The organism is Shewanella sp. HN-41, assembly GCF_000217915.1.
GTDB lineage: Bacteria > Pseudomonadota > Gammaproteobacteria > Enterobacterales > Shewanellaceae > Shewanella.
Genome location: NZ_AFOZ01000002.1, coordinates 57,672 through 102,145 on the forward strand (window position 1 = coordinate 57,672; position 44,474 = coordinate 102,145).

At 48.3% G+C, this 44,474-nt stretch carries 39 protein-coding genes and 3 pseudogenes (1 of these 42 only partly in view); 31 read left to right on the forward strand and 11 right to left on the reverse strand.

All coding sequences use genetic code 11. The features are described 5' to 3' along the window. From SOHN41_RS00380 to SOHN41_RS00405, 6 genes and pseudogenes are all read left to right on the forward strand, one after another. Positions 1–285, forward strand: the 3' portion of a protein-coding gene (locus SOHN41_RS00380; RefSeq protein WP_037457694.1) for an energy-coupling factor transporter transmembrane component T. It extends 402 nt beyond the left edge of the window; only the last 285 of its 687 coding nucleotides appear in the window; its start codon lies beyond the left edge, outside the window; the stop codon is at positions 283–285. Beyond that, the gene (locus tag SOHN41_RS00385; RefSeq protein ID WP_007644142.1) at positions 278–820 is read left to right on the forward strand and encodes a hypothetical protein; all 543 of its coding nucleotides are present in this window, start codon (positions 278–280) and stop codon (positions 818–820) included. Before SOHN41_RS00380 ends, SOHN41_RS00385 begins: the two co-directional genes overlap by 8 nt. Before the next feature lie 16 nt (positions 821–836). Continuing rightward, the gene (locus SOHN41_RS00390; protein WP_007644149.1) at positions 837–1,574 is read left to right on the forward strand and encodes a hypothetical protein; all 738 of its coding nucleotides are present in this window, start codon (positions 837–839) and stop codon (positions 1,572–1,574) included. A gap of 12 nt (positions 1,575–1,586) precedes the next feature. Beyond that, the gene (locus tag SOHN41_RS00395) at positions 1,587–1,823 is read left to right on the forward strand and encodes a hypothetical protein (RefSeq protein WP_007644156.1); all 237 of its coding nucleotides are present in this window, start codon (positions 1,587–1,589) and stop codon (positions 1,821–1,823) included. A gap of 217 nt (positions 1,824–2,040) precedes the next feature. After that, positions 2,041–3,230: pseudogene (locus SOHN41_RS00400) on the forward strand (HD-GYP domain-containing protein). A 124-nt stretch (positions 3,231–3,354) separates the two neighbouring features. Further along, positions 3,355–3,978 (forward strand): paraquat-inducible protein A, encoded by a 624-nt coding sequence (locus SOHN41_RS00405; protein ID WP_007644158.1) that lies wholly within the window; start codon positions 3,355–3,357, stop codon positions 3,976–3,978. 66 nt (positions 3,979–4,044) lie between these two features. On the opposite strand, the gene SOHN41_RS00410 is transcribed toward SOHN41_RS00405, so the two are convergent. Genes SOHN41_RS00410 through SOHN41_RS00425 form a run of 4 tightly spaced genes read right to left on the reverse strand, consistent with a single transcriptional unit; the run spans position 4,045 to position 9,650 of the window. Further along, complete coding sequence (locus SOHN41_RS00410) at positions 4,045–4,350, reverse strand: DUF3240 family protein (protein ID WP_006079422.1); 306 nt, start codon at positions 4,348–4,350, stop codon at positions 4,045–4,047. Continuing rightward, on the reverse strand, positions 4,347–7,400 hold the full coding sequence (locus SOHN41_RS00415; protein WP_007644179.1) for an efflux RND transporter permease subunit: 3,054 nt from the start codon (positions 7,398–7,400) through the stop codon (positions 4,347–4,349). The genes SOHN41_RS00410 and SOHN41_RS00415 overlap by 4 nt, the downstream gene beginning before the upstream one ends. A gap of 1 nt (position 7,401) precedes the next feature. Beyond that, the gene (locus tag SOHN41_RS00420; RefSeq protein ID WP_007644181.1) at positions 7,402–8,430 is read right to left on the reverse strand and encodes a hypothetical protein; all 1,029 of its coding nucleotides are present in this window, start codon (positions 8,428–8,430) and stop codon (positions 7,402–7,404) included. Then, positions 8,427–9,650 carry a hypothetical protein gene (locus SOHN41_RS00425; protein WP_037457701.1) on the reverse strand — a complete coding sequence of 408 codons (1,224 nt, stop codon included), beginning with the start codon at positions 9,648–9,650 and terminating at the stop codon, positions 8,427–8,429. Before SOHN41_RS00425 ends, SOHN41_RS00420 begins: the two co-directional genes overlap by 4 nt. 144 nt (positions 9,651–9,794) lie before the next feature. Between SOHN41_RS00425 and SOHN41_RS00430 the strand changes: the two genes are divergently transcribed. Next, positions 9,795–10,340, forward strand: coding sequence for a helix-turn-helix transcriptional regulator (locus SOHN41_RS00430; RefSeq protein WP_007644186.1), 546 nt, complete (start codon positions 9,795–9,797; stop codon positions 10,338–10,340). Between the two features lie 113 nt (positions 10,341–10,453). Further along, positions 10,454–10,600 carry a hypothetical protein gene (locus SOHN41_RS00435; RefSeq protein ID WP_192825497.1) on the forward strand — a complete coding sequence of 49 codons (147 nt, stop codon included), beginning with the start codon at positions 10,454–10,456 and terminating at the stop codon, positions 10,598–10,600. 13 nt (positions 10,601–10,613) lie between these two features. Here the strand turns inward: SOHN41_RS00435 and SOHN41_RS00440 are convergent, their stop codons facing one another. Both SOHN41_RS00440 and SOHN41_RS00445 read right to left on the reverse strand, forming a co-directional pair. After that, positions 10,614–11,564, reverse strand: coding sequence for a YeiH family protein (locus tag SOHN41_RS00440; protein ID WP_007644189.1), 951 nt, complete (start codon positions 11,562–11,564; stop codon positions 10,614–10,616). Positions 11,565–11,828: 264 nt separating this feature from the next. Continuing rightward, positions 11,829–12,386 (reverse strand): malate synthase, encoded by a 558-nt coding sequence (locus SOHN41_RS00445; RefSeq protein WP_007644191.1) that lies wholly within the window; start codon positions 12,384–12,386, stop codon positions 11,829–11,831. Positions 12,387–12,593: 207 nt separating this feature from the next. On the opposite strand from SOHN41_RS00445, the gene SOHN41_RS00450 reads away from it, so the two are divergent. Continuing rightward, entirely contained in the window at positions 12,594–14,123 is a 1,530-nt protein-coding gene (locus tag SOHN41_RS00450; RefSeq protein WP_007644193.1) for a DUF3612 domain-containing protein, read from the forward strand. Between the two features lie 61 nt (positions 14,124–14,184). Continuing rightward, positions 14,185–15,192 (forward strand): hypothetical protein, encoded by a 1,008-nt coding sequence (locus SOHN41_RS00455; RefSeq protein ID WP_007644195.1) that lies wholly within the window; start codon positions 14,185–14,187, stop codon positions 15,190–15,192. 119 nt (positions 15,193–15,311) lie between these two features. Here the strand turns inward: SOHN41_RS00455 and SOHN41_RS19675 are convergent. The 4 genes and pseudogenes from SOHN41_RS19675 to hslR all read right to left on the reverse strand — a co-directional run. Then, positions 15,312–15,739, reverse strand: a pseudogene (locus SOHN41_RS19675) (gamma-glutamyl-phosphate reductase); the annotation flags it as partial. A 52-nt stretch (positions 15,740–15,791) separates the two neighbouring features. Beyond that, a complete protein-coding gene (locus SOHN41_RS20470) occupies positions 15,792–15,923 on the reverse strand; it encodes a hypothetical protein (RefSeq protein WP_007644198.1) in 132 nt (43 codons plus the stop codon). 18 nt (positions 15,924–15,941) lie between these two features. After that, positions 15,942–16,802 (reverse strand): Hsp33 family molecular chaperone HslO, encoded by an 861-nt coding sequence (hslO, locus tag SOHN41_RS00465; protein WP_007644199.1) that lies wholly within the window; start codon positions 16,800–16,802, stop codon positions 15,942–15,944. A 32-nt stretch (positions 16,803–16,834) separates the two neighbouring features. Beyond that, positions 16,835–17,233, reverse strand: coding sequence for a ribosome-associated heat shock protein Hsp15 (gene hslR, locus SOHN41_RS00470; RefSeq protein ID WP_007644200.1), 399 nt, complete (start codon positions 17,231–17,233; stop codon positions 16,835–16,837). 250 nt (positions 17,234–17,483) lie between these two features. Between hslR and gspC the strand changes: the two genes are divergently transcribed. From gspC to SOHN41_RS00530, 12 genes and pseudogenes are all read left to right on the forward strand, one after another. Next, positions 17,484–18,407 (forward strand): type II secretion system protein GspC, encoded by a 924-nt coding sequence (gene gspC, locus SOHN41_RS00475; protein ID WP_007644203.1) that lies wholly within the window; start codon positions 17,484–17,486, stop codon positions 18,405–18,407. 24 nt (positions 18,408–18,431) lie between these two features. Next, the gene (gene gspD / locus SOHN41_RS00480) at positions 18,432–20,546 is read left to right on the forward strand and encodes a type II secretion system secretin GspD (protein ID WP_037457703.1); all 2,115 of its coding nucleotides are present in this window, start codon (positions 18,432–18,434) and stop codon (positions 20,544–20,546) included. Further along, positions 20,539–22,104 (forward strand): type II secretion system ATPase GspE, encoded by a 1,566-nt coding sequence (gene gspE / locus SOHN41_RS00485; RefSeq protein WP_007644207.1) that lies wholly within the window; start codon positions 20,539–20,541, stop codon positions 22,102–22,104. Before gspD ends, gspE begins: the two co-directional genes overlap by 8 nt. A 3-nt stretch (positions 22,105–22,107) precedes the next feature. Beyond that, positions 22,108–23,332 (forward strand): annotated as a pseudogene (gene gspF / locus SOHN41_RS00490) (type II secretion system inner membrane protein GspF). A gap of 63 nt (positions 23,333–23,395) precedes the next feature. Further along, the gene (gene gspG / locus SOHN41_RS00495; protein ID WP_007644213.1) at positions 23,396–23,830 is read left to right on the forward strand and encodes a type II secretion system major pseudopilin GspG; all 435 of its coding nucleotides are present in this window, start codon (positions 23,396–23,398) and stop codon (positions 23,828–23,830) included. 1 nt (position 23,831) lies between these two features. Next, the gene (gene gspH / locus SOHN41_RS00500; RefSeq protein WP_007644215.1) at positions 23,832–24,404 is read left to right on the forward strand and encodes a type II secretion system minor pseudopilin GspH; all 573 of its coding nucleotides are present in this window, start codon (positions 23,832–23,834) and stop codon (positions 24,402–24,404) included. Continuing rightward, positions 24,391–24,759: a type II secretion system minor pseudopilin GspI gene (gspI, locus tag SOHN41_RS00505; RefSeq protein WP_037457707.1), complete on the forward strand. Its 369-nt coding sequence runs from the start codon at positions 24,391–24,393 to the stop codon at positions 24,757–24,759. The genes gspH and gspI overlap by 14 nt, the downstream gene beginning before the upstream one ends. Further along, positions 24,740–25,519 carry a type II secretion system minor pseudopilin GspJ gene (gspJ, locus tag SOHN41_RS00510; RefSeq protein ID WP_007644219.1) on the forward strand — a complete coding sequence of 260 codons (780 nt, stop codon included), beginning with the start codon at positions 24,740–24,742 and terminating at the stop codon, positions 25,517–25,519. The genes gspI and gspJ overlap by 20 nt, the downstream gene beginning before the upstream one ends. Then, positions 25,516–26,514, forward strand: coding sequence for a type II secretion system minor pseudopilin GspK (gspK, locus tag SOHN41_RS00515; RefSeq protein WP_037457709.1), 999 nt, complete (start codon positions 25,516–25,518; stop codon positions 26,512–26,514). Before gspJ ends, gspK begins: the two co-directional genes overlap by 4 nt. 47 nt (positions 26,515–26,561) lie before the next feature. Then, the gene (gspL, locus tag SOHN41_RS00520; RefSeq protein ID WP_007644223.1) at positions 26,562–27,749 is read left to right on the forward strand and encodes a type II secretion system protein GspL; all 1,188 of its coding nucleotides are present in this window, start codon (positions 26,562–26,564) and stop codon (positions 27,747–27,749) included. Position 27,750: 1 nt separating this feature from the next. After that, complete coding sequence (locus SOHN41_RS00525) at positions 27,751–28,227, forward strand: type II secretion system protein M (protein WP_007644226.1); 477 nt, start codon at positions 27,751–27,753, stop codon at positions 28,225–28,227. Between the two features lie 13 nt (positions 28,228–28,240). Continuing rightward, positions 28,241–29,002 (forward strand): type II secretion system protein N, encoded by a 762-nt coding sequence (locus tag SOHN41_RS00530; protein WP_007644228.1) that lies wholly within the window; start codon positions 28,241–28,243, stop codon positions 29,000–29,002. A 57-nt stretch (positions 29,003–29,059) separates the two neighbouring features. Here the strand turns inward: SOHN41_RS00530 and yrfG are convergent, their stop codons facing one another. After that, complete coding sequence (yrfG, locus tag SOHN41_RS00535; RefSeq protein ID WP_007644230.1) at positions 29,060–29,722, reverse strand: GMP/IMP nucleotidase; 663 nt, start codon at positions 29,720–29,722, stop codon at positions 29,060–29,062. 133 nt (positions 29,723–29,855) lie between these two features. On the opposite strand from yrfG, the gene SOHN41_RS00540 reads away from it, so the two are divergent. The 9 genes from SOHN41_RS00540 to SOHN41_RS00580 all read left to right on the forward strand — a co-directional run. Beyond that, complete coding sequence (locus tag SOHN41_RS00540; protein WP_007644231.1) at positions 29,856–30,455, forward strand: aspartyl/asparaginyl beta-hydroxylase domain-containing protein; 600 nt, start codon at positions 29,856–29,858, stop codon at positions 30,453–30,455. Beyond that, positions 30,433–32,424 (forward strand): phytanoyl-CoA dioxygenase family protein, encoded by a 1,992-nt coding sequence (locus SOHN41_RS00545; protein ID WP_007644233.1) that lies wholly within the window; start codon positions 30,433–30,435, stop codon positions 32,422–32,424. Before SOHN41_RS00540 ends, SOHN41_RS00545 begins: the two co-directional genes overlap by 23 nt. Continuing rightward, entirely contained in the window at positions 32,421–33,545 is a 1,125-nt protein-coding gene (locus tag SOHN41_RS00550) for a sulfotransferase family protein (protein ID WP_007644241.1), read from the forward strand. Before SOHN41_RS00545 ends, SOHN41_RS00550 begins: the two co-directional genes overlap by 4 nt. Before the next feature lie 276 nt (positions 33,546–33,821). Then, entirely contained in the window at positions 33,822–34,313 is a 492-nt protein-coding gene (locus SOHN41_RS00555) for a GNAT family N-acetyltransferase (protein WP_007644243.1), read from the forward strand. Positions 34,314–34,396: 83 nt separating this feature from the next. Further along, positions 34,397–34,918: a phage tail protein gene (locus SOHN41_RS00560; protein ID WP_007644245.1), complete on the forward strand. Its 522-nt coding sequence runs from the start codon at positions 34,397–34,399 to the stop codon at positions 34,916–34,918. A 12-nt stretch (positions 34,919–34,930) separates the two neighbouring features. Continuing rightward, positions 34,931–35,461: a phage tail protein gene (locus tag SOHN41_RS00565; RefSeq protein ID WP_007644247.1), complete on the forward strand. Its 531-nt coding sequence runs from the start codon at positions 34,931–34,933 to the stop codon at positions 35,459–35,461. A gap of 11 nt (positions 35,462–35,472) precedes the next feature. After that, on the forward strand, positions 35,473–36,009 hold the full coding sequence (locus tag SOHN41_RS00570) for a phage tail protein (RefSeq protein ID WP_007644249.1): 537 nt from the start codon (positions 35,473–35,475) through the stop codon (positions 36,007–36,009). 72 nt (positions 36,010–36,081) lie between these two features. Beyond that, positions 36,082–36,927, forward strand: a complete 846-nt coding sequence (locus SOHN41_RS00575) for a sulfotransferase family protein (RefSeq protein ID WP_007644250.1) — start codon at positions 36,082–36,084, stop codon at positions 36,925–36,927. 27 nt (positions 36,928–36,954) lie between these two features. Then, positions 36,955–44,474 (forward strand): DUF4347 domain-containing protein (locus SOHN41_RS00580; protein WP_037457713.1); only part of this gene is annotated, 7,520 nt, incomplete at its 3' end.

Consider the following 44,474-nt stretch of genomic DNA (forward strand, 5'->3'; position numbering starts at 1 on the left):
ACCAAGTGGGCCTTTGTGGTCGCGGCTTCCTTAAGTTTATTGCCCTATATGGCCGATGAGATCCGCGAGATATATCACATCCAATGTCTGCGCGGGGCACATATTACCTCCAAGGCGTTGCGTAACCCTAAAAATTGGTCCGAATTGGTGTATTGCGTGTTGTTTCCCGTTTTGATCCAATTACTTAAATTATCTCGTCAAATGGCTATTGCGGCGCAGAGTCGTCATTTTGGCTTGAACCCACACCCAACCCATTGGCACTCACCGAGGGACAACAATGACTAAAAAGCTTCCCCTTAGCCTACAAGACTCGCTCTTTGTTGGTTTCTGCGCCACCTTGCTGGTGGCATTAACTGGCATGTTAAGGCTAAAACTCGGTATATCTGGGCACAGTATGTTTTTAATAAGCTTTTTTTATCTGATTTGCTACGGGGTGTTGGGGCGCTTCGGTGGCATGACGGCCTGTGGCGCCATTGCTGGCCTTGTGGCTATGGCTTTGGGAGTCGGAAAAGGCGGGCCTATGATTCTGTTAAAGTTTGTTTTACCCGCCATAGCGATGGATCTCGTTGCCTTACTCTTGCCTCTCACTATGAGCCTGCATTGGCGCTGCGTGATCTTAGGCATTGCGGGTTGCATCGCCTGGGCGGGTAAAGTGGCGCTGACTAATATGTTGGCGGGCATGGCGCTGGATATCGTGGTGATTCAATGGGGTATGAGCGTATTAAAAGGCGGATTCTTCGCCACCTTGGGTGCCTTGCTTGTGCCGCCCGTACTGACTCGACTAAAGGCCCACGACCTGTTGCACAGAGACAAATTTTAGAACCCTAGGAATTCAGATGAAAAATTGGCTGATTTGTATCGACGATACCGATGATATTGGCACTAAGGGCACGGGGGAAATTGCCGAGGAAATCGCGCTCCTCCTCGCGAATATTTCGGGCGGTAAGGCTTCCTTCGTGACGCGGCACCAATTATTTGTGCACCCCGATATTCCTTACACATCCCATAATAGTGCCATGTGTTTTGCACTGCGTTCGCCATTGACTCGGGCCGAGATCCACCAATATGCCGTTGCCCATTTAATTGCTGAGTCGGCGCCTAAGGCTGATCCTGGCCTCGCCATACTCGATTTAGGATCCCAATACGATGCAACGGCCCTAATGGATTTTGGTCGTAGAGCAAAAACCGAGGTGCTCACTAAGCTTGCAGCCTATGAATTAGCCGAACAACTTAATATCCAGTTAACTGAACATGGCGGCACAGGCCAAGGTGTTATTGGTGCGCTAGCGGGATTAGGGCTGCGTTTGATGGGTAGCGATGGCCGGGTAAAAGGACAAATTAAGCTTGGCCAGTTTGAAGATGTTGCACTCGAACTCAGTGTTGCCGATATCCTCGAGCAGACGGGGCTCGATGCTGTGATGAGCACAGAGCGGCATCTTCTCGCGGCGGATGATCGAGTCTTGCTTAAGGGTAAAGTGAAAGCCGTTTACCTTGGGCATCAGTTTGTACTGTTAGTCGATAGAGAAGCCCAAACATGGCGTAATGCGGGTAAGCGAGCATTACAGGCATATTAGATTGAGGTTTAAATGGATCCTATATTGGCCGAAAAAGCATTTAAATTCATCGATAGTCGCTGGATTTTCCGGACGGGATTGGGTCAGTATTCAGCGGCGAGGCGAGTAGCACAGCGGTGCACAGGTTTTGTCCCCGATGATGAAGATGAGCAAGTTGATGACGAGCTTCGCTCCTGTTACAACTGTCAGTATCGGCGCTGGCTGGTCGAGAGTTTTGAATGCCTACTACTAAAAAAGCAGCATTATTAGATGATTAGCAAAATTTTGTGCGATAGCTCCTCTTTTGACTTGGCAGCTAGATGTTCTTCTCGGCTTGTAACACCGTGTATGGTGATTTTGCCATCCTCAGCATAGAATGCCAATGGACTGTTCTATACTACCAAGAGTAAGACACGCTTAACTGCTCTGATGTTGTTTGGTTCAATTATGGTTTCCTATTAAGTTAGTTATCCTTGGGGTTGCAGATATGAGTGAGCCAACTGAATCAGTTGACCTTATCAAATTGCCAGTGTCGCAATTGACATTAGGCATGTTTGTCAGTGCTATAGATAAAAGTGATAAGGGTCAACTTGCTATTGCCAATGCTGGGCAAATAAAGCACAAGGATGCGATTTTAAAACTTGCTAGAAGTGGTATCAAATTCGTTTGGGTCGATACGGGGCGCTCGGCGGATCACTGTGTTTTTGGGAAGAAAACTAGTAATGATGCCTCTGCAGGCAACAAAAAAACCTAATGACCCGTGAGAAGCAACAAGAGCAAGCCCAAATTATTCTCACCGAAGCGAAGGATCTTATTCGTAAAGTGTTATCCGAAACCTTCGAAGGCAAAGCCATCGAAGTTACGCCCTTCGAAGCGTTAGCCGATAGCATGATAGAGTCTGTCATGTTAGATGCAGATGCGCTTAAGTGTATGTCTGCGCTCCGTTCAAAAGATGCCTATCTACTCGAACATTCAGTGAATGTCGCCTTTTTGCTAGTCACCTTCGGTAAATATCTAAATCTTGACCGTGCTATGCTGCAGGATATGGCTGTAGGTGGTATTTTGCATGATATTGGCAAGATTAAAGTCGACAATAAAGTGCTGCACAAACCGGGCAAACTGACACCGGAAGAATTTGAGCATATGAAGCTTCATCAAGTGTATGCGATTGAAATTATTAGAGAAACTAATGGGTTGTCACAGATCAGTAAAGATATCTGCTTAATGCACCACGAAAAGTTAGATGGTCGCGGTTACCCAAAGGGGCTGAAGGGTGATGAAATTCCCCTCCATGGTCGCATGAGCTGCATCGTCGATATCTTCGATGCCTTGACGGCGACACGTTGTTACAAAGAGGCCATGAGTCCAGCCGCCGCCTTTAGAATTTTACTCAGTTTGACGCCATTTCACTTAGATCAACAATTGGTCTACGAGTTTATTCGTTGTATCGGTATTTACCCTGTGGGCTCCTTAGTTGAATTATCGGACGGCCGAATTGGTATTGTCTGGGCTTCGAAGGACAGAGATGCACTGCATCCGATCGTGAAGTGTTTTTATTCTTTAAAAGTAAAACGTTACACCGATGTCGCTATGGTAGATTTATTAAAATCTGAGCTGTATATCGAGCGTGGCATATCACCAGGTTCATTGGATATCGATCCAACGCCTTTCTATTAATCCTCAAATTCTGTCCCTAACGCCAGTCATCTGAATGGATGGCTGGTGTGAACGATTGCAGAGCCTGCGCTAAAAACCGTAAACTGACTGTCTTCTCCGGTCTGGCAATGCGATGAACTGTGCAATGAAATCCCTATTTCCTATTTTTATCATTCTTTTATCTTTGGCTTTATTAATCCCTGGGGTGACTCAACCTATTTTGAGTATCAGCGGCAGTATCGATAAGGCCAAGCTGACCGAGCAGGGCATAGAGCAAGTTGCCCAACATTTCGATGAAGACTCGGGGCGCGACAGTGCTCGCGGTATGCTGAGTATGGTCAGTGGCTTACTTGGGCTCAATAGCCTTAAGGGCGAAGTCGAAGTGCTGCAGAAGACCCGCAGTATTTGGGGGACGGTAACCGAACTTTATCACTCAGGAAATGGACTCGTCGCGGGCTTAATCATGTTATTCAGTGTGGTGGTGCCTGCCTTGAAATTGAGTTTAATGCTGGCACAGCAATGTGTTAGCTCTATTGGCCTGAAACTGAGGATTAATGCCTTCGTCAACGTACTCGCTAAGTGGTCGATGGCCGACGTGTTCGTGGTGGCGCTGATCATCACCTTTATGGCAGGGAACGCCTCAGGTGGTATGGGGGAAATGTTGCAAACCCAAGCGCAATTTGAAAACGGTTTTTACTTCTTCACCGCTTACTGCATTTTATCGATTTTGAGTGGTTTTTTAGTGCGTCGTCCAACGCCAATTTTGTAGCGAGTTTATAAGGTATCCCGACCTTAGCGATAAGGTCGGGATGCCGAGATTTAACCGCGTAGCGAGTTAGGACAGAGTACCATTTTGGTAGATGGGCATAATCCAATAGCGACAGGGATTATGTTTGCAGACCAAAGCCAGTGCGGCGAGCAGCGCCGCTTGCTGCGCAGCGGGGTGCATGATCTCGAATTTGCAAAACTCCCGATAACCTTCCACTTGTTCCTTGATATTAAAATGGCTGTGTTCGCGGCTAAAACCACAAATATTCCCTAGGCTAAAACCCGACAGAAACTCCAGCTCTATCAAGGTATCGACTATGTCGTCCTTAATATCATTTTGGGCGATCAGGACTAACAGTTGTTCTGTGCTCATTTACGCTTCTCCAGCCAAAAATACAGAATTGGCAGTAAATACAGTGTGGTAATAGTTGAAGTGAGCAGACCGCCAATCACCACAATCGCTAAGGGTTTTTGAATTTCTGCCCCAGGACCCGAGGCAAATACCAGCGGGATCAGGCCAAACATGGCCGTCGTCGCCGTCATCAAAATAGGGCGTAAACGCCGCGCGGCACCCTGTTCCACCCGTTCGTGCAGGTTGCTGAACATGTGCTTGGTTTGTTCGTAATAGCTGACCATCACCACGCCATTGAGCACGGCAACCCCGAGCAGGGCGATAAAGCCAACCGAGGCGGGCACTGACAAATATTCCCCCGATAAATACAGACTAACGATCCCGCCCATCATCGCGAAGGGAACGTTGGCGAGGATTAAGCCCGCTTTGGCAAGCGAGCCAAATGTCGTGAATAAAATCAAAGTGATCAGTGCGATAGCTATTGGGATCACTAGTAGTAAATTGCTGGTGGCCCGCTGTTGGTTTTCAAACTCGCCACCAAAACTCACGCTATAGCCGCTCGGGAGTTTAATTTCCTGCACGATTTTTGCGTTGAGCTCTTCTACAAAACTCACGATATCGCGCCCCTGTACGTTAGTGGTGATCACTGAAAAGCGATTCCCTTGCTCACGTTCGATAAGAATGGGACCTTGCTTATAGCTTAAGGTGGCGACATCACTCAGGCGTTTTAAGGAGTGATCTGGCATCACCAATAGCTGATTTTTAAGTTCATTGATATTGCTTAAGTGGCTCTGATTGTTAGTTATCAGCACGGGCGTGCGTTTCTTACCCTGTAACACTTCGGTCACTATCACGCCTTCGAGCTGGCTCTTTAGGTAGCGAGCAAACTCTATGGTGCTCATGCCAAAGCCGCGGGCGAGCTCGTTATCTAAGGTGAGATTGATAAAAGGGCTGCCTTCGATCATCGCCATTTTCACATCGACGCTGCCGCTGGTGGCATTAACCAGCTGTTGGATCTGGCCAGTGAGCTGGCCTAAGGTGTCGATATCGTTACCAAAGACCTTGATCGCCACATCGCCAATGCTGCCGGTGAGCATTTCAGACACGCGCATTTGTATCGGTTGAGTAAAGTTAAAATTAACGCCGGGATAGTCCAATAACACTGTGCGGATCGCATCGATAAGCGCTTCTTTATTTGCAAAGCGCCATTCGCTGCGGGGCAAAAGTTCTAAGAACACATCGGTTTCATTGAGTCCCATGGGATCTAAGCCGATTTCATCCGCGCCAGTACGCGCCACCATCTGCCTTATTTCAGGTACTTTAGCGAGCAAGGTTTGCTGAATTTGCTTGTCGATGGCAATCGAAGCCTCGAGCGAAATCGACGGAGACTTCTCCAACTGCAGGATAATGTCGCCCTCATCTAAGGTCGGCATAAAGGTTTTTCCCACTAACCCGAACAAGCCTAAGCTGACGATAAGCAAACTAAAGGCGATCACCATAAAGCGTTTTTGATGACTAAAAGCCCCCTTAAGGCTGCCCAGATAAAGCTGTTTAAGCTTTTCAATCGCCTTAGGTTCCTTGGCGGCCTTCTCGTTGACGAGGTAAGAGGCAATAACCGGAATAACAGTTAACGACAACACCAGCGCCGACAGCATGGCAAACACGATAGTGACCGCAACTGGGGTAAAGAGTTTGCCTTCGAGCCCGCTTAAGGTCAGTAAGGGCGAGAACACTATCATGACGATCACTGTGCCCGACACCACGGGGATAGCAACGTCTTTAGTCGCACGAAAAATCAAATGCAGCCGCGGTAATCTCTGCTTAGTGGCGATAAGATTCACCATGTTTTCGACCACGACCACGGATGAATCCACTAACATGCCTATGGCGATAACTAGCCCGCCTAGGCTCATTAAGTTCGCAGAAAGATTGAAGTAATCCATCATCAAAAATGTCATCAACGCGGCGAGTGGCAGCGAGAGTGATACGACTAATGCGGCGCGCACATTACCTAAAAATAGCGCCAGCAAGATGATGACGAGCACTACGGCTTCGAATAAGGCATTGGAGATAGTCTCTATCGCGGTATTGATCAGATTCGCGCGGTCGTAAAAGGTGTTTATCTGGCTGCCTTCTGGCAAGGTTAGGCTGATTTGCTCGAGTTTTTCCTTAATGTTTTTGACCACTTGTGCGGTATTAGCGTCTTTTAGGGCGATGATCAAGGCTTCGGCGGTTTCGTTGCCATCTTTCGTGACAGCGCCATAACGGGCTAAGTGGCCAATTTGAATATCGGCTAAATCCTGCAGTCGATACACTCTGGCATCATCGGCCTTGATCACTAATTGTTTGAGTTCGTCGATATCATCGATGCGACCTTCAGAGCGCACTATGATGGTATCTGTGCCAATGGTGAGTTTACCCGCACCTTCGTTGTGATTATTCTCAACGATCGCCTGTTGCAGCGCCGCAAAGCTCACGCCTGCAGCCGCCATGGCCGCAGGTTTAGGAGTCACACTAAAGCTTTTAGCATAACCACCGAGGATATTCACATCGGCGACACCCGCAACGGTGCGTAACAGTGGGCGGATTTCCCATTCGAGTAATTGACGCCTTTCCATCAGCGATAGATTGGGATTTTCGAGTGAAAACATAAAAATTTCGCTGAGCGGCGTACTCATTGGTGCCACGCCGCCCGTCACACCTTCTGGGAAACTGTCCCACACGGCACTAAGGCGCTCGCTCACCTGTTGGCGCGCCCAATAGATATCCGTGCCTTCGTCAAAATCGAGGGTGATATCGCTGATGGCGTATTTAGTGGTCGAGCGCAGAATCGATTGATGGGGAATCCCTAACAGTTCGGTTTCAATCGGTACGGTAATTTGTGCTTCAATTTCCTCCGGCGTCATGCCGGGTGCCTTGAGGATAATCTTTACTTGGGTGGGTGAGATATTGGGAAAGGCATCCAAGGGAATGGAAAACCAGGCTCGCGCTCCCGCTAACATGACCATCAGCGCCACAATCAGCACAAATAGGCGTTGCGTGAGCGAAAAGCGGATGACAGAGGTCAACATCTTATTCGCCTCCTAGGCCAAGCATTATGCCTTTGACTGCGGCAACCGACTGGGATAACACTTGGATTTGGCTCAGATCTTGATCGCTTTCAACAATATATTGCTCGGGGGTTGAACCGAGAATATCGATCGTAATCGAGGTGAGTGTGTCGGCGGTTTTAGTGAAGACTTGGCTGGTTTGCTCCCAACTAAAAACACTATTTTTAGGCAATAAATACACCGCCTTTTGATACTCAGGTATCACAGTGATCTGTTGTCCTAACAGTAAGTTACAGTCCTGCGGCACGGGTGATGACCAAGCGGTCACAAAGGCACCTTCGGCGATGGCCGACATGGACTCAATGGCGATATGGCATTGATTGATGTTTACCGCCGAGAGCGAATGTGACTGGCTCATAGGCACGCTGACGTTGACGCGAATGCTGTCGCTGGGCACCAGTGAAAATAGCTGCGAGCCCGCCATATAGGGTCCATTCACTTGGTTGAGTTTGACGATCCCCGCCACTGGCGTGCCTACCACTAGGGAATCTGTGGCGGCATCTGTGCTTTTGACTAGCTCCATAAAATGCTGCATGTGCTCGTATTCGAGGTGAGTGCTGAAGTAGTCTTGGCTGATCTCGCGCCATTTTTCGGCGCTGATACTACCATTGTTTAATAAGGGTTTATTGCGCTCATAACGGCTCTTTGCCAGTTGATACAAGTTGCCTGCGGCTTCGACTTGGGCGAGGTAGTGGAACACTTCTGGCCCTGTCAGTTTGACTATCGCTTGGCCCTTAGTGACGAGCTGGCCTTGGCCGACGAGGAAGCTGATCTGTTGGATATTCTCCGGCGTGCTGATCCAATAATCGTTACCGGGAAGGATTGCAACCTGTGCGGGCAACGGGCTGCCCTCATAGCTGGCGACTTTCTGTGGCTGCACATAACTCAGGTCTAAATTGCCGAGGGAGCTAATCGTTAAGGATTCAGCCTGCACTAAGGTGGCAACACTGGCGGATAAACAGAACAGGCATGCGCCGTACTTGACCATCATAATAAAATTCCTAGGGCTTGCAGTTGTTGGGAGTGCAGTTGTTGCTGCGCGACTTGGTTCAGTGCCAAGCGGGATTCGGTATCGAGTGCATCCATATAGCGGCGCAGCCAGACTTCGTAGCTAACTTGATTTTGGTCTTTGACCTTAGCCAGCTCCTCTGTGATGGTGCGGCTAAGGTGTAAGGCTTGGGTTAGCAATGTCTGTTGGTCGAGCAGATTTTGTTGCTGTTGCTCTAGCTTTTTAAGCTGAGTTTTCAGCTCGATATAAGTACGGTCGAGGTTGAGTGTGTGCTCGGTACTGGCTTGTTGCCATTGGGATAATTCGGTTTGCGATAGGGCCGAACCTAAGGTCAGTGGCACAGAAACGGCGATGCCAAGTTGTTGATCATCGATTTGGTTATCGGCGGTATTTTTGGCCGTGAGTGAGACTGTCCAAGGGTCTTTATCCCCCGCCTGCTGGCTCTGGATGAGCAGCAGCTGTTGCTGCTTCTGCAGGCTTAATAATTGCCATAATGGATGCTGCGCTAGCACGTTATTGTGTTGAGTACTGGCAGAAAGCGGCCGCGCGGTTTCGGCGATATCCTGGGGTATTTGCTCTTGTCCGGTCAGCTGTTGATAGAGGGCAAGCGCCTCCGCCTGCTGCTGATTAAGGTCGACCCGCTCCAGTGCAATATCCACCCGTTCGCGTTCTAGCAAGAGTGTATGGGCAATCGGCAGCTCGCCCGCATCTGTGAGTTGCTTCTGCTGGCTATGGAGCTTGTCGAGTAATTGGCTCTTGCGATCTAATTGGGCCAGTTTTACTGCGGCCAGACGATGTTCCCACAGGCTTTGGCGCAATAATCCCGATAAATACAGGCCCTGCAGCGCGACTTGTTGCACCTGAATGCCTTGGGTGAGTTGTTTAATTTGCTTATCGCTGCTGTGCAAGGCAGGGGATTTTATTGGCAAATTGAGTGAGAGTTCCTGCTCGTAGCTGTTACCATTATCTAGGCTACCTAAGTGACTCAGGCTAATGCTCGGCAGGCCATTGAGCCAAGATGAGCTGCTTAAGCTCATTTGTGATTGCGGTAACTGGCCGCCCGATTGAGATAAAGAATGTAATCTAGCTTGGCTAGTGGAGAGTGCTTGGGATAGCTCGGAATTCGCGGCATGGCACAGGAAACTGCTGCTGACTAAGGTCGCCAACAGACATAACTTGATACAAGACGTACTGACAGACATAGGACGATTCTATGGTATTAAAGAGTGCTGTCAGTGTAGGGATTGGTGGGCGAAAGTCGTGGGGGACATGTATCATAAAACTGCCTATGGTACATATGTCCCATAAAATAATTGGTTGATTTCACTTTTATTTAGGAGTTTTAAATGAAGGATCTTGTCATTATTGGTCTGCTGGCCGTGATCATGTGCTTTAAGCTTTTTGACATCTTATCCGACATTCAGTTGGGTATTGCCCAATGGCATATTGCCCAGGAAGCCGTGCTGTTAGTGCTTACCGCTATTGGTGCCATGTACTTAAGTTATGATCTTATCCGCCGTTCCCGCGAGGTCAAAGCACTAGCTAAACGCCTAGAACATGCGGATAGGAAAATCGACAATATGTCGACGCAAATGCGCTCCGCTAGACAAGAATACAGCCAAGCTGTGTCGCACCAATTCGAGACTTGGGGCTTTACTAGGAGTGAGCAGCAAGTGGCATTTTTACTGCTTAAGGGCTTAAGTTTTAAAGAAATTGCCGAAGTTCGCCAGACCAAAGAAAAAACCGTCAGACAACAGGCATCGACTATTTATGGCAAAGCGGCAGTCGATGGACGCCACACTTTTTGTGCTTGGTTTATGGAAGACTTTATTCAAGAGCATAATCAAGATCTTGCTGCGAACGAAGCGGGATCAAGCCATCAGGCGGCTTAATGACTAAGGCATAGGCTTAGCTGTTATAGCTATTTGTTATTGAAAATCGATATTTGCTGTATTTTTAGTTCTAAACAATAATGAGCATCCCCTAAGTTTGCAGGAAGATGCAATTGAAGAATTGGCTGATTATCGTGTTTTCCCTGATTGCCTTGATCGCTTCGACGCAAACCAGCGGATTAGTGCGCTCGTTGATCGAATTCTCTGCCTTTGTAGGCGTCCTTTGCTGGGCCTGGCGGATCAAACCAAGCACCGAGTAAATCTAAACCTTAGTTATTGAAAATACAGAATATACACTAACGATATTGTTCCTATTGCTGCCCACAGCATCACCCCGAGCAACAGCGGTTTGGGGCCACTCGCCCGCATTTTCTGCACTGTAATTCCCGCACCAATCAAAAACAAACACAGCACTAGGGCGCGTTTTGACACCATAAATAGGATGTCATACATGGCATTGAATTGTGGCAACCAATGGGCTACAGCAATGGCTAAACAATAAAAACCGATAAAATACGGCAGGTTAAGTTTGCGCTTATCGCCACCAAACAGCATAGCGCTGATCAGCGCTATCGGGATGATCCACAGGGCGCGGGCGAGTTTAATGGTGGTTGCGGTTTTTAAGGCTTCATCACCATAGGCCGAAGCCGCGCCGACAACCGATGAAGTATCGTGGATGGCAATGGCACTCCACACACCAAAATCGTATTGGCTCATATTGAGCAAGTGGCCAAGAGCTGGGAATAAAAACAGTGCGACTGAGTTCAGCACAAACACACAGGCCAATGCCGTGGCGGTTTGATCGTTACGCGCATTGATGGCCGGAGCCACAGCGGCAATGGCGCTGCCACCACAAATAGCAGTGCCGGAGGCAATCAAGTGACCAGTAACATGATCAAATTTCAGGGCGCGGGTGAGCGCAAACCCTAAGCTCAGGGTGAAAAATATTGAGCCAACAATTAGGCCGAAGTTGTGGGTGCTCGCTTCAATCGCCGCGTTTAAGTTAATGCCAAACCCCAAGCCAATAATCGAATAAGACAGGAGTTTTTTGGTGAGGGCGGCAATATTCCATTCGGTTGGTACCCAGCCAAGGCTGGCTAAGGTGAAGCCGAGCACTAGCGCCATGGGGGACGAGATAAAGGGCGCGAGGCACAACAGGGCCGCGCAAATGAAGATAATACGCTGATGTTTATTCTGTTGCGTTAATGTCGACGACAAATTCATAACACCTTAGGCTCGAGCGATTAGGGTTTATCGTTCCAATTACAGATCTTCATATTAAGCGACAGATACAACATGGCTATTAATAGGGCTGGATCTTGGAGGCTGAGTGAGGGGCATTATAGCTGTGACTGTTTACTTCAATAAAATCAATTTAACTTAATTTGTTAGTCAATTTTATTTACTGTTATGGAGCGTTGGGAACTGGATAAATGGCAACAGAGAAGGGAAGGAGATTAACTTAAACCTGTTAATCTCCTCGATAGATTATAAATTCACTATAGTTTTCAAACTGTAATCCCCACCATCCTTTGCGGTAAATTGTTTATCTTGGGTATCGTTAGCACTTGGCATGCCTGCATGCAGCAAGCTGAGCCAATGGCGAGAAGTGCTAGAACGTGCTTCCGTTGTTTCTATCGATGTTGGCGCTTCGATTTGGACATCTTCCAGATTGGCCAGATCCCTCGTACCTATCATGCCGCTGCGGTCGAAACTGAGTTCTACATGGCAACCTTGATCCTGCAACACTATGGCGTTGGGGGAGTCTTTGGTGCCGTTAAAGGCCACAAACTGTTTTGGTTGGCGTAAACCACTGTGGCTACCATCGGCAAAGAAGGCCAATAGGTGTTGATAGTAAACCACATAGCTGCTGACATCTTGGTGTGAACCCGAGTTGAGTGGAAAGGCTCTGTCGAGGAACTGTTTCGCCTTGGCGATTTTCTCGTGCTCGGCGACATTCACTTGGGCCACGGCTAGCACTTCTTCTGCGATGAGACTATTTAGATTCGGTTGGATCTGGTTGCTCTTGATCATTGGCATATTCATCGCTCGTTCCTCTACACTTTCCGATTTAAAAAATTAGGGCCCTGATTTCACGTTTGATTGTTTAACCTCAGTCTTCAACTTAGCGGGTCCGACAGAGTTAATGGTTAAGCGTCAGGTGGATTACCCTTCCTTGATTGCTTGATTTGTAGTCTAGTCTTTTTTGACTACAATTTCACAATAAAAATTTTACAATGTGAATTTTACAAAATGCGCAATGACCAGAGCTTGATGAGAAAATCACACTTCCTCGGAACAAAAATACGTAACCTACGGAAACGTAATAATTTAACCATGGAAGATTTATCGGCGCGCTGCATCCGAGTCGATGCGGGCAGTGCGCCCTCTGTGTCATATTTGTCGATGATCGAGCGCGGAAAACGGGTGCCCAGTGCCGAGATGTTGGCGGTGATCGCCGCCGTGTTCCAAAAAGAGGTCGACTGGTTTTTAGATGATGTGCCCGAGGAGAGTGCTATCACGCCGGACAAGGGGCGCCGTGGTGGGATCAGCGGTATGGCGCTAGAGCCCAGTTTTTTGTTTTCCAATGATATTTTACAAATTGCGATTCCTGAAATGTTATCGCAGACCGGGATCTCGGGTCGGCAGTTTGCCCATTTGTTGATCCGCGCCCATCAGGAACACCATCAAAACCATTTTCCCGATCTTGAACGTGCCGCCGAGGAAGTCGGGCTTAAACGTATGCCTTTGTCCCTCGAGGATATGCTGGATATCGCCAAGGGCATAGGCTTAAAAATCAAATGGATTGATAGTACGCCACAGGAAGTTATCGACGAACGTGGCGTCAGTTCGCATCAGCTAGTTACCTCTTTCTTCGAGCCACCCAGCACGATTTATGTCAATAAAATGCTTAAAAATCGCCCCAGCCGGCTTAAGTACGATCTCGCCGCCCATATCGGCCATTGTGTATTGCACAACAAAGATGGGCTTAAGAGTGTGATGATCTCTGGCCGTAAATTGGAGATGGATGAAGAAGTGACCATGCAGTCCAATACCCTAAACGCACAGGATATTTTGCATGCATGGCGCGATTTTGAATCGAGCTTTTTTGCGGGGGCCTTGTTATGCCCTAAAGTGCCCTATCGACAATTACTCGATCGCCATGGCTATGAAATTGAGGTGCATAAACAACTACAAGTGTCGGCCTCGGTCGCCATGCGGCGCATGACGGTCGTATCGCCTTATCCCCATTGGCATTATTTCGATGCCTATGCGCCGGGCAAACTCAAGGCGGTTTACCGTGGCAATGGTATTCCCCTGCCTTGGGGCAATATGCGGTTAGTGGAAGACCCCTGTCAGCACTGGGCGGTCTTTAGGATGATCAGCGAGCCAACGGTCGGCACCTCGGCGCAGATTTCAATTTTAAATGTGGGCAATGAGCCACGGATTTACTGCTGCGAGTCGATTAAGGTCGAAGACTCGGCGGGCAATCCCCATGTGCTCTGCGCCGGTATCGACCTTAATCCGGCCATTGAAGCCCAAGGTAAAGATGCACTCTCAATCGCCCATGATTTAAAAGCCGCCTGCGTCTCAGGCGGTGGCTCAGTCGCGATTCCTAAGCATATTAAGAGTGACTTAGTAAGTGTAGCTAAGATATTGAATATCAATTGGATTGAACGCGGGATTAAAAACGATGCCAGACTCATCTGCTCCCGCGGCGCCGTCTGCCCACGGCAACCCAGCTGTTATCAAGCGGGTAAATCACAGTGTGATGGGGCTTAGTTAAAAATTGACTTTAGTTATGTAATTAAAAAATAAAACAGTATTGTAAGGAGGAGATTACATGGGTGAAATAGTTGAGATTTTGGACGATGGAGAAGATAAAAAAATAATTACAGCTGAGGATGCTCAGCTTGATTCTTATTTTAAACTACATCAAAGAGTCAATGCAAAAAGTGAGGAGATCTCTAAGTCCTATACGAATAATATTCTTGTTGAATTTTCTGATATAGAAGAGTTGCATGATAAAACTCTTCAATCAATAAAGTCACTCCGTCCTATTAGAAATAGCATTGTTATCAGGGTTGCAGTGTTTCATAATGAAGGTGAAGCCGCTAAATTTAACTCATTTGAAGATTTTAAAAGACACAATATTACAAGTCCTAACCCAACAGCACAAATATCTTTAGACTATAAATTTGTCATTCTAGATAATGAAACTGGCGAATTTGAAAATTATCGAGTCATAGCTCAGGTTCGCTCTAGGGTTTCAGAGTTAAAGCAAATTGAAAGTGAGGCTCCTCCATTTTTATCTAAGGCATTGATAACTAGTTTAGTTACGCAAACTGCTAAGATTACTATCTTATATGGTGATTATGTCAAAGCTAGGCACTTTACTGCTATGTTTGATGAATGGATAAAAGGTTGTGATGAATCGAAAAGTTTGAAGTATATTAGTACGGTAAAGAAATGGTCTCACCTTTTATCTATATTTGGAAAGTTAATAATTTACGTATTGTTGGCGTTTTTTATGACATCATCTTTTCGTGATGATTCAATAGAAGTGACAAACTCATTTTTAATACAATTTTTAATTGTTTACTCAGTTGTTTTTTTGATGGTAGGTATGTTGTCTGGTCTATTCTTGAGTAGGATTGAGATGTCAATAGATAGTTACTTGTCATTGTCATATTTGAAAATAAATAAAGGTGATAATAAAGCTATCAAAGAATATGCTGATAGAAATAAACATTCTGCAGCTTGGGCGATAGCTGGTATTGTAGGTACAGTATTAATTGGTTTATCAACAAATGCTGTGTATGACATAATAAAAAATTACTTATTTAGTTGAAGAGTGAATTTATATCAACAACTTGTAGAAAATATAAGTATTTTTATCTAACAGAAAGCCCCAAGGTAGAATACTTTGGGGCTTTATTATTTAGATAATCACATCCTCTAGCCTAATCGCTAAGCCCTAATCTGCCCTGTGCCTGAAACTAGGTATTTTTCAGTGGTTAAGGATTCGAGTCCCATTGGGCCGTAGGCATGTAGCTTAGAGGTGGCGATGCCGATTTCCGCACCGAGGCCGAGTTCGCTGCCGTCGGAGAAGCGCGAAGAAGCATTGACCATTACCACAGAAGCATCGACCGCACGTTGAAAGCATGCGGCGGTGAGTTCATTGTCGGTGCAAATCACCTCGGTGTGCTGACTACCAAATTTGGCGATATGTTAGGTGGCGACTTCAAACTGTCTACTTGGCGAATAGCTATCTCTAAGTCCAAGTATTCTTAGCCAAAATCCTCTTCAGCCATATAGGTGCAGGCATCCAAATAAGCGGCAGCCTGAGGGCATGCATTGATCTTAACTTGATGCTCGGCCAGTTTTTTGCGTATTTGGTGTATAGCGTTTTATCACTCCACATATTGATTGGATTGAGTCAATTGCTATCTAAGCCAGCAACAGGAATGGCAAGGTGTCTAAGTGGACAGTTTCAACCATGTTTAACTCATCGCATACTGTCACATCGACGATAGCACTAGATTGCTGTGGAATAAAAAATGGGCACAAAAATGTGCCCATTTTTTAGTAATCTATTGATTATTGCTGAGTATCTGCCGATTGACCGTTGGCGAATATCACCGCTATATCTATGCCGTCGAACACATAGTTTGCGTTGCAGTACTCACAACCCATAGCGACTTTGCCATCTTCGGCCAGAATGGCTTCAATTTCGGCGCGTTCGAGAGTCTTGATTGCCGCGGCGCTGCGCTCCCGTGAACAAGTACATTTAAAGCTCACTTCAATGGGATCGAAGAGGCGCACTTCTTCCTGATGATATAAACGGTGTAACACGTCCTGCGCATCTAGAGTAAATAACTCTTCGGCCTTGATGGTCGAGGTTAACTGGCTCAAATGCTCGAAGTCATGGTGATGATCCGCTTGGCTTGGCAGAATTTGCAGGAACATCCCTGCCGCTTGTTGGCCATTGGCAAATAACCAGAGTGAGGTAGGTAACTGCTCAGATTGATTGAAGTATTCCTCAACACAGGCGGCCAATGTGGGCTTGTCTAATGCTACAACCCCTTGATAGCGCTCGCCTTCATCTGGGGTTAGGGTGATCACCATATAACCGTCACCAAAGAGGTCGGCAAGGTTGGCATCATCGGCTAACTCGCCATCCCAGCGTGCCACACCACGGAGTTGTTGCAGGTTATTTCCGTTGATCACCGCCAGTGACACTGGGCCATTCCCCTGTAACTGAACACTGATATCCCCACTGAACTTTAAGGTGGCGGTTAACAATGAGGTCGCGGCCATCAACTCGCCGAGCAAAACCTGTAGCACCGGGGGATAAGCATGTGAGCCTATCACATGTTGATAGCTGTCTTGCAGTTGTACCAGCTCACCACGCACATCGGCATTGTCGAACAGGTAGCGGTGTAAAATATCTTGGTTCATCTTGTGTCTCACTATTGAGTAACTTTTCAAGCCTAGAAGTCTTTAAATCGAATGAGCTGGCGTCGTTGCTTCTTATCCGGTTTATGGTCTGGCGCAGGATTATTGAGTATGTTCAATCGTCGAGCTTCGGCGTTTACCGCGCGTTTTGCCACACTGCTTGCCGTTTCTTCGTACAATTCTTGCGCAATTGACGCACTTTGGCGCAATTCTGATAATTTTTTTATGACGATCTCTTTGTCGTCATATCCCTGACGTATCTTAAGGACGGCACCTATCTCGGCATTCTTACTAGATTTGGCGCGCGCGCCGTTGTAATGTACTTTGCCACCATTGATCATTTCCTTGGCAATGGCACGGGTTTTATAGAAACGCGCGGCCCACAGCCATTTGTCGAGTCGAACACTGGTGTTGTCGCTAGGACTTTGCGTCATAGTGTCTCCAAGATAAAAGATCGATGAGTTCACATGCCGGGCAATAAAATGCGTGAGCCGCATTTCTATTATGTTAAAGAGAGGCGTGCTTCACACCCTTTTAAGGCGGGCAAAGTTAGCATAATTGGGCAATTTTCGCCAATTGCAATACTGTTATGGGGTTGTTGCCACATGCAGCCTAGGTTAGCATGTGGCGGGCATTATTATTACCTAATCAGAATAGAGACCTGTATTGAGGGTCCACATAAATATGGATTTATTAGATAAAGTTATCGCGAAAGCCGTCGGTATTCCACATAAGCCATTGAGTCAGTTTGTTTTCTGGCTAGGTTTAGTGGTGAGTTTACTGTTAGCTGCGCAAATTACATGGAAACTCGTTCCGACAACCGCATCCCCAAGTGCTTGGTCCCCCACGGCCATTACGACTGGAAAAGGGGCTGGGCAAGTCGATCTCGTCGCTTTACAGCAATTGGGACTCTTCGGCACTGCCGCGCCTAAGTCCGACCAACCTAAGGCTGAGGTCGTTGAAACCGTGACCGATGCACCTAAGACAACCCTGTCTATCCAGTTGACGGGTGTGGTAGCTTCGACGGCGGATCAAAAGGGCCTCGCGATTATCGAATCTAGCGGTAGTCAAGAAACCTACAGCCTTGGCGATAAGATTAAAGGCACCTCCGCCTCACTCAAAGAAGTCTACGCCGACCGCATTATCATCACCAACGCAGGCCGCTATGAGACCTTGATGCTCGACGGTCTGGTTTATACCAGTCAAAGTCCCGCCAATCAGCAGTTACAAAAAGCCAAGGGTGATAAGGGTGAAGTCGCTAGCCGTGTCGATCAGCGTAAAAATGCCGAAATTTCCCAAGAACTGGCCGACTCCCGCAGCGAGCTATTGGCCGACCCCAGTAAAATTACCGATTACATCGCCATTTCTCCGGTAAAACAGGGCGAGAATGTGGTGGGTTATCGTTTGAACCCCGGTAAAGATGCCAATTTATTTAAGCAAGCGGGCTTTAAAGCCAATGACTTAGCCAAATCGATTAATGGATATGACCTGACTGTGATGAGTCAGGCATTAGAAATGATGAGCCAATTACCTGAGCTAACTGAAGTTTCCATTATGGTTGAGCGGGAAGGGCAATTGATTGAAATCATGTTTAGTTTGCCGCAATAACACGCGTTAGAGGAAAGAAAAAGAATGAATAACAAAAGGATTCGACGCAAGCTGATTGCCGGAGTTGTGGCAGGCGCCGCCATGTTCACCTCCCAATTTGTTTGGTCCGAACAATATGCGGCCAACTTTAAAGGCACCGATATCCAAGAATTTATCAACATCGTTGGTAAAAATCTGAATAAGACCATTATTGTTGACCCAACGATCCGCGGCAAAATTAACGTACGCAGTTACGACCTACTGAACGATGAGCAGTATTATCAATTTTTCCTCAACGTCCTACAGGTCTACGGCTATGCCATAGTCGAGATGGAAAATAACGTCATTAAGGTCATCAAGGACAAAGACGCCAAAACTGCCGCTATCCGTGTTGCCAACGACAACGACCCCGGCCTTGGGGATGAAATGGTGACCCGTATTGTGGCACTGTATAACACAGAGGCGAAGCAACTCGCGCCGTTGCTGCGCCAGTTAAACGATAACGCCGGTGGCGGCAACGTGGTTAACTACGACCCTTCAAACGTGTTGATGCTCTCTGGTCGTGCCGCTGTGGTCAACAAATTAGTGGAAATTATCCGCCGCGTAGATAAACAGGGTGATACCTCGGTACAAGTGGTGCCGTTAGAGTTCGCCTCCGCCGGTGAGATGGTGCGGATTATCGATACCCTTTACCGCGCAACGGCGAACCAAGCGCAATTACCCGGCCAAGCGCCCAAAGTGGTCGCGGATGAGCGCATTAACGCCGTGGTAGTGAGTGGCGATGAAAAGAGCCGTCAGCGTGTGGTTGAGCTTATCCACCGCCTCGATGCCGAGCAGGCTAGCACAGGCAATACCAAGGTGCGTTATTTACGCTATGCCAAGGCGGAAGATCTCGTCGAAGTGCTAACGGGTTTTGCCCAGAAGCTTGAGGGTGACAAAGATCCGAGCGCCCAGGCTGCTGGTGGAAAACGTCGTAATGAAATCAATATTATGGCGCATACCGATACCAATGCTCTGGTGATCAGCGCCGAGCCAGATCAAATGCGCACCATAGAGAGTGTGATCAATCAGCTCGATATTCGCCGTGCCCAAGTATTAGTCGAAGCCATTATCGTGGAAGTGGCAGAGGGGGATAACGTTGGCTTTGGCGTGCAATGGGCCGCTAAAGCTGGTGGTGGCACTCAGTTTAATAACTTAGGCCCAACCATAGGTGAAATTGGCGCTGGCGTATGGCAGGCACAGGATAAGGAAGGCACCTATATTACCAACCCAAGCACGGGTGAAGTCATAGGTAAAAACCCTTCTACTAAAGGCGATGTAACTCTGCTTGCCCAAGCCCTAGGTAAAGTAAATGGTATGGCTTGGGGTGTGGCCATGGGGGACTTTGGTGCACTTATTCAGGCCGTGTCGAGCGATACCAACTCAAACGTACTGGCAACGCCTTCGATCACTACCTTAGATAACCAAGAAGCCTCGTTTATCGTCGGTGACGAAGTGCCTATCCTGACGGGTTCAACCGCCAGCTCAACCAACAGTAACCCATTCCAAACCGTTGAGCGTAAAGAGGTTGGGGTGAAACTCAAAGTGGTGCCTCAAATTAACGAAGGCAACGCGGTTAAACTGGCCATCGAACAGGAAGTCTCTGGGGTTAATGGCAACACGGGCGTGGATATTTCCTTCGCTACCCGTCGTTTAACGACCACAGTGATGGCCGATTCGGGTCAAATTGTGGTGCTCGGTGGTCTGATCAACGAAGAAGTGCAAGAAAGTGTGCAGAAAGTGCCTTTCCTCGGCGATATTCCCGTGCTCGGTCATTTATTCAAATCTTCTTCCAGTAAGAAGACCAAGAAAAACCTGATGATCTTCATTAAGCCAACCATTATCCGTGATGGTATGACTATGGAAGGGATCGCTGGTCGCAAATATAACTATTTCAGAGCCTTGCAGCTTGAGCAGCAGGAGCGTGGCGTCAATCTAATGCCAGAGACTAAAGTGCCGGTATTAGATGAGTGGAACCAGTCTGAGTACGTGCCACCGGAAGTGAACGACATTTTAGAGCGTTACAAAGAAGGCAAAGGGTTAGAAACTCAAATGCGTAAAACGGACTCTACCCTCAAGACGCTGGATGAAAACAAAAATAAAGATGAAACCCATGAGTGAGATACAAGTATCCCAAGTCGAGGATTTAAGCCTAGTGTCTAATGAGCTAGGTCTTGAAGCCGAAGGTGATGAGGTATTTCGCTCCACCAGTAAAGAGCGCTTACCCTTCGCCTTCGCCCATCGCCATGAGGTGATTTTAGCCTACGGTGATAATGGCGAACTGAGCTTGTTTTATACGGCAAAAACCCCTCTGACAGCCATGCTCGAAGCACGGCGCTATTCGGGGGTGGATTTACCCTTAGTGCAACTTGAGGCGGGTAAATTTGAGGTTAAGTTAACTCAGGCCTATCAGGCCAATTCCTCAGAAGCTCAGCAACTGATGGAAGATATTGGCAACGAGATGGATCTATTCACCCTTGCCGAAGAGCTGCCACAAACCGAAGATCTGCTCGAGGGCGATGATGACGCCCCTATTATCAAGCTTATCAATGCCTTGCTATCTGAAGCCATTAAAGAAGAAGCCTCGGATATCCATATCGAAACCTACGAGAAGCAACTGGTGGTGCGTTTTCGTGTTGACGGTGTGCTCAAGGAAGTGCTCAAGCCAAACCGTAAGCTGTCATCACTGTTAGTGTCACGTATCAAAGTGATGGCGCGCCTCGATATTGCCGAGAAGCGCGTGCCCCAGGACGGCCGTATTTCCCTGCGAATCGCGGGTCGTGCGGTGGATGTGCGGGTATCGACTATGCCATCGAGCCACGGTGAGCGGGTAGTGCTGCGTCTACTCGATAAAAATGCGGGCAATCTCGATTTAAAACAATTAGGTATGACGGATAGTATCCGCGTGAAGTTCGATGAGCTTATTCGTCGCCCCCACGGCATTATCCTAGTCACTGGCCCAACGGGCTCGGGTAAGAGTACGACGCTATATGCGGGCCTTACCGAAATTAATTCGAAAGATACCAACATCTTAACCGTTGAAGATCCTATCGAATATGAATTAGAGGGCATAGGTCAAACCCAAGTCAATACTAAGGCGGACATGACCTTCGCCCGTGGTCTGCGGGCGATTCTGCGTCAAGACCCCGATGTGGTGATGATAGGTGAGATCCGTGACCTTGAAACCGCCCAAATTGCGGTGCAGGCATCACTGACGGGGCATATGGTTATCTCGACTCTGCACACTAACACCGCCTCTGGCGCTATCACCCGTCTGCAGGATATGGGTGTCGAGCCATTCCTCGTGTCTTCGAGCTTACTCGGCGTCTTGGCCCAGCGCTTGATCCGCACTCTCTGTCCAAAATGTAAGACAGAGCACATTCCCGACGAACGTGAGCGTGAATTACTCGGGATAAGTGCAACCGATGAACGCCATATTTACCGCGCTAACGGTTGTAAGTCCTGTGGTAGCAGCGGTTATCGCGGTCGTACAGGTATTCACGAGTTACTGCTGGTGGATGATAATGTGCGCGAGCTTATCCACGGTGGGCGCGGTGAGTTAGCGATCGAGAAATATATTCGTCAGTTTGTGCCGAGTATTCGCCACGATGGCATGAGTAAAGTGCTCTTAGGCATCACCACTCTCGAAGAAGTGCTCAGGGTGACCCGCGAGGAGTAAGCTATGCCAGCATTCGAATATAAGGCGCTAGACGTCAAGGGAAAGCAACTTAAGGGCGTGATAGAGGCGGATACTGCCAGACACGCCCGTAGTCAATTGCGCGATCAGCGCATGATGCCATTGGAAATCCTCCCCGTCACCGAGAAAGAAGCTAAAGCCAAGAGCAGTGGTTTTGCTCTCTTTAAGCGGGGGATCTCGGTCGCTGAACTTGCACTGATCACCCGTCAGATTGCCACTTTAGTTGCTGCCGGTTTGCCCATTGAGGAATCCCTCAAAGCGGTCGGACAACAGTGTGAAAAGGACCGTCTGGCGAGCATGATTATGGCGGTGCGCTCTAGGGTCGTTGAGGGTTATAGCCTGGCGGACTCCCTCGCAGAATTTCCGCATATTTTTGATGATTTATACCGCGCCATGGTGGCCTCGGGTGAAAAATCCGGCCACTTAGAAGTCGTGCTCAATCGACTCGCCGATTACACCGAACGCCGCCAACAACTCAAGTCTAAGCTGCAGCAGGCGATGATTTATCCCATAGTGTTAACGCTCGTGGCTATCGGGGTTATTTCGGTATTGCTTGCGGCCGTGGTGCCCAAGGTGGTGGGACAATTCGAGCATATGGGCGCCGAACTGCCCGCCACGACCCGCTTCTTGATTGCTGCCTCGGACTTTGTGCAAAATTATGGCCTGTTTTTGGTGCTGGCGGTTGTGATGCTGTTCGTTATGTTTCAGCGGATGTTGAAATCGGCGGCATTTAGGATGAAATACCACAGTTTTTTTGTTGAGCATGCCCGTCATTGGCCGAGTCAGTAAAGGCTTAAATACCGCGCGCTTTGCCCGCACCTTAAGTATCCTGTCTGCCAGCTCGGTACCTTTGCTCGATGGCATGCGTATCGCCAGCGAAGTATTACAGAATGTCAGGGTGCGTGCGGCCGTGGATGATGCAACGGCACGGGTTCGAGAGGGAACTAGCCTAGGGGCCGCGTTGACTAACACTAAGCTGTTTCCAGCAATGATGTTATATATGATTGCCTCGGGAGAGAAGAGTGGCCAGCTAGAACAGATGTTAGAGCGGGCCGCAGACAACCAAGATAGGGAATTTGAGGGAAATGTGGCTATTGCCCTTGGTGTATTCGAACCTATGTTGGTGGTGAGCATGGCGGGGGTTGTACTCTTTATCGTGATGGCAATTTTGCAACCTATATTGGCGCTGAACAATTTGATTAGCGGTTAATGTTTTAGATGGATGGGCCATGGACGCGCTGTAATGGCACCGATTTTTTAGGAGAAGTAATAGATGCAAATGAATAAGAAACACCAAGGTTTTACCTTACTCGAAGTGATGGTGGTGATCGTTATCCTGGGTATTTTAGCCTCTATGGTGGTACCAAACTTGATGGGTAACAAAGATAAAGCCGATCAACAGAAAGCCGTATCTGACATTGTCGCCCTTGAAAATGCCTTAGATATGTTCAAGTTAGATAATGGTGTTTATCCAACGACCGAACAGGGTTTAGAAGCCCTAGTGCAAAAGCCAACGATTTCACCAGAACCGCGTAATTACCGTGAAGAAGGTTATGTAAAACGTTTGCCACAGGATCCATGGCGCAATAACTATCTGCTGTTGAGCCCAGGTGAAAACAGCAAGCTCGATATTTTCAGTGCAGGGCCAGATGGCCAACCAGGTACCGAGGATGATATCGGTAACTGGAACCTACAGAACTTCCAATAGGATGTTAAAGCTGCGTCACGCCGGCTTCACCTTAATGGAGGTGATGCTGGTGATCCTGCTGATGGGACTCGCCGCTGCCGCGGTGACTATGTCTATTGGGAATTCTGGGCCACAACAGGCGCTAGACAGAACGGCGCAGCAGTTTATTGCCGCCACCGAATTAGTGCTCGATGAAACGGTATTGAGCGGCTATTTCGTCGGTATCGTGGTTGAAAAAAACAGCTACCAGTTTGTGTATTATAAAGACAGTAAATGGCACCCGCTGGAGAAAGACAGAATACTGTCTGAAAAACAGATGGATGCTGGCGTAACCCTCAATCTGGTGCTCGATGGCTTGCCCTTAGTGCAAGAGGATGAAAGTGACGAATCTTGGTTCGAAGAGCCGCTGATAGAGCCCTCGGCCGAGGATAAGAAGAAACACCCCGAGCCACAGATCCTGTTGTTGCCGAGTGGTGAAATGAGTGCCTTTGAACTCAGTTTTATTGCTAAGACAGACCATGGCGAGATCGATGTGTTGGTTGTTGGTGATGCGCTTGGCCGCTTAACCCTAGGACGGCCCGATGAAGTACGTTAAGGGAATGACCCTACTCGAGGTGATCGTTGCGCTGGCGGTGTTTTCTATCGCGGCGGTCTCCATCACGAAAAGTTTGGGTGAACAGATGGCAAACATGCCGATTCTGGAGTCGCGCACCTTGGCACAATGGGTGGCAGATAATCAGATGGTGGACGCCAGACTCGAGCCGCAGTTCCCCGATGTGGGCAGAAAAGAGGGCCGAGTCGAACTCGCAGGCAAGGAGTGGTATTGGCGTAAAGAAGTCGTGAAAACCACGGATGATAACTTTCGGATGATCCGCATTAGCGTCAGTGAAGATGAGCGTTATCAGCGTATTGCAGCACAAGTGAGCAGTTATGTCCTTAAAACAAACTAAGGCTCACGCGGGTTTTACCCTGCTTGAAATGCTGATCGCGATTGCGATTTTTGCCATGATAGGTTTAGCCGCCAATGCAGTATTAAGCACAGTATTGACTAACGATGAAGTGACCAAAAACTTCTCGGTTCGGTTAAAGGCTTTACAACAAGGCTTTGGCGCGATAGAGCGCGACCTCGGCCAGATGGTAGCGCGTACGCCCAGATTGCTTGAAGGTGGCCGCGGTAATACTGTCTTCCAGACTGGCAATGATATTTTAGAGTCAGAGTCCGAGGCCTTAGTGTTCTATCGTTTAGGCTGGCTCAATCCCGATGGCTTATTGCCCCGCGGTAGTGTGCAGTCGGTGGCCTATGTCGTGCGGGAAGGACGATTGGAGCGTTGGTATTTTCCCTATCCAGAACCCGAATTTGGCGCCGAGCCGCTTAAAACTGTGATTATCGACAAAGTGTTATCGGTGGAATACTCCTTTTTTATGGGAGATAAATGGGAGCGCAAAGTCGAGGCGACTAAGCTACCTAAAGCCATTGCGATGGAAATTGAAATCGAAGGTCTAGGCAAAATTCAGCGTAAGTTTATGCTGCCCCTTGGTGCCGCCGCGCCAGAGAAGTCCAATGAAGAGGACAAAAAGGACGATAACGCCGAAGACAATAAAGAGAATGGTGGCGATGGGAACAATAACGGTGATGGCACTGGCGACGGCTCAGGCAATGGTTCCGGCGATCCTGAAGATGGTGAGCCCGATGCAGAGGGCCGCGAATGAGAATCCAGTCTCGGTCTAAACAGCGCGGAGTCGCGCTGATTGTAGTGCTACTGATCGTCGCCTTGGTGGTGATTGTCGCCACTAATATTACCAGTCGCAATCAGTTGTCTATGCGCCGAACCTTAAATTTAGCCCAGTACGATCAGGCCTATTGGTATGCGATTTCCGCCGAAGAACTGGCGAAGAAGATCCTTAAGCAGGACTTAGATGACTCCGAGGGGCGGGTGCACAGGCAGCAATATTGGGCCATGGCCGATGTGGTTTTTCCGGCTGAATATGGTGAAATTGCCGGTAAGATCACCGATATGCGTGCCTGTTTTAACTTAAATGCCCTGTCGGCCACCACTAAAGAAGTGGAAAACGGCCAGCCGAAGCTGCCCCTAGCGGCTAAACAATATAAGGCATTATTAGTGAGTTTAGGGATGGATGATTTTACGGCGGATCATCTTACTCAAACCCTGAAAGATTATATCGATGAAGATACAGTGGCTAGCCCCTATGGCGCCGAAGATGCCGAGTACGAAGCGCGAAATGTGCCTTATCGCGCGGCGAATACCCTGATGAACCACCGCAGCGAGTTAAGGGCGGTGATAGGTTATACCCAAGATATTTATCTGAAATTATTGCCCTATATTTGTGTTATTCCGGGCAATGATAGACAACTGCTGAATGTGAACACCCTAGAGGTCGAGCAGGCTGCGCTACTGGCGGGCATGCTAGATAATCAGATTTCCGTCGGCGAGGCTGAAAGCATTATCAACCAGCGCCCCGGTGACGGTTTTGCCAAGATCGATGATTTTTACGAATCCTCCTCCATGGGCTCGATCAAGTGGGAAGATGCGATGAAGTCGAGTTTTGTCACTGAAAGCCAATATTTTCTGTTGGCCTCGGGGGCGAAAGTCGATAACGCCATTTTTAGGATGGAGAGCGTGCTCAAAAAGGGCGGCGGCAACAAAATGGATGTGCTCACCCGTCAGTTTGGTGGACAAAAATAATAGCAAACACGCTCAACCTTTAAGGTTGAAGCTGGTGGAGAAAAACTGTGAGTGAACGGCTATTTATTCGCTTAGGCAGAACCGCAGAGCAGGCTTGCTCTTGGTTAGTATGGTCCGAACAAGAACAAGAGATTATCGCCTCTGGCGAGCTTGCCAACGCCCAAGGTTTATCAACCTTAACCGAGCGGGCGGGAAATCGTCCCATCGATGTGCTTGTGCCTGCATCGGCAATGACATTAACCAGTGTGAATCTGCCCGAAAAAGGCCAACGCCAAGCCCTAAAGGCACTGCCTTTTATGTTGGAAGAATCCATAGCGGATGATGTGGACGCTATGCATTTTACCGTTGGGCCGCGCAGTGGCGATGCATTAAGTGTGATCGCGGTCGCCCACGAGCAGATGCAAACTTGGCTGAATTGTTTGACCGAAGCGGGGTTAAAGGTCAAACGTATCGTTCCCGATTGTTTAGCCTTGCCATTGCAGGAATGCCAATGGGCGGCAATGAATTATGGTAATGAACTGCTGCTGAGAACGGGCCTCGGCACGGGGCAAAGCTTGCCTCTGCCTTGGTTGCCAGTGGCGATGAAACAACTCGTCGATAAAGAGCAAGAAGTCTCAGTGGCGAGTTATACCGAGATGGCCCTCGAAGGTGTCGAACTTAAACCTCAACCCTTAGATCTGCCTATGTTAGTGCTCGCCCGTGGCATTTTACATGCGCCAGTGAACTTACTGAGCGGCGTTTACACGCCAAAGCGCGAGTACAGTAAGCAGCTGCTCCAGTGGAAAAACGCCGCGATAGTGCTTGCCGTTGCTTGTCTGTTGGCCTTAGTGAATAAAGGGCTGACCATCTATCAAGTGAACGGTCAGATTGCCGATCTTAAAGCTCAGAGTGAGTCGATTTATCAACAAGTCGTGCCTGGAAACTCTCGGATAGTGAACCTGCGTTCGCAGATGGAAAGCCAGTTGCGCTCGTTGCAGGGGCAAGGTAGCGGCGCCGAGTTTTTTGCTATGCTCGATGGTTTGCAGGATGCCTTTAAGCAAGTACCTGAACTTAAACCTAATAGCTTAAGATTTGAGAGCGCGCGCAACGAAATCCGTATGCAAGTTACCGCCAAGGACTACGCGCAAATTGAAAAGTTTAAAGAGATTGTCGGCCGTCGTTTCCAAATGGATGGCGGCACTATGAATAGCGGTGAAGATCAAGTCACCAGCACCTTAACTTTGAGGAGCAAATAAGATGGATAATTTGCGGACTTGGTGGCAAGGGCTTGCATCCCGTGAGCAACAGTTAGTGGGTTTTGGTGGCGTATTTTTACTGGTTGGCGTGCTCTACTGGGGCATTTGGGCACCCATAACTCAAGCTGAGGCCGATGCGCTGCGCAATCTTAGTGCACAGCAACAGACCTTAAACTATGTAAAACAAACGGCCAATAAAATCGCAGGGCTTAAACAAGGTGGAGCCAAGCCTACCACGACGGGCAGTTTAAGTTCAGTCGTTAACCAAACTGCGGGCAACTATGGGTTAGTGATCACTCGCATGCAACCCCAGGGTGATAAGATCCAAGTGTGGATGGATGATGTACCATTCGATGCCTTGCTCGGTTATCTCGGTGAGCTAGTGCAGAAAAAGGGCCTGTCCCTTGAGAGTGTCGATTTGGCGGAGGCCGACGCGCCAGGTTATGTCAAAGTGAGACGCATCCAATTAGCGCAATAGATAAGGTGTAGTTGTGAGTTTGATAAAGAAAATCATCATAGGCGTACTGATTTATTTAGTATTTTTAGTGGCATTATTCCCGGCCAACATAGCGCTGAGCCTAGCACCATTACCTGCAAACGTGAAAGTGTCAGGGGTGAGTGGCAGTATTTGGTCCGGCAATATTGAGAGTTTAAATTTACAGCAAAGGCAACTTGAGCAAGTGCGATGGGAACTCAGCCCATGGGCATTATTGTTAGGCAAAGTGAGTATCGATATCCAAGTCGGTAGCCGCGCTACCCCCGTGAGTGCTAAAGGCTTAATCACTTGGTCAATGGGCGGGGTTAACGCCCAAGGTTTACGCTTCGAAGCACCCGATAGTTTCTTGATTGGCAACGCCAAGCTGCCCTTTAAAACCGAAATTCAAGGTGAGGTCAGCCTGCTGGTTGAAACCCTAGAACAGGGTAAGCCTTGGTGTGAGCAGTTAACGGGTAAACTGTTTTTAAATCAAACTAATGTGAAGAACCAATTTGGCGATTACCCCCTGGGCAATATCGAACTTGGCCTAAGCTGCGTTGATGGTAAAGCGCAGCTCGCCACCGATGAGAGCAAAAACCAGCTAGGGATTGCCGGTACTCTGCAGTTAGATGAAGGCAATATGCTTAAGGTTGCCGCTAAGATTAAAGAAACGGCCGAGCAACCTGAAGATATGCGTAACTCCTTAAGTATGCTAGGTAAACGCGGTAGTGATGGCTATTTCCCTGTGGTATATCAAGGGCGAATTCCTGGGCTCTAAGCCTCTGTTTATCAGAAAGGCACCCTATGGTGCCTTTTTTATGGGCGAGCACCGGTACTAGCGGCGAAGATCATCCAAGAGCAAGTGGTAATCGTTAATCGCGGGAAAATCATTAAAGGCTTTGAGTGGCTTTTGGCTGTCTGGGTTAGTGATCCCCAACTGATGGGCCACCCCTGCGAGGCGCGCCGCATTCAGAATTGGCTCGCTATCATCGATAAAGAGGCAACGGTTTGGATCTAAGGCAAATTTTTCAAACAGGGTCTGCCAAAATTGCGGGTGCTCCTTGGGATAACCTGTCTCATGGCTGGAGATCATCGCATCTAAGCCTGTCGCTAGTTCAGTGTGTTCAAGTTTTAGTGCCAGACTTTTGGGGTGGGCGTTAGTCACTAAAATCCGTTTTTTACCCGCCGCAGCGAGGGCATCGAGAAAGGGCATACTATCTTGGCGTAACTGGATACGGTCAACCAAGGTACGGTGCAGGCCCATAATGTCGAGCTGAAGCTGCGTCTGCCAATAGTCGAGACAATACCAATCGAGCGTACCCGCCACTTTACCATAGGCATCGACCACCAATTGCTGTGCTTGGTCGTGACTTATTCCCCTCTGTCTGCCCAACTCCTGTGGCACTAGGCTCAGCCAAAAATGGTTGTCGAAGTGTAAATCGAGCAGGGTACCATCCATATCGAGCAGTACAGTATCAATCGTCTTCCAATCAAACATGGGTATTTCCTGTGTTGTTAAGCAGAGCAAACTGAGTGTCTACAGGGATTTAAATCAGTACATCTTGTATGCTGAACACTTTGTGCTAGGCTTGGTTAATTCGATTTTTTGCCTAAAAATAAGACACTTGGATATGGATATCTGTTCTTTTGCCCTATTAGATCAAGTTTCAGACCCCCTTAGTTTACAGCAAGAGCTAGCGGCCTTGCTGCGGCAAAATTGGTTACCCCATGTGAATCATAGTGATTATAGCGAAGGACACCAAGGGGGGTGGGATGTACTACCTTTGCGCTGCGCCGCCGAGTATCAAGCCGCACATCCTATCTTGCAAGCCTTTGCCATTACTGCTGGCGAACATTGGCAGAACTTACCTTGCCTAGATTCGAGCCCCATCTTACTCAGTTTACTTCAGTCATTAACTTGCCCGATTAAATCGGTACGTTTGATGCGATTGTATCCGGGCGCAGAGATCAAACCCCATAGAGATATAGGGCTCTGTTTAGCGCAGGGCGAAGCAAGATTGCACTTACCTCTGCAAACCAATGATGCCTTAAATTTTTATGTGGATGGTAAGCGTGTACCTATGCTGGCCGGAGAGCTTTGGTATATCAATGCCGACCAAGTCCATTGGGTCGAGAATAAAGGACAGGAAGCGCGCATCAATTTAGTGATTGATTGTGAAGTGAATACTTGGCTAAGGGAATGGCTCTATGCCGCAAAAATCAGAGCTTGAATCAGGACTGAGTGCAGAGATTGAAACGTTAATTCACTTCGCCAACGCGTTATTACAGGCCTCTACGGCTGGGGAGGCTAAACGGCTTATCGAGCCTATGCTGGCGCAATTATGTGCCATGGCAGAAATTGAATTACATCCCGAGTATTTTGTGGATACAGAGGCGAGTACTACAGCTTTTGGTAAGGCGGTATCGCTCACGACTGCGGCCCAGTGTGCCGAAGATCCCGAACGCGGGCGGGTGTTTATTCAGGGTATTTATCAAGCGATTCAGGATAAGTTAGCGCTAAATCCACGGTGTGCGGTACAGATTTTATATGCGGGTACCGGGCCATTTGCCTGGTTGCTATTGCCTTTGTTGCCGCTATTTTCTGCGCGTCAAATTCAAGTGACCTTACTCGACATTCACCAAGCCTCGTTAGATAAAGTTGCCAAGCTGATTAAACATTTTCAGTTAGCCGATCGTGTGGCGGCGTTTGTCTGTGCCGACGCAACCCTTTGGCAACCCGAACCGCAGCAAACCTTTGATCTCATTATCTCGGAAACCATGAAGCACCTGTTACAGCAGGAACCTCAGGTGCAAATCTTTAGTCATCTACAGGCTTATCTCAAGGAAGGCGGCGGTTTAATCCCCGAGTCGATTGAACTGGACGCATGGCTCGATATTAAGGGCAAGGATCTTACCTATTTAGGGCCATTATTCTGCCTCGATTTACCCAATGCCCGCCGTCTCGAGCAGGGTGATCTTAGTATCTTGACGGGCAGTTTACCGTTGCCCGACTTCCATCCCCAAGCGGTTACCCTTAAGCTCACTACCCAAGTTCGAGTATATGGGTCGCATGGCTTAGCTGAAAATCAGTCCCAATTGACTCTGCCCCAATATAAACAATCACTTTGGCTTAAACCTTTGAGTCGAATTAGCTTTTGTTACCAACAGGGTGAGTATCCTGACTTTAAATTCGAGTATCAGGCGTCAAAAACGGCACTGGTGGGGAGTGACGATCTAAGCTGCATAGGCATTTATCATCTGCAGCGGCTCTGGCAAAAGGTACAGCTACGCAAACGCGGGGAGCCATTCAGTGAACGCGTTAACGAATGGTGTTTAGACAAAGCCTTGCTCGATCTCTGTGGTATAGGATTAGAGCCTGGAATGAAAGTGCTCTACCAATATGATAACCAACAAGAATTTATCAATGCTATTCGACAGGTAACTAAACTCACTGCCGCAGATATTGACGGCATTAATCGACACTTGCATGACTTATCCCAAGGGACTGCGCCAACCCAAGTGAGCCTATCGCACCCACGTAAAGTACTCAGCGATGCCCAGCTCGACTTTTGGCTGCGTGAAGGCTACTTAGTGATCCCAAAGGCCCTATCGGCAGAACAATGCGCCGCGACTCGGGCCCTGATTTGGCAACAGTTAGGTGCGAATGAACAGGATCCTGCGACTTGGTATCAATCCCATGAATTTATGCAGAAAATTATGCTGCAGCTATTTCGTCATCCCACGCTCGATGGGAATCGTCGGACGCCTGTAATCCGTCAAGTATTTGAGCAATTATGGCAGCGAACCGATCTGGTGATGACAACCGATAGAGTTAGCTTTAACCCTCCCGAAACTTCTGCATGGCATTTCCCTGGGCCCGGTATGCATTGGGATATGCCATTACAACTTCCCGTCGAGTTTGGTACCCAAGGATTAATTTACCTGACCGACACTAGTGCAGACCAAGGTGCATTCTGTTGCGTCCCCGGATTTCATCTCAAGATAGAGGCGTGGCTGCGTAGCCAGAACAAGTCTGATATCGAGCTACAGCAACAGGATTGGCACGAGTGGCCGATTAAATTCATAGCCGCAAATGCCGGCGATTTAATCATTTGGCACCATACTTTGCCCCACGGTGCGAGCCCCAATCGGGCCAAACTGCCGCGCATGGTGCAGTACATTAACATGTATCCCCTATGAACCCAGAACAACGCTATTGGTCGTTAGTACATAATTCCGCAGCCTTGATAGCGCTTGGCAAGGCGACGACTATGGTTGGGTTTTGCCGCTATTTGCGGCGATTCTGGTGTTTGCCAGACTATGGTGACGAGGCGTTGTTGGCGATTTTGTGGGCAGGGAATCGGCAAACTTTAACTGCTGATTTTTCCCTGTTATGCCAGTTTTGGGCGCCAGCAGACTATGACCCTAAACGCAGAGTATTAGAGTGGATGTCCGCCGCAGAAAAACCGACTCATCCTTTCTACTCGGAACATATTTCTGCCGTGCGGGGTCAGTTATTGTCCGCCTTGATCAAACCTAAAACCGCTCTCTTACCAGTACCAAATCTTTCAGGAATGGTAGAACAAGTGCAGCCTAGCGGATTTATATTTCACCTTTCCCGCTGTGGCTCTACCTTAGTGTCGCGCAGTTTTACGGGGTTATCTAAATGCAGGGTGTTATCTGAATCGCCTTTGCTGACTCAAGTGTTACTGGACGGGAGTCTATCTGATATGCAAAGACGTGCGGCTTTAACATTTTGTATTAATACCCAAGGTCAGTTGTTTCATCCTGAACAGCATTTGTTGATTAAATGGAATGCGTGGGATTTGCAATTTTGGCCGTTGATCCTATCACTTTATCCTCAAGTTCCCGTGTTATTACTACTTAGAGACCCCGTCGAGATCTTAGCCTCACAGCAAAAGTCTGCTGGATATCATATGGTGCGACAACCGTCTCGACCTTTGTTCAGTGAATTATCAATACCAGAGGAGGAGTCGATACTGGAGTATCAATGCAAGGTATTACGCTTGTTATTGGATTATGGCTTAGAGATGAGTCAGCGTAGCCAAGTGATGGCCGTGGATTATCGGGAGCTCTTACCCGCGATAGCGAATAAAATCGCAAACTGGTTTTCGTTGGATCTCTCTCAAGAAGAGTGCATCCAAGTCGAACAATGCCAGTTAATACACGCTAAAACAGCCACGCAACCCTTTATGGCGGATTCCCAATCTAAGCAACGTTTTTTTACGGTTAAGCAAAAAGAACAGATCTACAGCGATTGCAACTGGTCAAACCTTAATCGATTTGAAGCTGAAAATTAACATGCTTCTTGTATTTTAGAGTAACGTAAACTAGCTTTAACCAGCTGTGTATATTTAAAAAAATATCAGAAAGTTACGTTTTTATTCTAGGGATGGAAAATGCAATCATGTACTTTCAAGCAGTTAGCCGTTTTATTCTGCGAACACATTCCCCTGAGCCACGCTTTAAACCTGTCATTCGATTTGTCGAGTTTTGCTCGTTAACCCCGAGCTGCCACGGCGAATTAATGAACTATACAGCGCTGTCAGAGTTAATTATTACAGGGAATGTATTTGATGGTAGAAGACATAGTATTACCTAAAGCCTATTCATTGCGTTACGCGTATAAAAATGACGATGCTTTTGTATTTGCACTATTTTGTTCTGCAAGGACGGAACTGTCTCTATTACCGCTTTCCCCACAGCAACGAGAGCTGTTAGTGCAGCAACAATACCGCTTACAGCAAGCGGGTTATGCTGCCCAACATCCCCAAGCTGTGACTCTAATCATTGAATATCAATCAATTCCTATTGGCAAAATCACACTTAATCCATCTGCTAATGGTGTCCATATCGTCGACTTTGTCATAGCGCCGCAATTTCGTGGCTATGGTTATGGTTCCGTCATTTTGGGTTCGGTAAAAGCCTATGCCCAAGCAAAAGAGGCGAGTGTGAGCCTAAGCGTTGATCGACAAAATATGCGTGCGAAACAGTTATATCTTCGCTTGGGTTTCTTACCTTTTGAAATATCACCTACTCAAGAATGGCTATCGTGGCCATCACCATAGGTAGCGTTGTTTCGGGGAGAGGAAAGCGTGTGTAATCAACCTGATGATGTTTGGACAGGTGTGCTTTTATTAAGGAGTCATGGATGTCTGATAATTTTCTTGGAGAAATTAAGCTTCTCCCCTACGAATGGGCACCTAAATATTGGGTTTTGTGTGCCGGGCAATTATTGCCAATCAATACCAATCAAGCGCTTTTTTCATTATTGGGTACGACCTACGGTGGCGACGGTGTAAATACCTTTGCGTTGCCTGATTTACGTGGTCGCGTACCGGTTCACCCGAATGTTGCTGCGGGTTTGCCACAGGGTAGCAAGGCGGGTGCAGAAAATGTAACCCTAGTACCCAACAACCTTCCTGCACACAATCACTTGGTGATGGCCAGTTCTACGGCGGGCGATACCACGTTGTTTGCCGGCAATAATATTGCCGCCGCCAAGAACGCCGCAGGTGCTGTCAATTTGTATGGGCCTGCTGCAAGTTTACAAGCTTTGGATCCTGCAACGGTATCCAGTACCGGCGGTAACCAACCCCATCAGAATTGCCAGCCTTCACTGGTGATGAATTATTGCATTGCCACTCAAGGCATTTACCCTTCACGTAACTAGAGGAGAATCACTATGGATGCTTATATGGGTGATATCCGTTTATTTGCGGGTAACTTTGCACCTAGAGGCTGGATGTTGTGCGCTGGTCAGCTATTGAGTATTAGCGAGCAGACTACGCTTTTCGCACTGATTGGAACGACATACGGTGGTGATGGAGTCACTACTTTCCAGATGCCTGATTTACGCGGCCGGCTGCCGGTTGGGCAGGGAAATGGCCCTGGCCTTACTTCTCGCATTATTGGCCAGCAATTGGGTGTTGAATCTGTGACCTTGTTAACGCCGCAAATACCTTCACACAGCCATAGTTTTTCGGCGAGCACAGCAAGTTCCTCCACATCATCCAGCCCTGCGGGTAATGTCTTTGCTCACAGTAATACCGATAATATTTATACACCTTTGCCGACGACCGGTGCCGATCCCCAAGTTATGAATGCACTCAGTGTGCAAGCCTCCGGGGGAACACAACCACACAATAACATCATGCCTACCACAGCGATAAATTACATCATGTGTGTTGAAGGCATTTTCCCATCGCGTAATTAAGGAGCGAAATTATGGATCCATTTATTGGTGAAATCCGTTTGTTGCCATTCAGCTTCGCTCCCCGGAATTGGGCGCTGTGTAATGGCCAGATATTGTCAATCGCAAGCAATACCGCACTATTTTCGATTATTGGTACAACCTACGGCGGCAATGGTACAACCACGTTCCAATTGCCTAATTTGCAGGGGCAGGTCGTTACGGGCGTAGGTCAGGGGCCCGGACTGAGAACCTGGGATTGGGGTGAACAGTTTGGCGATAATGGCGTGACGCTGATCTCCACTGAAATGCCTGCACACAATCACACGCTGACCGGTTTGAATAATCTGGGCTCTTTGTCTTCTCCCGCAGCGAATACTTATCTGGCGAAGGATGGACGTAGTGGTGGCATAGTCAACTATATGCAGGCAGCACCCGGTACGTTAAATACTGCTATGGCACCACCGACTTTAGGTATAAGCGGTGATGGTCAGCCCCATGAAAACCGTCAGCCATTTCTGGCATTGAATTATTGTATTGCCCTTTATGGTGTATTTCCGGCGCGCAATTAATTGGTGAATGATCTCCGGCATTTTTGTCGGGAAGTTTTTTAATAAATATTTTTTAATTAGTAAGCCACATTGATGCCCCCAAAATTACATTTTATTTCAGGTTTACCGCGTGCAGGCTCGACACTGCTCGCAGGTATATTGAGGCAAAACCCACACTTTCATGCGGCCATGAGTAGCCCTGTGGCTGGGTTAGTGAATGGCGCCCTCGAACAAATGGGGGCGGGTAGTGAGTCCTATTCATTTTTCGATGAACATAAACGTAAGGTCATTTGTCGGGCATTAATAGATGCTTATTACCAAGATAAAAGCCATCCGGTGATTTTTGACACCAACCGTCACTGGACTGCCCGTTTACACCAATTGGTAGAGTTGGTTGATGATTTTAAGGTGATTTGCTGTGTGCGTAATCCGGCTTGGATTATGGATAGTTTTGAGGTGATTTACCGTAAAAACCCATTTGACTATAGCCGCATGTTTAACGCGGCTTCGCGTCAGACGGTTTATAGCCGCTGCGACTCATTAATCAATGCTGGTGGTGCGGTTGGAAGTGCATGGACGGCGCTAAAGGAAGCCTATTACGGCGAGTTTTCTGATCGCTTGTTATTAGTGGATTACGATCTGCTTACTCAGCATCCAGCACGTACATTGGAATTAATCTATCGCTTTATTGATGAGCCTTTGTTTGAGCATGATTTTAATCATGTCGACTATGCTGAAAATGAGTTTGACCACAATCTCGGCGTTAAAGGTTTGCATCGCGTTAAACAGAAAGTGGAATACAAAAGTCGGCGCAGTATTTTACCGCCTGACTTATTTATGAAATATCAAGAAATGGACTTTTGGCAAGACCAGACAGGTACAGCCGCCAATATTATTGCAAGTAAAAATATGGCAAGTAAGAAAACCTGTAGCACCTAATGCAACAAATGAAGGGAATCACTTATCATGAGACACACACTGCTTAGTGGGCTTTCCTCGCTGTTATTACCACTCGGACTCTATGGTGCTGGTGCAATCGCGGCGCCGAGTTATCAGCGATCCTACTTGAGTGCATCGATAAGTGCATCGACCGAACTATTATTGCGTTCAAACACCTCTCTACCAAAGGATCTAGTTGATTTATCTGGCGATCAACTGGATATCCAGAGTGCACATCCGGTGCGTGAGCTTGTGATTGTCGATGGTGCCGTGACCGAGGCAGATAAATCGGTATTGCGTCGCGGGCTTAAACCGGGCGTGCAATTGGTGGAGTTAGATTCTTCTGTCGCAGGATTACCGCAATTAATTAATGCACTTGATGGACACAAAAATCTCGCGGCTATTCATGTGGTTTCCCACGCACAAGCGGGTGCTATTTTGCTCGGTAATTCACGCATCACACCGGAAACAATCCAGCAAGAAGTTCATGCGTTTGCCGCGCTAAAAGGCGCGGTGCGTGAAGGTGGGGATCTGTTATTTTACGGCTGCGATTTAGCCGCGAATGAAACCGGTGAAGCGCTGCTGGATATCATCAGCAATAACACCGGTTTGGATGTTGCTGCCTCCAATAATTTAACCGGTAATTCTGAATTACAGGGTGACTGGGATTTGGAAGTTAAGCGCGGAAATATTGAATCGACCTTGGCGTTTTCAGAAAAAGCCCTAGCAGATTTTTCGGGTGTGCTGACGCCAGCTGCAAATAACACTTATGGTTTTGTAGGTTGGAATGGACAGGTAACTAAACTGCTCACACAGCCCAGCACTACCCATTTCACATTAGCAGCTAAGAGTGGTGATGGCGTCGCTCAAAATCTAGGTAGTGGCATTGGCAATTTTGCTTACATGCATGGTGGTGCGACTACCACTAATCATTATTTTTATTTGCGCGCTGATGGTACCAATACCACTGCATTTGAGCTAACTGGATTAACAGGAGCCGAGTACGCTGGCTACTCTAGTGAATTTACGAATCTGCGTATTATAGGTTACTTGCAGAGTGGTGGAACGGTTACCTCCTCTACCGTTAACGGAAGTGCAGGTGCTCAAACCTTCACCTTTGGAGCTGGGCAGTTAGGGAATTTTTCTGGTGTTAAACTAAAAGGGTTCAAATTATTTTTTGATTGCGCTAGTGCTTGTGTTGCTGCAAATGATGGGCCGGAGAACTTTGAGTTTCGTAGCTTCACAGTCATGAATGCAATTGATACTCCTCCTGCAGACTCAGACGCCACCCTCACCGCCGCAGGCGGTGTTACTGAGCCTATAGGTCTTGCCACCACCATTGATACGGTCGGTGAAGCTGTGGGTGTTTTTGACTTCACCATCACCGATGGTGGAACTTCTGACAGTTTAGCAACAACAGTATCGCAAATTGTTGTCAATGTTAGTGGTACCAGTACCGATGCCGAGCGTGGCAAAATTACTTGGCGCCTGAACGGGCCGGATGCCAGCAATGTGACCGGCACTTATAACGCTGGTACAGATACTATTACCTTCTCTGGCCTGAGTATTTCCGTTGCTAACGGCGGCAATGAAACCTACACGGTGAATGCCTACTACAACGACAATACGACGCTCACAGAAGATCGCACTATTATTTTGAGTGTGGATGGCGATAGCAACCTCACGGTTGGTAGTGCTGGTACGCAGATGGGCGCAACCTCACCAGTTACCAATGGCAGTGGCACAACTATTGACGTTGTGGCTAGCCAACTAGTCTTCACCACCCAGCCAGCGGGTTCTGTTTCCGGCGCAGCATTAACTACCCAGCCAGTAGTTAGGGCGCGTGATGCATTCGGTAATACCGATGTGGACTTCGCTGAAAATCTTACCTTGACCGAGGCCAGTGCGGGCAGCTTAACCAACAATACTCAGGCGGCTGTCGCTGGTGTGGCGACATTTACCAACCTGACGTATACCGCCACCGCCGATCAACAAGCATTCACCCTGACCGCGAATGACCAAGATGGTGTTGGTTCAAATTTACCGACTGTTGATGCTAATTCTGTAACCTCAGATGTAGTCGCTACTCAATTGGTATTCGATACCCAACCTGCACCTACTAGCGTTATTAGCGGTCAGAACACGGCTTTCTCTACTGTGCCAATTGTGTCGGCACGCGATGCAAACAGCATTGTGGACACGGGTTACACGACTGGCATTACCTTGGCTGAAGTTAACGGTGCGGGCAGTGCGACGATAGCGGCGACGGGCGATACCGATGGTAATGGCGCCACAGTGTCTATTACTCCCAGCAATGGTGCATCTACTTTTACGGGTATGCAAATTACCTACACCAACGCTGGCGCGGGTAGTGAAACCTTCAATTTGCGTGCATCTTCCGGTGGTTTAACCACGGCCGATAGCAGTCAATTAACGGCGTCGACCACACCGACAGTGACCGATGGGAATATTAGTATTTCAGGTGCTAGTGGTACTGGTGGGACTTATAAAATTGGCGATACAGTTACCGCGACTTGGAACAATACCGCTGGCGGCAATAATAATGCCGATATCACTGGGGTGACTGTCGATTTCTCGCAATTTGGTGGTGGCGCCGCAGTGGCGGCAACGGATAGCAGTGGAACCTGGACGGCAACTTATACTATCACCTCAGGTGCGATTGATGCGTCCAGCCGTAATGTCAGCGTGACCGCAACCAATGCCCAAGGGGACACTACTACTGCTGACACTACCAATGCCGTTGTGGATAACATTGCGCCAGTCGTCACGGATAGTCATCTCAGTATCAGTGGTGCAACTGGTACCGCAGGTGCCTATAAAATTGGCGATACAGTAACCGCCAGTTGGAATAATACCGTGGGTGGCGATAACAACACGGATATGATTAGCAGTGCTACGGTGGACTTTTCTGCATTTGGTGGCGGTGCTGCGGTGGCGGCGAGCAATAGTAGCGGTACTTGGACTGCAACCTACATTGTTACCTCAGGCGTTCTTGATGCCACAAACCGCAATATCAGCCTAACTGCGATAGACAATGCGGGTAACAGTACAACAGCCGCAGACACCAGCAACGCAACAGTGGATAACGTTGCACCAATTGTGTCCGATGTTTATATCGGCATTTCCGGCGGTACTGGTACTGCTGGCGCTTATATTGCTGGTGATACAGTCACTGCCAGCTGGGACAATAGCGCTATCGGTGACAATAACAGCGATACCATCAGTGCTGTGACGGCTGACTTCAGTCAGTTTGGTGGTGGTGCTGTCGCGGCAACCAATAACAGCGGTACTTGGACGGCGACTTATACCCTAGTCGTGGGTGCTATTAATACCAACAATCGTAATGTGTCAGTCACGGCGACGGATAATGCAGGTAATACCAAAACCCAGGCCGATAGCAGCAATGCCGTTGTGGATAGTGTGGTGCCAACCGTAACCAGTGTCAGCGTTCCGGCCAATGCCACGTATATTACAGGGCAATTCCTCGATTTTACCGTCAATACCAGTGAGGCTATTACTGTAAGTACTGTTGGTGGCACGCCGAGTATTGCATTGACGCTCGGTGCATCCACTGTATATGCCAGTTACATTTCCGGTACTGGCAGCAGCGCATTGACTTTCCGCTATACAGTGCAAAGTGGCGATCTCGATACCGATGGAATAGTGATCGCAGGGGCGATAGAAACTAATGGTGGAAGCTTAAAAGAGAGCTCCGGTAATAGCTTGAACTCAGCCTTAAATGCAGTCGGTAGTACCTCGGCCATATTAGTGGATGCGATAGCGCCTACTGTGAGTAGCGTTGCTGTCCCTGCTGATGATACTTATGTGGTTGGAGAAACCTTGAGTTTTACGGTGAGCGGCACTGAGAATGTGACTGTTAATACGGGCGGTGGTATACCGCGTATCGTCTTGACTATTGGTGGAACAACCCGTTATGCCCCATATATCAGTGGCTCTGGAACTGCAAATTTAGTCTTTAATTACACAGTGCAGGTTGGTGATAACGATACCGATGGTATTGGCTTGGCATCTAGCATTGATGCCAACGGAGGAGCCCTGCTTGACGGCGCGGGTAATAATTTAGTGCTTACGCTGAACTCGGTTGGCTCAACTACCGCCATTCTCGTGGATACAGCTACACCAACAGTACAGAGTTTTAACCCCCTAGATGGTGATATTGGGGTGACAGTCGGTGCCAATTTTGTGCTGACCATGAATGAAAATATTCAACTCGGTAGCGGTAATATCGTTATTTACAACACCGACGATGTGGCCGTAGCGACGATTGATGTGGGTTCACCTGCGGGACAGTTAACGATAACGGCTGATGTGTTGACTATTAATCCAGCCGCTAACCTAGTTGAAAATACCAGTTATTACATTCAAATCGCCAATGGGGCTATTACCGACTTGGCGGGTAACCTTTACGCTGGGATTAGCAATAAAACCGATTGGAACTTTACCGTTGCCGATGTTACACCGCCCGTTGTTTCTGGGATTATCGTGACGGGATCGCCCGCAGCGAATGCGGCTAGTCTAGTATTTACTGTGAGTTTTGATGAGGTAGCGAGCAATCTATCTACCGATGATTTTGTACTCACGGCAACAGGCTCGGCAAGTGGCAGTATTGCCAGCGTTTCTGCGGCATCCGGAAACAGTGTTGATGTGACTGTGAATACTGTGAGCGGCACTGGTAGCCTGAGACTCGATGTCAAGGCGAATTCCAATATCCAAGATGCTTCCGGTAACGGTAATGGAACCAATGGCTATACCGCAGCTTATACTGGTGGTGCAAGCCATACTGCCGATCGCGATGCACCTTTAGCTCCTTCGGGGCTCGATCTTGCCACGGCTTCCGATTCTGGGATCAGCAGCACAGATAATTTAACCAGTGATACCACTCCGACACTCACAGGTAGCGCCGAGGCGAATAGCACTGTGACGCTCTCGAGCAGCGTCGATGGCGCATTGGGTACAACAACGGCAGATGGTGCTGGAAATTGGTCGTTTACCACGCCGCTATTAACCAGTAATTCGGCGCATAACATCACGGCTACTGCAACCGATGCTTCGGGCAATACAGGTGCGGTGTCGACGGCACTCGTGCTTACGCTCGATACACAAATTCCCTCGATAACTAGCTCAGCTCCCGCAGGGGGGGGCGCGGCCGCGGATGCCAGCGTGATATTTAATCTCGCCTTTAGCGAATCAGTGAATAGTCTGACGACGGATGATTTTGCTCTGGCGAGCACGGGCACAGCATCTGGCACTATTTCGAGCGTTTCTGCTAGCTCTGGAACGGGTGTCGCCGTCACTGTTAATGGCATATCGGGTACGGGTAGTCTGAAGGTGGGTCACACCGCGAGTGATATAGTCGATGATGCGGGTAATGCACTCGGAACCTATAGTGCAGGCACTGCGCACTCGGTTGATACGGATGCTCCAACTGTTGCGGGAGTCAGTTTTGACCAGGCATCGGTTACCCAGGCAAATCAAAGTGCAATTAGCCTGACCTTAGCGAGTGCCGAGGTGGGAACCACCGCAAATTACACTATTACCGGCAGTTCAGGCACACCTGTCACAGGCAATATTGCGGTGGCGAGTGTATCCCAGCAGATCACCAATATAGATGTGAGTGGCTTAGGGGATGGTACTCTGACTGTGAGCCTGACCTTGACCGATGCGGCGGGTAATGTTTCTAGCCCCGCAGTGACCGATACCATATCGAAGGATGCTGCAATTCCAGTGGTGAATGTAGTTAATGTTAACGATGGGCACTATGGCGTCGGCAGCGTTATCGATATTACTCTCACACTGACCGAGGATGTGGCGGTTTCTGGCACACTTTCTACGCTGTCGCTCGATATCGATGGTGTGGCTCGCCAAGCGGTATTCGTATCAGCTACCAGCGGTGTGCTGACCTATCGATATACGGTCCAAGCGGGTGATAATACGGGGGCGAGTGGTTTAATTGTCAATGCCAATGGCATAGCGCTTAATGGCGACACTATGCGAGATGCGGGCAGCAACGATGCCGACTTAAGTTACGGCCAGTGGAACAGTGTCAATGTGATTGTCGATACGACAGCCCCGGTCGATCCTGTGGTTACTACGCCTGCTGGCGCCATCAGTACCAATCAGGCAACGACATTGATCAGCGGTACGCACGCTGAAGAGGGAGTGACAATCAGCCTCTATGCCGATGTGAACAATGATGGCGTTGCCGATAATGCGACCGTGTTGGATGACACTATTGTGGTGGTGGGTGCTTGGACCCTGAGCGCCGGATTATCGACGGACAGTGATAATAATTTTGTCGTGATCGCCAGCGATGCAGCGAGTAATGTTTCCACGCCTCAGAATGTTCCCACTATCACTCAAGACTCAACGATACCTGTGGCACCGTCTGCGCCGGATCTCGATGCGGCAAGTGATTCAGGGGTGAGTTCAGCGGATGACATCACCAAGAATACGACGCTCGTGTTGATGGGCACTGCAGAGGTTGGCGCCAGTGTTGTTATTAGCAGCCATCTTGATGGTGTGCTTGGCACAGTCAATGCGGATGGGAGTGGTCACTGGAGTGTCAACGCGACGAGCATGAACTCTGGAACCCATAGCATCACAGCTGTTGCCACTGATATTGCAGGAAATAGCAGTGTCGCATCGAGCGCCCTCTCTGTGACCATTGATACGAGTGCGCCCACTTCCTCAGCAATTGATCATCAAAACATTCAACCTGGCGAGAGCACATCTACGCTCGCCTTTACTATTGCCGATGATGTAACTGCTGCGACGGATATCTTGGTGACGCCAGCGAGTTCTGATACCACTGTGGTTCCACTTGCGGATGTTGTATTGGCAGGAAGCGATGTCGACAGAAGTGTGGCTGTGACTGCACTAGGTTCGGGGACCAGTACTATCACCCTGACGTTCGAAGACGTTGCAGGTAATACTAGCTCGCGGACTTTCAATGTTGTGGTGAATAGTGCTCCCACTATTTTAGGGACTCCTGCGACCAGTGTGGCTCAAGGTATGCTCTATAACTTTATGCCCACCGCCGCAGACGCGGACGGTAATAGCTTAGTCTTTGACATTACAAATCGACCTTCGTGGGCAAGCTTTAATACAACAACAGGGGAACTAAGCGGTACACCAACGAATGCTGATGTTGGGGTAACGACGGCAATAGTGATCAGTGTGAGTGACGGAGTGCTTAGTGCGAGTCTACCCGCTTTCAATATCACAGTGAGCAACGTTAACGATGCGCCGACGATTAGCTCAACTGCCTTAACCGCCGCCATCCAAGATGCGGCATACAGCTACAGCTTTGTGGCGAGTGACAGCGATGTGGGTGATGTGTTGACCTTAAGCGCGGTGACTAAACCGAATTGGTTAAGCTTCAATGCGGCGAGTGGAGTCTTAAGTGGTACACCAAGTAACGTCGATGTGGGTGCGCATGCAGTGATACTGCGAGTGACGGACACGGATGGCTTAACGGCCGAGCAAAGCTTTAGCATCACAGTGAG

Bases quoted from the DNA above. Each gene is read 5' to 3' on its own strand.
- gspI (WP_037457707.1), top strand. From the start codon at position 24,391: ATGAAGTACGTTAAGGGAATGACCCTACTCGAGGTGATCGTTGCGCTG.
- hslR (WP_007644200.1), bottom strand. From the start codon at position 17,233: ATGACGCAAAGTCCTAGCGACAACACCAGTGTTCGACTCGACAAATGG.
- SOHN41_RS00560 (WP_007644245.1), top strand. From the start codon at position 34,397: ATGTCTGATAATTTTCTTGGAGAAATTAAGCTTCTCCCCTACGAATGG.
- SOHN41_RS00420 (WP_007644181.1), bottom strand. From the start codon at position 8,430: ATGATGGTCAAGTACGGCGCATGCCTGTTCTGTTTATCCGCCAGTGTT.
- gspE (WP_007644207.1), top strand. From the start codon at position 20,539: ATGAGTGAGATACAAGTATCCCAAGTCGAGGATTTAAGCCTAGTGTCT.
- SOHN41_RS00525 (WP_007644226.1), top strand. From the start codon at position 27,751: ATGGATAATTTGCGGACTTGGTGGCAAGGGCTTGCATCCCGTGAGCAA.
- SOHN41_RS00395 (WP_007644156.1), top strand. From the start codon at position 1,587: ATGGATCCTATATTGGCCGAAAAAGCATTTAAATTCATCGATAGTCGC.
- SOHN41_RS00405 (WP_007644158.1), top strand. From the start codon at position 3,355: ATGAAATCCCTATTTCCTATTTTTATCATTCTTTTATCTTTGGCTTTA.
- SOHN41_RS00540 (WP_007644231.1), top strand. From the start codon at position 29,856: ATGGATATCTGTTCTTTTGCCCTATTAGATCAAGTTTCAGACCCCCTT.
- SOHN41_RS00430 (WP_007644186.1), top strand. From the start codon at position 9,795: ATGAAGGATCTTGTCATTATTGGTCTGCTGGCCGTGATCATGTGCTTT.
- yrfG (WP_007644230.1), bottom strand. From the start codon at position 29,722: ATGTTTGATTGGAAGACGATTGATACTGTACTGCTCGATATGGATGGT.
- gspH (WP_007644215.1), top strand. From the start codon at position 23,832: ATGTTAAAGCTGCGTCACGCCGGCTTCACCTTAATGGAGGTGATGCTG.
- SOHN41_RS00425 (WP_037457701.1), bottom strand. From the start codon at position 9,650: ATGTCTGTCAGTACGTCTTGTATCAAGTTATGTCTGTTGGCGACCTTA.
- SOHN41_RS00555 (WP_007644243.1), top strand. From the start codon at position 33,822: ATGGTAGAAGACATAGTATTACCTAAAGCCTATTCATTGCGTTACGCG.
- gspG (WP_007644213.1), top strand. From the start codon at position 23,396: ATGCAAATGAATAAGAAACACCAAGGTTTTACCTTACTCGAAGTGATG.
- SOHN41_RS00450 (WP_007644193.1), top strand. From the start codon at position 12,594: ATGCGCAATGACCAGAGCTTGATGAGAAAATCACACTTCCTCGGAACA.
- SOHN41_RS00545 (WP_007644233.1), top strand. From the start codon at position 30,433: ATGCCGCAAAAATCAGAGCTTGAATCAGGACTGAGTGCAGAGATTGAA.
- SOHN41_RS00445 (WP_007644191.1), bottom strand. From the start codon at position 12,386: ATGAATATGCCAATGATCAAGAGCAACCAGATCCAACCGAATCTAAAT.
- hslO (WP_007644199.1), bottom strand. From the start codon at position 16,802: ATGAACCAAGATATTTTACACCGCTACCTGTTCGACAATGCCGATGTG.
- SOHN41_RS20470 (WP_007644198.1), bottom strand. From the start codon at position 15,923: ATGGGCACATTTTTGTGCCCATTTTTTATTCCACAGCAATCTAGTGCT.
- gspK (WP_037457709.1), top strand. From the start codon at position 25,516: ATGAGAATCCAGTCTCGGTCTAAACAGCGCGGAGTCGCGCTGATTGTA.
- SOHN41_RS00570 (WP_007644249.1), top strand. From the start codon at position 35,473: ATGGATCCATTTATTGGTGAAATCCGTTTGTTGCCATTCAGCTTCGCT.
- gspD (WP_037457703.1), top strand. From the start codon at position 18,432: ATGAATAACAAAAGGATTCGACGCAAGCTGATTGCCGGAGTTGTGGCA.
- SOHN41_RS00455 (WP_007644195.1), top strand. From the start codon at position 14,185: ATGGGTGAAATAGTTGAGATTTTGGACGATGGAGAAGATAAAAAAATA.
- SOHN41_RS00385 (WP_007644142.1), top strand. From the start codon at position 278: ATGACTAAAAAGCTTCCCCTTAGCCTACAAGACTCGCTCTTTGTTGGT.
- gspJ (WP_007644219.1), top strand. From the start codon at position 24,740: ATGTCCTTAAAACAAACTAAGGCTCACGCGGGTTTTACCCTGCTTGAA.
- SOHN41_RS00415 (WP_007644179.1), bottom strand. From the start codon at position 7,400: ATGTTGACCTCTGTCATCCGCTTTTCGCTCACGCAACGCCTATTTGTG.
- SOHN41_RS00550 (WP_007644241.1), top strand. From the start codon at position 32,421: ATGAACCCAGAACAACGCTATTGGTCGTTAGTACATAATTCCGCAGCC.
- SOHN41_RS00440 (WP_007644189.1), bottom strand. From the start codon at position 11,564: ATGAATTTGTCGTCGACATTAACGCAACAGAATAAACATCAGCGTATT.
- SOHN41_RS00565 (WP_007644247.1), top strand. From the start codon at position 34,931: ATGGATGCTTATATGGGTGATATCCGTTTATTTGCGGGTAACTTTGCA.
- SOHN41_RS00575 (WP_007644250.1), top strand. From the start codon at position 36,082: ATGCCCCCAAAATTACATTTTATTTCAGGTTTACCGCGTGCAGGCTCG.
- SOHN41_RS00390 (WP_007644149.1), top strand. From the start codon at position 837: ATGAAAAATTGGCTGATTTGTATCGACGATACCGATGATATTGGCACT.
- gspC (WP_007644203.1), top strand. From the start codon at position 17,484: ATGGATTTATTAGATAAAGTTATCGCGAAAGCCGTCGGTATTCCACAT.
- SOHN41_RS00410 (WP_006079422.1), bottom strand. From the start codon at position 4,350: ATGAGCACAGAACAACTGTTAGTCCTGATCGCCCAAAATGATATTAAG.